This is a genomic window from Kitasatospora sp. NPDC088351 (genome assembly GCF_040685575.1).
Classification (GTDB): domain Bacteria; phylum Actinomycetota; class Actinomycetes; order Streptomycetales; family Streptomycetaceae; genus Kitasatospora.
On sequence record NZ_JBFBIL010000040.1, the window covers coordinates 1 to 55844 of the forward strand.

52 protein-coding genes, 1 tRNA gene, 1 pseudogene and 1 riboswitch (1 of these 55 running past the window's edge) are annotated in these 55844 nt (G+C 73.1%); of the genes and pseudogenes, 25 read left to right on the top strand and 29 right to left on the bottom strand.

Annotated features, from left to right (window positions below; translation table 11 throughout):
- Positions 1-260: 260 nt before the first annotated feature.
- Together AB0P06_RS24990 and AB0P06_RS24995 are read right to left on the bottom strand one after the other, a co-directional pair.
- A pseudogene (locus tag AB0P06_RS24990) lies at positions 261-1538 on the bottom strand (SpoIIE family protein phosphatase); the annotation flags it as partial.
- A gap of 173 nt (positions 1539-1711) precedes the next feature.
- Positions 1712-3175: an FAD-dependent oxidoreductase gene (locus AB0P06_RS24995; protein ID WP_363611061.1), complete on the bottom strand. Its 1464-nt coding sequence runs from the start codon at positions 3173-3175 to the stop codon at positions 1712-1714.
- A 651-nt stretch (positions 3176-3826) separates the two neighbouring features.
- Here AB0P06_RS24995 and AB0P06_RS25000 point away from each other — a divergent pair.
- Both AB0P06_RS25000 and AB0P06_RS25005 read left to right on the top strand, forming a co-directional pair.
- Entirely contained in the window at positions 3827-4636 is an 810-nt protein-coding gene (locus AB0P06_RS25000; RefSeq protein WP_363611063.1) for a helix-turn-helix domain-containing protein, read from the top strand.
- A 338-nt stretch (positions 4637-4974) separates the two neighbouring features.
- On the top strand, positions 4975-7203 hold the full coding sequence (locus tag AB0P06_RS25005; protein ID WP_363610944.1) for a sigma-70 family RNA polymerase sigma factor: 2229 nt from the start codon (positions 4975-4977) through the stop codon (positions 7201-7203).
- A 68-nt stretch (positions 7204-7271) separates the two neighbouring features.
- Here AB0P06_RS25005 and AB0P06_RS25010 read toward each other — a convergent pair whose 3' ends face one another.
- The 3 genes from AB0P06_RS25010 to AB0P06_RS25020 form a co-directional block, all read right to left on the bottom strand.
- Positions 7272-7976: a DsbA family oxidoreductase gene (locus AB0P06_RS25010; protein WP_363610946.1), complete on the bottom strand. Its 705-nt coding sequence runs from the start codon at positions 7974-7976 to the stop codon at positions 7272-7274.
- Positions 7977-8133: 157 nt separating this feature from the next.
- On the bottom strand, positions 8134-8655 hold the full coding sequence (locus tag AB0P06_RS25015) for a universal stress protein (protein ID WP_363610948.1): 522 nt from the start codon (positions 8653-8655) through the stop codon (positions 8134-8136).
- 113 nt (positions 8656-8768) lie between these two features.
- Complete coding sequence (locus AB0P06_RS25020; protein ID WP_363610950.1) at positions 8769-10919, bottom strand: asparagine synthase-related protein; 2151 nt, start codon at positions 10917-10919, stop codon at positions 8769-8771.
- 718 nt (positions 10920-11637) lie between these two features.
- On the opposite strand from AB0P06_RS25020, the gene AB0P06_RS25025 reads away from it, so the two are divergent.
- The 7 genes from AB0P06_RS25025 (at position 11638) to AB0P06_RS25055 (ending at position 20071) form a co-directional block, all read left to right on the top strand.
- Positions 11638-13065: an MFS transporter gene (locus AB0P06_RS25025; protein WP_363610952.1), complete on the top strand. Its 1428-nt coding sequence runs from the start codon at positions 11638-11640 to the stop codon at positions 13063-13065.
- Positions 13066-13661: 596 nt separating this feature from the next.
- On the top strand, positions 13662-15239 hold the full coding sequence (locus AB0P06_RS25030) for a TROVE domain-containing protein (protein WP_363610954.1): 1578 nt from the start codon (positions 13662-13664) through the stop codon (positions 15237-15239).
- Between the two features lie 157 nt (positions 15240-15396).
- On the top strand, positions 15397-16632 hold the full coding sequence (gene lhgO, locus AB0P06_RS25035) for an L-2-hydroxyglutarate oxidase (RefSeq protein ID WP_363610956.1): 1236 nt from the start codon (positions 15397-15399) through the stop codon (positions 16630-16632).
- Positions 16633-16754: 122 nt separating this feature from the next.
- On the top strand, positions 16755-17585 hold the full coding sequence (gene trmB / locus AB0P06_RS25040; RefSeq protein ID WP_363610959.1) for a tRNA (guanosine(46)-N7)-methyltransferase TrmB: 831 nt from the start codon (positions 16755-16757) through the stop codon (positions 17583-17585).
- 106 nt (positions 17586-17691) lie between these two features.
- The gene (locus tag AB0P06_RS25045; protein ID WP_363610961.1) at positions 17692-18978 is read left to right on the top strand and encodes a PrsW family intramembrane metalloprotease; all 1287 of its coding nucleotides are present in this window, start codon (positions 17692-17694) and stop codon (positions 18976-18978) included.
- Between the two features lie 64 nt (positions 18979-19042).
- Positions 19043-19116, top strand: a tRNA-Met gene (locus tag AB0P06_RS25050).
- Between the two features lie 190 nt (positions 19117-19306).
- Positions 19307-20071 carry a hypothetical protein gene (locus AB0P06_RS25055; protein ID WP_363610963.1) on the top strand — a complete coding sequence of 255 codons (765 nt, stop codon included), beginning with the start codon at positions 19307-19309 and terminating at the stop codon, positions 20069-20071.
- A 293-nt stretch (positions 20072-20364) separates the two neighbouring features.
- Here the strand turns inward: AB0P06_RS25055 and AB0P06_RS25060 are convergent, their stop codons facing one another.
- The 11 genes from AB0P06_RS25060 to AB0P06_RS25110 all read right to left on the bottom strand — a co-directional run bounded on the left by AB0P06_RS25060 (position 20365) and on the right by AB0P06_RS25110 (position 29331).
- Positions 20365-21246, bottom strand: coding sequence for a phosphotransferase (locus tag AB0P06_RS25060; protein ID WP_266311848.1), 882 nt, complete (start codon positions 21244-21246; stop codon positions 20365-20367).
- A gap of 68 nt (positions 21247-21314) precedes the next feature.
- Complete coding sequence (locus AB0P06_RS25065) at positions 21315-21800, bottom strand: hypothetical protein (RefSeq protein WP_266311849.1); 486 nt, start codon at positions 21798-21800, stop codon at positions 21315-21317.
- Positions 21801-22034: 234 nt separating this feature from the next.
- Positions 22035-22271: a hypothetical protein gene (locus tag AB0P06_RS25070; RefSeq protein WP_266311850.1), complete on the bottom strand. Its 237-nt coding sequence runs from the start codon at positions 22269-22271 to the stop codon at positions 22035-22037.
- Positions 22272-22472: 201 nt separating this feature from the next.
- Complete coding sequence (locus tag AB0P06_RS25075) at positions 22473-22679, bottom strand: hypothetical protein (protein WP_266311851.1); 207 nt, start codon at positions 22677-22679, stop codon at positions 22473-22475.
- Between the two features lie 94 nt (positions 22680-22773).
- Positions 22774-23622, bottom strand: a complete 849-nt coding sequence (locus AB0P06_RS25080; RefSeq protein WP_363610966.1) for a helix-turn-helix transcriptional regulator — start codon at positions 23620-23622, stop codon at positions 22774-22776.
- 28 nt (positions 23623-23650) lie between these two features.
- Positions 23651-24175 (bottom strand): DUF6879 family protein, encoded by a 525-nt coding sequence (locus AB0P06_RS25085; RefSeq protein ID WP_266311853.1) that lies wholly within the window; start codon positions 24173-24175, stop codon positions 23651-23653.
- Positions 24147-24407, bottom strand: coding sequence for a hypothetical protein (locus AB0P06_RS25090; RefSeq protein WP_266311854.1), 261 nt, complete (start codon positions 24405-24407; stop codon positions 24147-24149). The genes AB0P06_RS25085 and AB0P06_RS25090 overlap by 29 nt, the downstream gene beginning before the upstream one ends.
- Positions 24408-25139: 732 nt before the next feature.
- Positions 25140-25415, bottom strand: a complete 276-nt coding sequence (locus AB0P06_RS25095; protein ID WP_266311855.1) for a hypothetical protein — start codon at positions 25413-25415, stop codon at positions 25140-25142.
- Positions 25412-26065, bottom strand: coding sequence for a hypothetical protein (locus tag AB0P06_RS25100; RefSeq protein WP_266311856.1), 654 nt, complete (start codon positions 26063-26065; stop codon positions 25412-25414). Before AB0P06_RS25100 ends, AB0P06_RS25095 begins: the two co-directional genes overlap by 4 nt.
- A gap of 158 nt (positions 26066-26223) precedes the next feature.
- Positions 26224-26592, bottom strand: a complete 369-nt coding sequence (locus AB0P06_RS25105) for a hypothetical protein (RefSeq protein WP_266311857.1) — start codon at positions 26590-26592, stop codon at positions 26224-26226.
- Positions 26593-27564: 972 nt separating this feature from the next.
- On the bottom strand, positions 27565-29331 hold the full coding sequence (locus AB0P06_RS25110) for a recombinase family protein (RefSeq protein ID WP_266311858.1): 1767 nt from the start codon (positions 29329-29331) through the stop codon (positions 27565-27567).
- A gap of 380 nt (positions 29332-29711) precedes the next feature.
- Between AB0P06_RS25110 and AB0P06_RS25115 the strand changes: the two genes are divergently transcribed.
- A complete protein-coding gene (locus AB0P06_RS25115; RefSeq protein ID WP_363610969.1) occupies positions 29712-30779 on the top strand; it encodes a hypothetical protein in 1068 nt (355 codons plus the stop codon).
- Between the two features lie 20 nt (positions 30780-30799).
- Here AB0P06_RS25115 and AB0P06_RS25120 read toward each other — a convergent pair whose 3' ends face one another.
- The 4 genes from AB0P06_RS25120 to AB0P06_RS25135 form a co-directional block, all read right to left on the bottom strand.
- Entirely contained in the window at positions 30800-31246 is a 447-nt protein-coding gene (locus AB0P06_RS25120; RefSeq protein WP_363610971.1) for a GNAT family N-acetyltransferase, read from the bottom strand.
- A gap of 36 nt (positions 31247-31282) precedes the next feature.
- On the bottom strand, positions 31283-32062 hold the full coding sequence (locus tag AB0P06_RS25125) for a hypothetical protein (RefSeq protein ID WP_363610973.1): 780 nt from the start codon (positions 32060-32062) through the stop codon (positions 31283-31285).
- Between the two features lie 114 nt (positions 32063-32176).
- Positions 32177-32968 carry a sensor domain-containing protein gene (locus tag AB0P06_RS25130; RefSeq protein WP_363610975.1) on the bottom strand — a complete coding sequence of 264 codons (792 nt, stop codon included), beginning with the start codon at positions 32966-32968 and terminating at the stop codon, positions 32177-32179.
- Positions 32969-33080: 112 nt separating this feature from the next.
- The gene (locus AB0P06_RS25135) at positions 33081-33689 is read right to left on the bottom strand and encodes a GNAT family protein (protein ID WP_363610977.1); all 609 of its coding nucleotides are present in this window, start codon (positions 33687-33689) and stop codon (positions 33081-33083) included.
- Between the two features lie 62 nt (positions 33690-33751).
- On the opposite strand from AB0P06_RS25135, the gene AB0P06_RS25140 reads away from it, so the two are divergent.
- Positions 33752-34627, top strand: a complete 876-nt coding sequence (locus AB0P06_RS25140) for a hypothetical protein (RefSeq protein ID WP_363610979.1) — start codon at positions 33752-33754, stop codon at positions 34625-34627.
- Positions 34628-34692: 65 nt separating this feature from the next.
- On the opposite strand, the gene AB0P06_RS25145 is transcribed toward AB0P06_RS25140, so the two are convergent.
- A complete protein-coding gene (locus tag AB0P06_RS25145; RefSeq protein ID WP_363610981.1) occupies positions 34693-35553 on the bottom strand; it encodes a M23 family metallopeptidase in 861 nt (286 codons plus the stop codon).
- A gap of 12 nt (positions 35554-35565) precedes the next feature.
- A riboswitch (cyclic di-AMP (ydaO/yuaA leader) is annotated at positions 35566-35724 on the bottom strand.
- A 245-nt stretch (positions 35725-35969) separates the two neighbouring features.
- On the opposite strand from AB0P06_RS25145, the gene AB0P06_RS25150 reads away from it, so the two are divergent.
- The 10 genes from AB0P06_RS25150 to AB0P06_RS25195 all read left to right on the top strand — a co-directional run bounded on the left by AB0P06_RS25150 (position 35970) and on the right by AB0P06_RS25195 (position 43711).
- The gene (locus AB0P06_RS25150) at positions 35970-36260 is read left to right on the top strand and encodes a YiaA/YiaB family inner membrane protein (protein ID WP_363610983.1); all 291 of its coding nucleotides are present in this window, start codon (positions 35970-35972) and stop codon (positions 36258-36260) included.
- Between the two features lie 133 nt (positions 36261-36393).
- Complete coding sequence (locus AB0P06_RS25155) at positions 36394-37221, top strand: alpha/beta hydrolase (RefSeq protein WP_363610985.1); 828 nt, start codon at positions 36394-36396, stop codon at positions 37219-37221.
- A 59-nt stretch (positions 37222-37280) separates the two neighbouring features.
- Complete coding sequence (locus AB0P06_RS25160) at positions 37281-37850, top strand: TetR-like C-terminal domain-containing protein (RefSeq protein ID WP_363610987.1); 570 nt, start codon at positions 37281-37283, stop codon at positions 37848-37850.
- A gap of 283 nt (positions 37851-38133) precedes the next feature.
- Complete coding sequence (locus AB0P06_RS25165; protein WP_363611065.1) at positions 38134-39453, top strand: sensor histidine kinase; 1320 nt, start codon at positions 38134-38136, stop codon at positions 39451-39453.
- Positions 39437-39850: a roadblock/LC7 domain-containing protein gene (locus tag AB0P06_RS25170; protein WP_363610989.1), complete on the top strand. Its 414-nt coding sequence runs from the start codon at positions 39437-39439 to the stop codon at positions 39848-39850. The genes AB0P06_RS25165 and AB0P06_RS25170 overlap by 17 nt, the downstream gene beginning before the upstream one ends.
- Positions 39847-40194 (top strand): DUF742 domain-containing protein, encoded by a 348-nt coding sequence (locus AB0P06_RS25175; protein ID WP_363610991.1) that lies wholly within the window; start codon positions 39847-39849, stop codon positions 40192-40194. The genes AB0P06_RS25170 and AB0P06_RS25175 overlap by 4 nt, the downstream gene beginning before the upstream one ends.
- Positions 40172-40798, top strand: coding sequence for an ATP/GTP-binding protein (locus tag AB0P06_RS25180; RefSeq protein ID WP_363610993.1), 627 nt, complete (start codon positions 40172-40174; stop codon positions 40796-40798). Before AB0P06_RS25175 ends, AB0P06_RS25180 begins: the two co-directional genes overlap by 23 nt.
- The gene (locus tag AB0P06_RS25185) at positions 40795-42279 is read left to right on the top strand and encodes a cytochrome P450 (protein ID WP_363610995.1); all 1485 of its coding nucleotides are present in this window, start codon (positions 40795-40797) and stop codon (positions 42277-42279) included. Before AB0P06_RS25180 ends, AB0P06_RS25185 begins: the two co-directional genes overlap by 4 nt.
- Positions 42243-43349, top strand: coding sequence for a cytochrome P450 (locus AB0P06_RS25190; RefSeq protein ID WP_363610997.1), 1107 nt, complete (start codon positions 42243-42245; stop codon positions 43347-43349). Before AB0P06_RS25185 ends, AB0P06_RS25190 begins: the two co-directional genes overlap by 37 nt.
- Positions 43350-43459: 110 nt before the next feature.
- Positions 43460-43711: a hypothetical protein gene (locus AB0P06_RS25195; RefSeq protein WP_363610999.1), complete on the top strand. Its 252-nt coding sequence runs from the start codon at positions 43460-43462 to the stop codon at positions 43709-43711.
- A 58-nt stretch (positions 43712-43769) separates the two neighbouring features.
- On the opposite strand, the gene AB0P06_RS25200 is transcribed toward AB0P06_RS25195, so the two are convergent.
- Entirely contained in the window at positions 43770-44582 is an 813-nt protein-coding gene (locus AB0P06_RS25200; RefSeq protein ID WP_363611001.1) for an isocitrate lyase/phosphoenolpyruvate mutase family protein, read from the bottom strand.
- An 18-nt stretch (positions 44583-44600) separates the two neighbouring features.
- On the bottom strand, positions 44601-45074 hold the full coding sequence (locus AB0P06_RS25205; protein WP_363611003.1) for a carboxymuconolactone decarboxylase family protein: 474 nt from the start codon (positions 45072-45074) through the stop codon (positions 44601-44603).
- 248 nt (positions 45075-45322) lie between these two features.
- On the opposite strand from AB0P06_RS25205, the gene AB0P06_RS25210 reads away from it, so the two are divergent.
- The gene (locus AB0P06_RS25210) at positions 45323-46114 is read left to right on the top strand and encodes an NRDE family protein (RefSeq protein ID WP_363611005.1); all 792 of its coding nucleotides are present in this window, start codon (positions 45323-45325) and stop codon (positions 46112-46114) included.
- A 70-nt stretch (positions 46115-46184) separates the two neighbouring features.
- Here AB0P06_RS25210 and AB0P06_RS25215 read toward each other — a convergent pair whose 3' ends face one another.
- Positions 46185-46886, bottom strand: coding sequence for an alpha/beta fold hydrolase (locus tag AB0P06_RS25215; protein WP_363611007.1), 702 nt, complete (start codon positions 46884-46886; stop codon positions 46185-46187).
- Positions 46887-46984: 98 nt separating this feature from the next.
- Between AB0P06_RS25215 and AB0P06_RS25220 the strand changes: the two genes are divergently transcribed.
- The 3 genes from AB0P06_RS25220 (at position 46985) to AB0P06_RS25230 (ending at position 49818) form a co-directional block, all read left to right on the top strand.
- On the top strand, positions 46985-47614 hold the full coding sequence (locus AB0P06_RS25220) for a maleylpyruvate isomerase N-terminal domain-containing protein (protein ID WP_363611009.1): 630 nt from the start codon (positions 46985-46987) through the stop codon (positions 47612-47614).
- A 111-nt stretch (positions 47615-47725) separates the two neighbouring features.
- Positions 47726-49168 (top strand): PLP-dependent aminotransferase family protein, encoded by a 1443-nt coding sequence (locus AB0P06_RS25225; RefSeq protein ID WP_363611011.1) that lies wholly within the window; start codon positions 47726-47728, stop codon positions 49166-49168.
- 62 nt (positions 49169-49230) lie between these two features.
- Entirely contained in the window at positions 49231-49818 is a 588-nt protein-coding gene (locus AB0P06_RS25230; RefSeq protein WP_363611013.1) for an NAD(P)-binding domain-containing protein, read from the top strand.
- A gap of 8 nt (positions 49819-49826) precedes the next feature.
- Here AB0P06_RS25230 and AB0P06_RS25235 read toward each other — a convergent pair whose 3' ends face one another.
- From AB0P06_RS25235 to AB0P06_RS25255, 5 genes are all read right to left on the bottom strand, one after another.
- On the bottom strand, positions 49827-50045 hold the full coding sequence (locus AB0P06_RS25235) for a DUF6126 family protein (protein WP_363611015.1): 219 nt from the start codon (positions 50043-50045) through the stop codon (positions 49827-49829).
- A 32-nt stretch (positions 50046-50077) separates the two neighbouring features.
- Complete coding sequence (locus AB0P06_RS25240; RefSeq protein WP_363611017.1) at positions 50078-50713, bottom strand: XRE family transcriptional regulator; 636 nt, start codon at positions 50711-50713, stop codon at positions 50078-50080.
- Between the two features lie 119 nt (positions 50714-50832).
- The gene (locus AB0P06_RS25245) at positions 50833-52566 is read right to left on the bottom strand and encodes a pyruvate dehydrogenase (protein WP_363611019.1); all 1734 of its coding nucleotides are present in this window, start codon (positions 52564-52566) and stop codon (positions 50833-50835) included.
- A gap of 155 nt (positions 52567-52721) precedes the next feature.
- On the bottom strand, positions 52722-55130 hold the full coding sequence (locus tag AB0P06_RS25250) for a glycosyl hydrolase family 65 protein (protein ID WP_363611021.1): 2409 nt from the start codon (positions 55128-55130) through the stop codon (positions 52722-52724).
- A protein-coding gene (locus tag AB0P06_RS25255; RefSeq protein ID WP_363611023.1) for a beta-phosphoglucomutase family hydrolase crosses the window boundary here: on the bottom strand, positions 55127-55844 show its 3' portion. Its footprint extends 32 nt past the window's final position; only the last 718 of its 750 coding nucleotides appear in the window; its start codon lies beyond the right edge, outside the window; its stop codon occupies positions 55127-55129. The genes AB0P06_RS25250 and AB0P06_RS25255 overlap by 4 nt, the downstream gene beginning before the upstream one ends.

The following is a 55844-nucleotide window of genomic DNA, read 5'->3' on the forward strand; positions in this document are numbered from 1 at the left end:
CCAAACTCTAGCCGATCCCCGCTCCGAAAAGCGAATCCAGCCACAATCCATATAAACGCGCACGCCAAATTCACCCCGAGCCGCGACCCGAAAAGAAGACGCGACCCGGCAGAACCGGGAAGTGGTGTTTCGTGGATTGGCCGCCCCGGGACCGTCCGCGCCGATGCGTGTCCGGTGCTCCCTGTCGGGCAACTCGAAGAACACTAGACCTCTCGGGAGGGCGAGTCAAGAGCGGGTTTCGGCCCGGGGGCGGACTCCCCGGCCGGCAGCTGGAAGGCGAGGACGGCGACGTCGTCGTCGTGCTCGGAGGTGACGCCCATGGCCCGCAGCAGACGGGCGCAGATCACCGCCGGCGCGCCGGCGGCCCCGGCGAGGGTACGGGCCAGCAGGTCCAGGCCCTCGTCGATGTCCTCGTCCCTGCGCTCCACCAGGCCGTCGGTATAGAGGACGCCGGTGGTGCCGGGCAGCAGTCGAAGGGTGTGCGAGACGTGGACACCGTCGCCGGTGCCCAGGGGCGGGCCGTTCTGTTCCTCGCTGCGCAGGACGGTGCCGTCCGGGGAGCGCAGCAGCATGGGGAGGTGTCCGGCGGAGGCATAGGTGAGGGTGCGGGGCCGCGGATCCCAGACGGCGTAGGTGCAGGTGGCGATCTGGTTGGCGTCGATCTCCATGGCGAGGCCGTCGAGCAGGCGCATCACCTCGTGGGGCGGCAGGTCGAGACGGGCGTAGGCGCGCACGGCGGTACGGAGCTGGCCCATGACCGCGGCCGCCCGCAGCCCCCGGCCCATCACGTCGCCGATGACGAGTGCCGTGCGGCCGCCGCCGATGCCGATGACGTCGTACCAGTCCCCGCCGACCGCGGCCTCGGCCCCGCCCGGCTGGTAGGTGGCGGCGACCCGGAGGTCGGCGGGCTGGTCGAGCTTCTGCGGGAGCAGGCTGCGCTGGAGGGTGACGGCGGCCTCGCGCTGGCGGCGTTCGGACTCCCGCAGCCGGGTGGCGGCGAGCACCTGGTCGGTGACCTCGGCGGCGAAGACGAGGACGCCGGCGGGCGGCCCGTCCTGGCCGTCCCCCGGCTCCGCCGCGTCGTGGCCGTTCTCGTCCCGGCCGAGCGGGACGCAGGAGACGTTGTAGTAGCGGTTGCCGGTGAGGCCGAGGATGCAGCGGGCCTTGACGCTGCGCGGCCGGCCGCCGCGGATGACCTGGTCCATCAGCGGCAGGACGCCCATGGCGCCGAGTTCGGGCAGGGCGTCGCAGGCGGGCAGGCCGGTCGGCCGGTCGCCGAAGAGCTCCCGGTAGGCGCGGTTGGCATAGCCGAGCTGGTGCAGCGGGCCGTACGTGACGGCGACCGGCGCGGGGATGTGGTTCAGCACCTCGCGCAGGTCCTGAGGCCGCTGCGGGCAGAGCGGGCTCGTCGGGTCGCGGGGGCTGGGGACCACGACGCCGTCGCCGGACGCCGCGCCCTGGTGGGTGTCGGCCCCGGTCGGCAGGGCGGCACGCCAAGGGACTCCGGTGAGCCGCGCGCTCCAGCGCATGAGGTTCAAACGACGGCCGTTTCCTCGGGTTTCAGGCATATCATCACTTTTTGTGTGCGTAGCAGCACACGGGGTAATGACTCGGTTGGGCAGATCCTGTCAGGCGGAGGCCCGATTCCGGAAGTCACGCGCGCCCGGCACGGCCGTCGGATCGGTCACGGCAGGTTCTCCGGAGCCCCCCTTCAGGCCGGCCGCTCGTCCGCGAGCCCGGGCCCCGGCTCCGGATCCGCTCCGGTGCCGGGACGGGAACCCGGACCGGAACGAGGGCGCGGCCCGGGGCCCGCCCCCGGGCCGAAGCCCGCCTCGAACTCCGACCGCGGATGCTCCAGCGTCCCCAGCGACACCACCTCGCGGGAGAACAGCCCGCCCAGCACCCAGTCCATCAGCACCCGCACCCGCCGGTCGGCGCTCGGCAGCCGGCGCAGGTGCCGCGCCCGGTGCAGCCACCAGGCGCGCCGGCCCGTGAGCCGCCCGCCGCGCCGGCTGTGGGCCACGGCCCGGCCGATGCCGAGCGAGGTCGAACAGGCGGCACGGTCCGGCCGGTACTCGGCGATCCCGGCCGCGCGGGGGCCGCCCTCCAGCGAGACCAGCACATTGGCGGCGAGCTGCTCGGCCTGGGCGAAGGCGTGCTGGGCGTTGGGCGCGCAGGGCGCGCCGTCCCCCCACGGGTCGGGCACGGCGGCACAGTCCCCGGCCGCCCAGACCCCGGGCAGCGCCCGCCCGTCCGGACCGATCGCCTGCAGGGTGGGCAGACAGCGGATCCGGCCGGTGGTGTCCAGCGGCAGGTCGGTGTCGCGCAGCAGCGGGGCCGGGCGCACCCCGGCCGTCCAGACCAGGGTGCGGGCGGCGAAGCGGCTGCCGTCCGAGAGCGCCGTCACCCGGCCCGCGGCGGACTCCAGGGTGGTGCGCAGCCGGACGTCGACGCTGCGCTCGCGCAACTGGGCCAGGGTGTGCGCGGCGAGCTCGGGCGACTCCTCGGCCAGGATCCGGTCGGTGGCCTCGACCAGGACCCAGCGCAGGTCCTCGGGGCTGATGTTGTGGTAGCCGCGGACGGCGTACCGGGCCATGTCCTCCAGTTCGGCGAGCGCGCCGACGCCCGCGTAGCCGCCGCCGACGAAGACGAAGGTGAGCGCGGCCTGGCGCAGGGCCGGGTCCCGGGTGGCGGAGGCGAGGTCGAGCTGTTCCAGGATGTGGTTGCGCAGACCCACCGCCTCCCCGACGGTGGAGAACCCGAGCCCGTACTCGGCCAGGCCGGGGACGGCCGCCGTCCGGGAGACCGAGCCGGGGGCCACCACCAGGATGTCGTAGTCGAGTTCGACCGGCGCGGGCGGTTCGCCGCGGGCGGCGGGGTCGGCCCAGGCCCGGCGGGTGGCGTGCTCGATCCGGGTGATCCGGGCGGTGAGCACCCGGCAGTCGGGCAGGGTCCGGCGGAGCGGGACCACCACGTGCCGGGGGTCGATCGAGCCGGCCGCGACCTCGGCGAGCAGCGGGTGGTAGGTCAGATAGGGCTGCGGTTCGACCACGGTGATCTCCGCCTCGCCCCGGCGGAGCCGCTCACCCAGGCCGCGCTGAAGGTGCAACGCGGCGGACATCCCGGCGCAGCCGCCGCCGACGATCAGAATTCTGATGGTGCGCCCCCTGCCGATGTGGCTCTGCCCGGACTACGCCCTCAATGAAGGACCGCCGGGGGCCCTCTTGTCCACAGTCCGTGCCGGGGCGGATGGGACGGAGAGCGGCTCCTGGGACCGAATGTGCTGTCGGGGTGACTTTCTGACGCACTTTCGGCCGCGAACTGCCGTGAACTATGGTCGGATTGTGTCTCGGGGCGGCCATCGCCATGACAACTGGCGGCGACGCACCGTGGAGCGGCCACTACGGCCAGTTCTAGTGTTGGCGCGAGAACCCGACTGCGGGACAGTCATCCGGGGAAGGGTAGTTCCCGGACGAAGCCCCGCGGAGGTGCCGACGCGCCGAGCCGGACGCGCAACCCGGCCCGGCTGCACCAGCCGTGGTGGAGTCGGCGTCGTCATGCGTGAGTGGTCATGCGTCACCTGGACGGCACGAGCGGCACGAGCGATGGGTCATCGGGTCATTTCTTACAGACGGAGCTGCACCGGGGGGTGCAGGGGCGGGCGCCGACAGGGTCCGGCATCGGACGCCTGCGGGGGAGAGTTGGGATGATGGAGCAGGAGCGACTGTTGGGGCGAGCGGGTGGGTCGCACGCAGGCCAGGGCGTGGTGCCGGAGCAGCGCGGCCCCGCGGATCTGCCGCCGCAGCACGGCATGCCGTACCCCGGCATGCCGTACCGGGCCGAGCCGCCACAGGGCGGCGGGCCGGCGCCGGGGGCCCGGCTGCGGGTGGATGCCCGCCGGAACCTGGAGAGCGTGCTGCGCGCGGCCCGTGAGGTGTTCGGCGAGTTCGGCTACGGCGCGCCGATGGAGGAGGTCGCGCGCCGGGCCGGGGTCGGGGTGGGCACGGTGTACCGGCGCTTCCCGAGCAAGGAGGTGCTGGTCCAGCGGATCGCCGCCGAGGAGGTCGCCTGGCTGACGGCGCAGGCCCGCGAGTCGCTGTACGGCGGCGGCGGGGCCTGGGAGGCGTTGGCCGGCTATCTGGCGCGGGCGGTGAGTACGGGTGCCGGGCGGCTGCTTCCGCCGGAGGCGTTCCGGTACGCGGAGGACCTGGGAAGAGTGCCCGGGCAGCGCGCGGTCGATCCGGCCGTACCGGGCGCCGTTCCCGGCGGCGTCCGGTACGAGTCGCTGGGCGCCGAGCCGCAGCCGGGTGCCGTCGGCGACCCGGCGTCGACGGCCGCCGACGCGGACCCGCGGCTGCTGCTGCAACTCCTCGCCGCCCTGGTGGCGCGGGCGGGCGCGGCCGGTGAGCTGCGGCCGGGAGTGACGGTCGCGGACGTGGTGCTGGTGCTGACCGCCTCGGTGCCGGTGCACGCCGCGCGCACCCCGCCGGCTCCGGCTCCGGCCTCGGCGGTGGCCCCGGTCCCGGCGACCGGCGGGCCGTCGGCGGCGGAAGGCGGGCAGGCGGACGGTCAACCCGCTGACGGGCCCTCCGACCGGCTGCTGCAGATTCTGCTGGACGGCCTGCGGGTGCGCTGAGCGGCGTTCCCGGGTGGCGCTCTCCACCCTTGTCATACCTGGGAGTTGACGGCTTCCCGGCGCGCTCGGAGCGGTCGCGCGCCGGGTACGGCCGACATCGCGGCGGGCGTCTCACCCGGGCCGAACAGATCCGCGACGGCTCCTCGGAAGAGTGGGTCGCGGCCGGTCCGGCTACCGCCCGCCTCTGCGCTATGCCATCCTTTGCCCGTGGTTGGAGCCAATGTCCCGATGCGCGCCGTTCGAGCGCTCTCGGCGCCGTGCAGCGGGGAACCGTGCGCCCACGCACTCCCGCACGCCCTGCCACACTACGGGGGCTGTCGTGGAATCTGGGGTCCGTTGTGAGCGCCGAGGAACAGAACGACTACGGCTACGGCCTCGACTTCGGCCGGGCCGACGCGGGCGGGCCTGAGGGCCGGTCCGGGGGTCCGGCCGCGGGCTCCCCCGCGCCTGGACCGGCTCCGGGCCCGGGGCTGGGGTCCGGGCAGGTGCCGGACCAGGCCGGGATGCCCAGCCGCGAGTCGTTCTCCGCCGCCGCGCTGCCGTCCAACCGGGTGCCGGGCCAGGCCCCGGCCGGCCAGGGCGGCGTCGCCCCGGAGGCCTTCGTCGGCACCGGCCGGCCGGCCCGCCCGACCGTGCCCGCCCCCGCCGACCCGGTGGACGGCGAGCGCCCGCCCTCCGACGCCGAGTTGACCGCCCGGGTGCGGGCCGGCGACGACACCGCGTACGAGGAGATCTACCGCCGGCATGCCGACTCGGTGCGCCGCTACGCGCGGACCTGCTGCCGGGACAGCTTCACCGCCGAGGACCTGGCGGGCGAGGTGTTCGCCCGCACGCTGCAGGCGCTGCGGGCCGGCAAGGGGCCGGAGTTCGCCGTCCGCGCGTATCTGCTGACCGCCGTGCGCAATGTCGCCGCCGCCTGGACCCGCAGCGAGCGGCGCGAGCAACTGGTCGACGACTTCAGTGTGTTCGCGCAGACCTCGGCCGCCACCGTGGACCTCGACCTGGCCGACCCTGGCGCGGACGCCTGGGCGATGGCGCTGGCCGACCAGCGCATGGTGATGCAGGCGTACGCCGAACTGCCCGAGGACGACCGGATGGTGCTCTGGCACACCGAGGTCGAGCGGGAGTCCCCGAAGACCGTCGCGGTGATGCTCGGCAAGACCGCCAACGCCACCGCCGTCCAGGCGCACCGGGCCCGCGACCGGCTGGCCGCCGGTTTCCTGCAGGCGCATGTGTCGGGCAGCCAGGAGCGGGCCTGCGAGGCGTACGCCAACCGGCTCGGCGCGTACGCGCGCGGGTCGCTGCGCAAGCGCGCCTCGGCGGAGGTCGGCCGGCACCTCAGGGAGTGCGACCGCTGCACGGCCGCCTGCCTGGAGCTGTCCGAGATCAACCACGGGCTGCGGGCGCTGCTGCCCGGCGGCGTGCTGGTCTGGGTCGGCGTGGGCGGCTTCAGCGCCGCCGCGGCGGCCGTGGGCGGTGCGGCGGCGGTCGGTGGTGCGGCGGCCGGAACGGCGGCCGTCGCCTCGGGCGGTGCGGCGGCGGTCGGCGCGGGTGCGGCCTCGGGCGGTACCGGTGCCGGGGCCGGCGCGGCCGCGGGCGAGGGCCTGGGCTCGGCGGCCAAGGCCGGCATCGCCGCCGCGGTCGCGGTGGCCGCCGCCGCCGTCGCCGCGTACGCGCTGACCGGCTCCCCGGAGCCGAAGCCCCCGGTGGCCGCTCCCCCGGTCTCCTCCCCGGCCGTGCCCGCGCCGTCCCTGGCACCGGTACCGCCCGCACCGGGCCCGGCTCCGGTCGGCGTCGAACCGACGTCGGCACCGGAGCCGGCCACGAGCCCGGCCGCCACGCCACCGTCCCCGGCCGGGTCGCCGTCCCCTCAGCCGCAGGGCGCGCCCGTGCCCGCGGCCGGCCAACCGGCCACGTCGAAGCCGCCGGCGTCCCCGGTCACGACCGCGCCGAAGCCTTCGGTGCCCAGGCCACCGGTGCCGGTCGTGCCGACCCCGGTCGTACCGTCGATCCCCACCCCCGAGGTGCCGGTCGTACCGATGCCCACCGTCCCGCCACTACCGACCGTCCCGACGGTGCCGACCCCGACGGTCAGCCCGACCGTGCCGCCGAAGCCCTCCGATTTCTGGGCCGACTCCCTGCCGGTTCTGAAGCCCGGCAACAACCGGGTGCCGCCGCCGGTCCCGAGCATCCGGCAGAAGGGCAGCGACTGGTTCTGGCAGCGGGCCGGGGTCTCGATCGGCGGGGAGCACCACGCGCACGGCATCACCGTGCACGCGCCCGCCACCACGCTGATCGACCTCAACCGCGGTTGCACGTCCTTCGACGCGGTGGCCGGGGTGGACGATCTGACGGTCTCACCCGGCGGCGTGGTCTTCTCCGTGCAGGGCGGCGACGGCCGCACGCTGTGGACGTCGCCCGTGATGGGCACGGGCGACGCGGCGGTGCCCGTGCACGTGCCGCTGACCGGGCAGACGTCGGTCAGGCTGGTGGTCACCCCGGTGCACGGGGTCTGGTCGACGCTGAACGTGGCCGACTGGGCCGAGGCCCGCTTCAGGTGCGACTGAAGCGGGCCTCGGGGGGCTGGCCGGAGCGGCCGGGCCCGGCTGCCGGCCCGAACGGACGGGCGGACCGGTCAGATCGCGCAGGAGCCGTCCGCGCAGGCCTCGCCGGCCGGGGCGACCTGCACCGGTGCGGGTCGGCGCTCGCCGATCTCGGTGGCGACCTCCTCCAGCACCTTGCGGAAGGTCTCGGCCTCCTGGCCGCCCTGGACGGCCCACTTGCCCTCGAAGACGAAGGTCGGCACGGCGTTGATGCCCAGCTCGCGGGCCTCGGCCAGCTGCGCGCGGACCTCGGCGGTGCCCTCGTCGCCCGCCAGGTACGCCGCCACCCGCTCGCGGTCCAGGCCGACGGCCGCGGCCACCTCGGTGAGCGCCTCGCGGTCGCCGACGTCCACGCCGTCGGTGAAGTGCGCCTTGAGCAGCGCCTCCTTCAGCCGCCCCTGGACCGCCGCGCCGTACTCGGTCTCGGCCAGGTGCAGCAGCCGGTGGCCGAGGAAGGTGTTGGCGTGCAGCGCGGCGTCGAAGTCGTACGTGATGCCCTCGGCGCGGCCGAGCTCGGCCACCCGGGCGTCCATCGCGACCGACTGCGGCCCGTAGCGCTCGGCCAGCCACGCGCGGTGCGGGCTCGCCGTCGCCGGCGCGTCCGGCACCAGCTGGTACGGCCGGTAGACCACCTCGACGTTCTCCTTGCCCGCGAAGCCCTCCAGAGCCTCCTCGAAGCGGCGCTTGCCGATGTAGCACCAGGGGCAGGCGATGTCGGAGTAGATCTCGACCTTCATGACGGGGGTTCTCCAGGGGGTGGGGAGGATGCGTGTCGAGATAGGTGAACGATGAACCATCTCGGTACATTCCCGGCACCCGCCCGGCGCACCGCCCCGCCGTCCGGAAGCTCGGCGGCCGGGGCCCTGCGGCCCGGGGGCTCAGTGGTCCGGCGGCTCAGTGGTCCGGGGGCGCGGGGACGACCAGGACCGGGCAGGCCGAGTGGTGGACGGCCGCCGAGCTCACCGAGCCCAGCAGCAGCCGGGTGAAGCCGCCGTTGCCCCGGGTGCCGACCACCAGCGTGTGCTGCCGGGCCGAGGCGGCCAGCAGCACCTCGATCACGTTGCCGAGCACCACGTGCAGCGACAGCTCCCCCGCGTACGGGCGGCGGCGGGCCCGCTGAACGGCGGCCACCGAGCGCCGCAGGCCGTCCGCCATGCTCTCGACCAGCGTCTCGACGCTCTCCTGCACCAGTTCGGCCATGCCGGGCGGATAGCCGGCCGGGGCCGGGTTGACCACGGCGAGCACGTACAGCGGCAGACCGAACAGTTCGGCCTCGGTCATCGCCCGGTCCAGCGCCCAGAGCGAACCGTCCGAGCCGTCGCAGGCGGCCAGCACCCCGGGTGGACGGCCGGACGGCGGGCGTCCGAGCACCGACAGCACAACGGGGACGGACGGATCCGGGCTGGCGCTGGTCACCACGGCCTCCTCGGGGCGGGGGTACGGGACGGGACGCTCGCCATGATCGCCCGCCGGCCCACCCGCACCGGCGAGCCGCGCCGGACACTCCAACGGCCTCGGGCCCCGCGGGCTCAGGCGAAGCGCGCCGCCGTCAGGGCCGTGCGTTCGGCGAGCGGCAGGCCGGTCCAGCAGGCGCCGTGGCGGCGGGCGCGGACGCGGCGCAGCCACAGCTCGGTGGAGACCAGGTCGGCGAGGCCCTCCAGGGTGCCGGGCGGCAGGACGGCGGACGGGTCGGCGGAGCCGGCCAGGCCGGCCCGGACGGCGGGGAGGTCGATCAGGCCGGCCTCCGCGAGCAGCGGGGCGTCGAAGAGTTCGGCGAGCCCGTCGGCGGCGAGCCGCAGTCCGGCCCGGGCGGGGGCGGCGCGGTCGGGGCGGGGGCCGCGGCCCCAGTCCGGCGGGAGGTCGGTGCGGCCGGCGCCGGTGAGGACGGCGTGCAGCAGGGCGTGCCGGGCGCCGGGCTGGAGCCGGACGTCGTCGGGCAGCAGCCGGGCCGCGCGGACCACCTGGTTGTCCAGGAACGGCGCGTGCAGCCGCTGGCCGGGCTGCTCGGCGGCGTGGACCAGCGTGCGGAAGGAGCGCGCATGCCGGTGGAGCGCGTGCCTGGCCCGACGCGCGCCCGGGTTCTCGGCGGGCGCCGGTTCGCGCGCCGCCAGGCGCAGCCGCAGGGCGACGGCGGAGAGCGCCTCGTCCGAGAGCCAGCGGGCCGCCGGGCCGGGGACGCACCAGGCCAGGTCGCCGGCGGAGCGGGCGCCCGCCGTGCCGCGCTCGTCCTCGATGTGCCGGACCGTCAGCCTGACCGCCGCGTCGTCGAGCGCGTCGGCGTAGCGGATCCGGGAGAGCCGGTGGGCGGCGCGGACCACGGTGAGCGGGGTGCGCAGCGCGCCCGCCAGCACGCCCACCGCCGCCCGGTCGGCACCGGCCAGCGCGGCGACCGGGGGCAGCAGTTCGCGCGGGCGGCCGGCCCGGATCAGGTCGGCGAGCCGGGCGGGGTGCCCGTCCAGGACCTGGCGGGCGCCGTAGCCGGTGAGGTGGTCGGTGCCGCCGGCGTCGAAGCGGGCCTCGGCGCGGGCGGCGGCGACCAGTTCGGGGCCGGGCTCGTCGGTGAGCCGGCCGGCCCGCGGGTCGGCGCCCGGGCCGGCGTACGGAAGGGTGCCGGGGCCGGGGGCGAGCACGGTGTGCCGCAGCCGGGGGGTGTCGGGGGCGAGTGCGAGGGTGACCGGGCCGTCGGTCTCGTCGAGGGTGACGGCGGCCAACCGCTCCGGCCCCGGCTGTTCCCGGACCGCCGGGCGGGCCCAGGAGCCCTTCACGGCGCCGGTCCTGGCGCCCCCGCGCACGGCCGGCAGGCGTTCACCGCCACCCGGGGCGGCGGGGGCGAGCGGGACGGCGGCGGCGAGCAGGGCCACGGTCGCGGAGGCCGTCCCGTACGAGAGGTCGACGCCCAGCCGGGCCCGTCCGGCGTCGTCGGGGCCGGGCCCGGTGGTACGGACCCGGGAGCGGACGGATTCCAGCAGGGCCCTGGTGAGTTCGCGGACGGCCGGCGCCTCGCCGCGCGGCGGCGGGCCGCCCCCGGGCTCGTCGTAGGCGGCGAGGTAGGGACGGCCGCCGCGGACCGCCAGCGCGTGGCCGGGCGGGACGCGCTGCACCCCGAGGTAGGGCGTCCCGGTGCCGAGCGCCTCCGGCGACTCGGGGCAGGCGAGCCGGGCGGCGAGGTGGCCGGTGTCGAGGGGTGCGCCGATCAGGTCGGCGAGCGGGAGGGCGGCGGTGGCGTACGCGGTGCCGCCGCACCAGGGGGTGTGGAAGACGGGCCGGGCCCCGGCCAGGTCGGTGAGCAGCACGGTGGAGCGGGTGCCGCTGCGCAGCACGACGGTGTGGCTGCCGGGCCAGGCGGTGAGGTGGCGGACGGCGCCGCCGCGGGCGGCGGCGAGGCCGGCGGCGAGTTCGGCGTCGGAGGCGCCGCAGTGGCCGAGGACGGCGAGCCGGATGGTGGCGGGGGTGTCGTCGGCCGGATCGGGGCCGCCGGAGCCGGTGGTGACGATCGCCGGGGCACCGGGGCGGAGCGTGACCAGGCGGATCTCCTCGGGCCGCCAGTCACCGACCGCCCAGAGCGGGTTGGGGCCGGTCCAGAGGGGGCGCGCGGCGATCGGTGTCACCAGGGCGAGTGCTTCGTGCGCCGGTGTGCCCGCCCGGGGCACGCCCGTGCTCCAGCCCGTCAGCCACCGCATCGCGCCTCCACCGGACGAGGACCTGCACCGCGCGGCGCACCCGCCACCGGGCCGCCTCCCGCCGGCCCGTGGCACGCTGCGGCGGCTGCCCACCGCGATCCGGCGCACCGTCAGGAGACATGGTGCCACCGGTCGGACGCCCGGCGACCGGAGTTCTGGTTTCCGGTCCGCCGCGCCCGGCCCGGCCCACCGGCCCGGGGAGCGTCCTCGGCGGGCACCCGGAGGGCGGGCCGGGCCTCCCCCTCCTCGGCCCGGACCGCCCGGGCGACACTTTTGTCATGCCCATCGCGAAATGGCTGAAAGGCATCGCCCGGTCCGGGAGGGCATCCGCATGCCCTCCCGGACTTCGCCACCACCCGCGGGGATTGAGGCGGCGGCATCCCCCGGCCCGCCGGGTCCTCGACGACGGGCCGACCCACGACCACCAGCGAATCGCCGACCAGCCGGTCGGGCCAGGGGGCACGGCCGGGCGCACATGGACACGGGACCGGAGCACAACGCTCCGGCGCGCGGCCGACCCGCACCGGTCCGGCCACCGGCGGGCGGTCCGGACCAACTCCGCCGCGGCGCGCGCCGACCACCGGCGGGTGCGCGATCCCGCCATCCGGAATGCGGCCTCTTAACCGTCGGAACGCGTCCGACTACTCTAGGTACAGCAGCTACGGCCCGGTGCCGCCCGGGCCCCGCGCACAAGGCCGCAGGAGGTGCCGCCGCCACCATGACCGTCAGCCCACGAGGACCGAACGAACGGCTCGGCACGCTCCTGACCCTCGCCCAGATCAGCAACGCCGGGCTGGCCCGAAGGGTCAACGACCTCGGCGCACAGCGCGGGTTGACGCTCCGCTACGACAAGACCTCGGTGGCCCGCTGGGTCAGCAAGGGCATGGTCCCGCAGGGCCCGGTCCCGCATCTGATCGCCACCGCGATCGGCGGCAAGCTCGGCCGGCCGGTGCCGCTGGAGGAGATCGGCCTCGGTGACACCGACCCGGCGCCCGAACTCGGCCTGGCCTTTCCGCGCGAGGTCTCCGAGGCCGTCCGCTCCGCCACCGACCTCTGGCGGGTCGACCTCGACCTGCGGCGCGGCCCGGGCGGCGGCCGCTGGAGCGACAGCCTGGCCGGCACCTTCTCGGTGGCGGCCTACGCGACGCCCGTCTCACGCTGGCTGATCACCCCGGCGGACGGCTCGGTGGCCCGTGAGGCGCCGCGCGCGCCCGCCGAGCCGGGCTCGTACCGGGTCGGCCACTCGGACGCCGCCAAGCTCCGCGAGGCCGCCCAGGAGGCCCGCCGCTGGGACTCCAAGTACGGTGGCGGGGACTGGCGTTCCTCGATGGTGCCGGAGTGCCTGCGGGTGGAGGCGGCGCCGCTGCTGCTGGCCTCCTACAGCGACACGGTCGGCCGGGCACTGTTCGGCGCGACGGCCGAACTGACCAGGCTGGCCGGGTGGATGGCGTTCGACACCGGCCAGCACGAGGCGGCCCAGCGCTACTACATCCAGGCGCTGCGGCTCGCCCGCGCCGCCGCCGACGTCCCGCTCGGCGGCTATGTGCTGGCCTCGATGAGCCTGCAGGCCGGCTACCGCGGCTTCGCCGAGGAGGCGGTGGACCTCGCACAGGCCGCCCTGGAGCGGAACCGGGGGCTGGCCACCACCCGCACCATGAGCTTCTTCCACCTGGTGGAGGCGCGGGCCCAGGCCAAGGCCCGCAACGCGGCGGCGTGTGCGACGGCGCTCGGCGCGGCGGAGAGCGCACTCGAACGGGCTCGCGCCGGGGATCCCGATCCGGCGTGGATCGACTTCTACGCCTACGACCGGCTCGCCGCCGACGCCGCCGAGTGCTTCCGCGACCTCGGAGTGCCTTCCAAGGTCCGCCAGTTCACCCGGGAGGCGCTGGCCAGGCCCACCGAGGGCTTCGTCCGATCACACGGCCTGCGGCTGGTGGTCTCCGCCATGGCGGAGGCCGAGGCCGGCAACCTGGACGCCGCGGTCGCCGCCGGCGAGCGCGCCGTCGAGGTGGCCGGCCGGATCTCCTCCCAGCGCAGCCGCGAGTACGTGGTCGAGATGCTCCGCCGCCTCGAACCCTTCCAGGGTGAACGCCGGGTACGGGAGTTGACCGAACGGGCCCGCTCGATCCTGGTCGCCCCGGCGTGACGCCCGGCCGGCCGGGCTGTGAAGCCCGAACGCGGGGCCGGGACGCGGGCGCCTGACGGTAATTCGGATGCGCCGACGGGAGAGGCCTGGCTATGGTCTCTCTCGTCCAGGTGCGCAGGCAGAGGTTACTTCCACTGTCAATGGGCGGGTCGCGGGTTCGAGTCCCGTCACCGGCTCCGGGCCGGTGTAGCTCAGTCGGTAGAGCGGCTGTGTACCTCAGCCGCCTTCGATCTCTGGACACCCATACGTGAACACCCATATCTGAACAGATTTCCGCACCTCCCGGTGCGTCGGCAGCGGTTACTCCGTGGAGTGCCCCCAGTGGGGCACGTCGAAGCGACCAACAACACCGCCGCCATCCTGATCTCGGGAGGCACGGCGCCGGGGTGCCCGGTGCGCAGGCGGGGGTTACTTCCGGATCTTGCGGTTCCGGGTTCGAGTCCCGGGCGGGCCGTGCGCGAGCACGACCGCTAGCTCAATCGGACAGAGCACAAGGCATACACCCCCACCGACGTCGGCCGTCCGGCCGGCACGATCTCGGGCACCCCTTCTTCGCCCTGCCTCCCGCGCGTTCCACCAGCCACCAGGGGGCCACCATGTCGCGTTTCAACGTCCGCACGACCAGGCCGGGTCCGAGTTCGCCCGTGACCACCACCGGCCGGCGCACGGCCAACCACAACGGCGGCACCGGCCACGTCCGGGACCGGAAGTCCGAGCTCTTCCTGCTGGCCGTCGCCAACCTGGTGGGGCAGGACACCTTCTACGAGCGCGGTGGCACCCGCGACGACCGCTACACCGCGCTGGTACGCGAGCTTGCCGTGAGCGACCCGGAGTGGACCCTCGGCCTGCTGCGCTGGCTGCGCCACGAGGCGCGGCTGCGGACGGCCGCGCTGGTCGGCGCCGCCGAGTTCACCCGGGCCCGGCTGGACGCCGGGGCGCACGGCTTCTCCCGGCAGGCCGTCGACGCGGTGCTCCAGCGCGCGGACGAGCCCGGCGAGCTGCTCGCCTACTGGACCTCCCGCTACGGCCGCGCGCTGCCCAAGCCGCTCAAGCGCGGTGTCGCGGACGCCGTGCGCCGGCTCTACGACGGCCGGGCGCTGCTCAAGTACGACACCGCGACCAAGGGTTACCGCTTCGGCGACGTACTGGAACTGACCCACCCCGTGCCCGACCCGGCCAAGCCGTGGCAGGGCGGGCTGTTCGCCTACGCCCTGGACCGCCGGCACCGGCCGGACGAGGCCGTTCCGCCCTCCTCCGACCGGCTGCTGACGGCCAACCGCGAGCTGCTCGCGCTGCCCGTCGCCGAGCGGCGGGCGGCGGTGACGGCCGAGGGCGGCGCCGAGCGGCTGGCCGCGGCCGGGCTGACCTGGGAGGCGCTGGCCGGGTGGCTGCAGGGCCCGATGGACGCGGCCGTCTGGGAGGCGGTCATCCCCTCGATGGGTTCGATGGCGCTGGTCCGCAACCTGCGCAACTTCGACCGGGCCGGGGTCTCGGACGAGGCCGCCGAGCAGGTCGCGCGGCGGATCGGCGACCAGGGCGAGGTGCACCGCTCCCGGCAGTTCCCGTTCCGCTATCTCGCCGCGTACCGGCACGCGCCGTCGCTGCGGTGGGGCCACGCGCTGGAGACGGCGCTCTCCCACTCGCTCGCCAACGTGCCCGCGCTGGCCGGCCGGACGCTGATCCTGGTGGACCGTTCGGGCTCGATGTTCGACCGGCCCAGCCAGCAGACCCTGCTCAACCGGGCCGACTCGGCGGCGATCTTCGGCACCGCGCTGAAGGTCCGGGCCGCCGCGGCCGACCTGGTCGAGTTCGGCACCACCAGCCGGGTCGTCGAGGTGCGGCCCGGCGAGGCCGTGCTGCGGGTGCTGGAGCGCTTCGGCGACCTCGGCGGCACCGCCACCGCCGAAGCCGTCCGCGCCCACTACCGGGGCCACGACCGGGTCGTGGTCATCACCGACGAGCAGACCGACCCGGGCCACCGGGACGGCGACCCGCTGACCGCCGTCCCGGCCCACGTGCCCGTCTACACCTGGAACCTGGCCGGCTACGCCCCCGGCCACGGCCCGAGCGGCTCGGCGAACCGGCACACCTTCGGCGGGCTCGGCGACGCCGCGTTCCGGCTCATCCCGCTGCTGGAGGCCGGGGAGTCCGCCGGCTGGCCCTGGGAGCGGTAGGGCCCGGTCCCGTGGGTCCCGCCGGACCGGAGCCCGGTCCCGGCGAAGCTCCGCAGGACCGGCCACCAGGCCCCCTCGACCGGCACCGCCCGCCGTGGCAGCATCGGCGGCGCCGGCCCCAAGGAGGGCCGGTGCCGGGCGAATCGAGGAGCGAACGGTGGCGTACGACTTCGACGTGCTGGTGGTGGGCGGCGGGATCGTCGGGCTCTCCACGGCGTACGCGCTGACCCGGGCCAGGCCCGGGCTGCGGCTGGCGGTGCTGGAGAAGGAGGCCGGCTTCGCCGCGCACCAGACCGGCCGCAACAGCGGGGTCATCCACAGCGGCGTCTACTACCGGCCGGGCTCGCTCAAGGCCCGGTACGCCGTCGCGGGCGCCGCCGAGATGGTGGAGTTCTGCCGCGACCACGGCATCCCGCACGAGGTGACCGGCAAGCTGATCGTGGCCACCGACCGGGCCGAGCTGCCCCGGCTGCGGGCACTGGCCGAGCGCGGACGGGAGAACGGCATCCCGGTCACCGAGCTGGACGGCGGCGGCATCGCGGCGTACGAGCCGCAGGTCACCGGCCTCGCCGGGCTGCACATCGGCACCACCGGCATCTGCGACTACCCGGCGGTCGCCGGCACCTACGCCCGGCTGGCCCGCGAGGCGGGCGCGGTGCTCAGGCCCGGTACCGAGCTGCGGGCGGTCGCCCGGCGGGCGGACGGGGTGACCGTGCAGACGTCCGCCGGAGAGCTGCGCTGCCAGGTGCTGGTCAACTGCGCGGGCCTGCACAGCGACCGGATCGCCCGGCTCGCGGGCGACGACCCCGGGGTGCGGATCGTGCCGTTCCGCGGCGAGTACTACGAACTCACCAAGGAGCGCCGGGAGCTGGTGCGCGGCCTGGTCTACCCGGTACCGGACCCGGCCTTCCCCTTCCTCGGGGTGCACCTGACCCGGGGCATCCACGGCGACGTGCACGTCGGCCCCAACGCCGTCCCCGCGCTGGCCCGCGAAGGGTACGACTGGCGTACGGTGCGCCCGCGTGACCTGGCCGGAACGATCGCCTTCCCCGGCACCTGGCAGATCGCCCGCCGGCACTGGCGGTACGAGGTCGGCGAACTGCGCCGCTCGCTGTCCAAGCGGGCGTTCACCGCCGCCGTGCGGCGGCTGCTGCCCGCCGTCACCGCCGAGGACCTCGTCCCGGCCGCGGCCGGGGTCCGGGCCCAGGCGGTGGCCCGGGACGGCTCGCTGCTGGACGACTTCGCCTTCGCCGGCTTCGATCCCGAGGATCCGCGCTCCGCCCGCCGGCTGGTGCACGTGCTGAACGCACCCTCCCCCGCCGCCACCGCCTCGCTGCCGATCGGCCGCGAGGTGGCCCGCCGGGCGCTCGCCGCGCTGGAGGCCGGCGGCTGACCGACCGGCGCGGGGAAGGACGGCGCAGGGGACCGGTGCGGGAAAGCGGCCCCCGGAGGCGGTGCGGGGTGCGTCACAGGCTCTGCGGACCGCCCCCGGCGGCCCCGTAGACTCGGGGAATTGTGACTGCCACCGCCCCGATCCCCCAGCAATCGCCCTCCGCCCGGCTCTCCGCCGCGCCCGCCGGCTACCCCGCGCCGATGTACCCGCACCGGGCCACCGAGGCCCAGCACAGCGAGCGGCGCATCCGCAGCTTCCAGCCGCGCCGGGGCCGGATGACCAACGCCCAGGCGGGCGCGCTGGACCGGGGCTGGGAGCGGCACGGCATCGCGATCGACGGCAGCCCGCTCGACCTGCGCGAACTCTTCGGCGGCCGGCCGGTCACCCTGGAGATCGGCTTCGGCATGGGCGAGACCACCGCCGCGATGGCCGCCGCCGACCCGGGCATGGGCATCCTCGCCGCCGACGTCCACACCCCGGGCCACGGCAACCTGCTCGGCATGCTGGAGCGCGACGGCTCGGAGAACGTCCGGGCGGCCGCCGGCGACGCCGTCATACTCCTGCGCGACATGCTCCCCGACGCCTCGCTGGCCGGGCTGCGCGTCTACTTCGCCGACCCGTGGCCCAAGCCCAAGCACCACAAGCGCCGGCTGGTCCAGCCGTCCTTCCTGGATCTGGTGCTGCCCCGGCTGGCACCCGGCGCGCTGGTGCACTGCGCCACCGACTGGGAGCCGTACGCCGAGCAGATGCTCGCCGTGCTCTCCGCCTCGCCCGAGCTGGAGAACCTGCACCCCGAGGGCGACGGCACCGGCTGGCTGGAGCCCGCCGACCACCCGGACGGCAGCGTCCCCGGCTATGCGCCCCGGCCCGACTGGCGGCCGGTCACCAAATTCGAGCGGGCCGGCCTCGCCAAGGGCCACGTGGTGCACGACCTGCTGTTCCGCCGCCGCTGAACCACGGGCGGCGTTCGACCGGCGGCCCCCGCGGGGGCCGGGTCCGGCGGGATACGTCGTTCCGGATCCTCCCTGCGGACCCGTACCGTGGCCTACCCTGTGCCGGGTGAGCAGCCCGTCCGGCGGCGGGTACCGGACCTCGGTCCAGGCCTCCGCCGACGACCGAGAGATGCCCACGCGTACCGTCGGCACCCGCGCCATCCCGGGGCCCCGGAGGCGCCGGGCCCGCTTGCTGGTGCCCTGGCCGGCCTTCCCCGCTCCGCCGGCCGCCGCCCCGGCCGGCCCGTCCCCGGACCTCGCCGGCCCGGCACGTCCGGTGCGCTCGGTCGCGCTCTCCTCGGTCACCGCCACCACCGTCCTGACCCTGATCGGCTGCGGTGTGCTGATCCTGCACCTGGTACGCCGCCAGACCGGCACCACCGGGCTGCTGGTCGGCCTGGGCCTGGCGACCGTCCCGCTCCCCTTCGTGCTCGGCGGCCTCGCCTGGCTCAACCAGACCGCCCGGGTGGCGCTGCGGCACACCGTGTTCTGCCTCGGCTGGGGCGCGTTCGCGGCGACCACCGTGGCGATCCTCGCCAACGGCTGGACCAGCAGCTATCTGACCGCCCACCAGGGCAGCCTGGGCGAGGTGCTGGGCGCCGACATCGTCACCCCGGTGATCGAGGAGAGCGCCAAGGGCGCCGCCCTGCTCGTCCTGCTGCTGCCACTCGCGCCGCGGCTCCGGTGTCGCGGCGACCGTACCGGGCGCCCGGGCGCGACCGTCCTGCGGGCGCTGCCCGGCGGCCGGCACCCCCGGGCGTCCGCCGGCCGCCCGCACGGCCGGTACCGGCCACGGCTGCGCCCCTGTCCGCGCCCGCTGCCGTATCCGCACCCCGGCCCGCCGGGCCGGGACCGCCTCCGGGCCCGGTCCCGGCCGCGCACGCTGGCCGCCGGGGTCGTCCTCGGCGGGACCACCGCCTGCGGCTTCGCCTTCACCGAGAACGTGCTCTACCTGGGCCGGGCCTTCACCAGCGACCAGCAGCAGCGGCTGGACAGCATCGGCCTCGGCGAGACGCCCAGCCTGCGGGACTTCGACAGCACCGTGCAGACCTTCGTCCTGCGCGGCCTGCTCTCCCCCTTCGCCCACCCGCTGTTCACCGCGCTGACCGGGCTGGGGCTGGCCGTCACCCTCACCACCGCCCGCCACTGGCTGGCCCGGCTGGCCGCGCCGACCGGGCTGCTGCTGGCGATGACCCTGCACGGTGTCTGGAACGCCGCCGCCGACCTCGGCACCCACGGCTTCCTGCTGGTGTACGGGGTGCTGATGGTGCCCTGCTTCGCCGCGCTGGTCTGCTTCGCCGCCTGGGCCAGGGCCCGGACGGCCCGGCACGCCGTCCGCCGCGCGAAGCGCTGATCCGGGGCCGGGGAAGAAGCGATTTCCCATCCAGGCGACTTCCCCGTATTGTTGTGTTTACCGACGCGGGGTGGAGCAGCTCGGTAGCTCGCTGGGCTCATAACCCAGAGGTCGCAGGTTCAAATCCTGTCCCCGCTACTCAGTAGCCGAAAGGCCCGGAGGATCAGTCCTCCGGGCCTTTCGCGTTCCCGGCCTCATGGAGGCCACGGTCAGGGCACGAAGCGGTAACGCCAAGAGATTCCAAGATCCGGCAAATGGCGGCTCAAGCATACTGAGGAGAACTTCACCCGTTCGGCTGCGCTCCGTCGCGCCGGGTTAGGAAACTCCCATGCTGTCGAAGCGCCTTGCCAGCACTGCCGCGATCTGTCTGCTCCTCGCAGCAGGCACGGCCGCCTGTGGCGACAACAAGGACAAGGCCTCCGCCACCCCCAAGCTCGACACCGAGAAGCTGAGCGCCCAGGAGATCGAGAAGCAGGCCAAGGACGCGCTGGCCGGCGCCTCCTCCGTCAAGATCGTCGGCAATGTGGTCGACGGCGACGGGAAGATGGAGATCAGCCTGGCCCTCGACACCAAGGGCCAGTGCACCGGCTCGCTGAGCATGCCGGGCACCGGCAAGTTCGAGATCATCAGCGACGGCAAGGAGACCTACCTGAAGCCCGACAAGGACTTCTGGACGGCCGTCGCCGGCCCGGCCGGCGAAAAGGCCGCCGAGCTGTTCAAGGGCCGCTACCTGTCGGGCTTCCAGGGCGACCCGGACATGAAGGAGCTGACCACGGTCTGCAACCTCAAGGAGCTGAGCAAGAAGATCGTCGAGGACGACAGCAAGAAGAGCACGGTCGCCAAGGGCTCGGCCGGCACCGTGAACGGCGTCAAGACCTTCAGCCTCAAGTCGACCGGTCCGGACGGCCAGCAGGCGACCATCCACGTCGCCACCGAGGGCAAGTTCTACCCGGTGCGGGTCGAGCAGAACAAGGGCACGGAGACCGGTCAGACGGACTTCACCGACTTCGACAAGCCGCTCATCGTCCAGGCCCCGCCGGCCGACAACGTGATCGACTTCTCCAAGTTCAAGGACGAGCTCAAGAGCGCCTGAGCGGCGGCCGCGAATAATCCGTTGCCCTCCTTCCGGTGAGCTGCCTAAGGTGGTCGCACACTGAAAGGAGGTGATCTTGAGTTGAGTAACTACGCAACTGCGCACGTGAGCGCGTTCGACTCGCTCGGGCGCGCCTCCGCTGAGGTTACGGCCTAGTCGTAGCCCAGCGGACGGGAACGCGCAGAAGTTGTCGGCCCCCGGGACCCCCTCAAGTCGAGGCCCCGGGGGTTCGGCATGTCTGGGCCCCGCCGCTCCATGGGAACGTGATGACGGCCGGGCCGGTCTGAGGTGGACTACCGCAGTCGGTGGCGCAGCCAGGTCAGCCCGTTGGCGCTGAGCCGGTCCCACGGCGCGCCCGGGGTTTCGACGGCGCGGCTGGTCCACAGGCCGGTGAGGATCGCTCCGAAGGCCGTTCCGGACCACGGGGAGGCTTCGCGCCACATGGACACGCTGTCGGCCCACTGTTCGGCCATTTCGGGCGTGTGTCCTGCCTCGATCAGTCGGATGACCATGTATGCCGTGTCGGCCCATGCTGCGCCGGGGGCGGGGAATGCCCAGTCGATGACCCGCACCGTGTGGCCGTCCACGAGCATGTTGGGGCCGGTCAGATCGGTGTGCACCAGGGTCTTGCCGTCGATCAGGTCGGGCGCTTCGCGTTCGGCCAGGATCAGTGTGTCCAGCCGTTCCATCGTCCACGGGTCGAGCCGGTCACGGTGTTGGTCGCCCAGCTTGTGCCAGAAGTCCTGACCGGACCACCGGTCGGCGAGGCTGAATGCCCGCAGGGGCGGGGCCGGGGTCAGCGTCTCGGCGAGCGTTTCCAGCGTCCGCGCGATCAGCGGCAGATCGGCCGAACCCGGAGACAGGTCGGCGTGCCTGCCCGGAGCGCGCTCGAAGCCGAGGGCCAGCCATCCGGCGGCCTCGACCTTCCACAGCATGCGGGGGGCGATGCTCGGCGGGAGCACGGTGTTCACGACCGACTCAAGGCGGTGCATCCATGCCTTGGCGTTGTCCTCGCGGACAGCCTTGCAGAACACCTGCCCGCCGGTCGTTTCCAAGGTAGCGGCGAAGTCCGAGACAGTCCCCGCCGTCGGCGGTTCAGCGCCGGTCACCGCACCGGACTGCCTTTCAATGCCTGTCCGCAGCTCGAACGGCAGATCGTTCCAGGCGTAGCCCATCGTGCGGTCCTTCGGGTTGGGGCCCGCCCCGCTCCGCAGGGCAGAGGGGGCGGGCCGGAGATCAGTTCCTAGCTGCTGTGGCAACCACGGTGGCACTGCGCACAGTTACCGCTTCCGCTGGTGTCGCTACCGTCGCCCCCGCTGCCCTCGGAGCAGTCGGCGGACATGCTCCACAGTTCGGAGTCCACGGCGTACCCGCTGGCCTCGATGACGGCCACCGTGGCAGCGATGCTCACACCCTTGGTGGACTCGTCCGGGCCGTCGGTCGGGACGTGGTGCAGGAACCGCCCGGCCGCCGAGCGGCAGAACTCGGCGTAGTCCACGGTGTGCAGGATGAACGTGTGCCACCCGATGTCCACCAGGCCCGACGGGGACAGCCCGGCGTCCGGGTTGGCGGCGCACGCGCCGAGGAAGGCGAGGGCCTGGTCCATGACGCGCTCGGCGAGGGCCTGGTCCATGTCCTCATCCTTGACGATCCGGGCGACCAAGCGCCCGAACAGCGCCGGGTCCACCAGGGACCGGCCGGTGATCCGTTCCGTGCTGATCGAAGTCACTGCGGACTCTCCTAGCTCTGGTTCGGCCCCAACCCGCCTATGCAGGAAGGGATTTCACTACCCGCTCCCCGCAGCCGGCGGCCCCGTACGGGTCGCTCGCTGCGGACGGGAGTCTGTGGGGCCCAAGAGGGCCGGTGCTGCGCTCAAAGGGACCAGCGGTGGTAGGCCATCCCGCGCACGGCGCTGGCCTTCCCGGAGAGCCGAGTCCGAACACTGGAGCGACCAGGGAGTCCATCAGCGCCACGGGTGGTTGGCTTCGCGAAGCCTGGCGAGCAGATCAGCCCTCCGGTCACGATCCTCAGGCGTCAACGGGGTCTCGCTGAACTCCTCCGGGGTGAGGACCGGCGGGGGATCAGCGGAGCGCTCAGGGGGCCACGGGTGGGCGTGCAGCCACTCGAACGGGTCCACCCGACCCAGGTCCTCGACGGGCCCGCCCGAGGTCGCCTGCTGACCGTCCTGACGGTCAGCCACGGAGACCCCCAGAGGTCAGGCACTCCCCAGACTCTGCATGCCGACTCCGGAGGATCTTCACGTCCGTACGGAGTGAGTAGTTCAGCCCCTCCGGGTCCGTGATGGCCTGCTGCGCCATGGAGTCGTACCAAAGGCAGGTGGGGCATTCGCTGGCGTCCTTCGGGCGCTCCTTGGGCACACGGCGCGCGATCTCGTGAAGCATCACGCGGCCCCCGCGTCCGGACAGATGTCCGCACCGCAGGTGCAGGGGGGCCACTCCCGCAGGATGCCGATGCGCGCCACCCGGGCAGATGCCTCGGGGTCGTAGTCGGCCAGCGCCTCCACGACAGGAGCCCGCTTCCACTGCTCCGCCCGGCACTCCTTGCGGGTCTTGGTCTTGCGGGTGCTGGTGCTGGTGCTCACCGCCATGCGGGCCACTCCCTCGGAGTCGCTGGAACCGATGGCAACACGCTAGGGAGCTAGGAGAGTTGGGCTCTACGAAGTTGCATGAGATTGCATAGATTCACTCAAGTGAGTCGATCGCCGATGTGATCAGCGCTCTCGCCTGAGCCCCGTGAACTGCCATCTCGGCCAGCCCCTGGAACGCTCGCCCGTACTCAGTGATCTCGCTGGGGGTCTTGACGTTGACCCCGGCGGTGAGCAGTTCCACGGCCACTTGCTGGTCATCAAACATATAGAACGCTTCCAGCGGCCAGATTCGACGCTGGGCGGCAAATGGGATAATCGAGAGACTGATCCGGGGAAGCGCCATCACGGCCAGAAGATATCCAAGCTGGCCCGCCATGACTTCCGAATCACCAATTCGATAACGAAGAACGGTTTCTTCTATCAGGAGCGCGAATCGATGATTTCCCTCATGGATCACATGAGACCGAGCCATTCGAGCCTCTACGGCTTCAGCCACATCATCCGGAGTTCCCTGGAATTCAGTGATTGAGGCCATGAGGGCAGCGGCATACCCGGGTGTTTGCACCATGCCCGGAACAACATTCGAGGCGTAAACGCGAAATTTCCGCGTTCGCTCCCACAACGGCACTACTTCTTCCTGCGACCGACGCATTCCATTGCGCTGCAGCTTTTTCCACTGAACATACATAGAATCTGCGGCTCGATTTGCCGCAATGATGTCTTCCGCTTGCTCGCTGGCTCCACAAGCCTCGCACCAAGCGCGTATATCGGCGTCCGCAGGAGGCGTCTTCCCATTCATGATCCGAGAAGATTTCGAGGGATGCCACCCACAGCGGACAGCTAGCTCACGCCCTGTCAGCCCTGCATCCAGAAGCAAGTCTCGTAGCCTGGCGGCCACAGCCTCGCGGGCATCTTGAGCACTAGATGAGGGAGACGAAGACATGAGCTAGCTATCCGATATGTTCGATGGGTCAGACGTGGTACGCGTCGTGCGGGATGCCGGAATCCCATACCGCCGCGAAGGCTGAAGCACACAACCGGGCGACGCCCGGGTCAGTCGTAAGCTCCTGTCCGGCCCAATCCCCGCTCCCGGTGAAGTGATTGAACAGAACAGTTTCTGAATCGAAAATCCAGAAGTCGTTTCCCGGCAGCGCGATGCCGGATGCCAAACGGCGGGGGAGCCATCGGACTTCCTCACCCGCTGTGATATTCACAGCCGTGCCGGCATGCTCCCAGCGAATATAATCGGTGACAGGCTCCGAAACAATGCGTGCGCGGCGAACAGTGACACCTCGGGCCACCGTCTCGGAAATAACAGAAACCCAGGGAGCCCAGTACGGCGAGCCGGGATCAGAATCGCGCTTGCCTGATTCCTTCCAGCGATCAAAGTCCTCGGACTCGTCGCCCACACCATAGGCATCCCGCATCTCCAAGTGCACTGCGGATTCCCTGGCATCTTTCAGGAGCTCAAAGAAGTCCGGCTCGCTCTGCGGCATCGCACGCCTCCCTCAGAATGGGCACCATTCGAGTTGGGAACCTGACCACGTCCTCATTTTCAGGGATCTCGGTAGCGTGCCCCGGGGCGGTGTTGTGTGCACACTCCTCTTTCAAGGCCGAAGAGGACTTCCAGCCTTGGAATACAAGCTCTTTCTTCTCCGCGTCAATCCACACCGTCGGCGATCCCTGCTGCTGCGTCTCGGGGTCGATCCCGATGAACTCTAGTGCCATCGTGCCCTCCGTACCTTGCCGGTTGCATGGGTGTGCACGACCATCACTCAAAGCGGCGATGTCGTCAAGGCGCCATGCAAGTTGATCATGCGTCAGCCAGGAGCATGTATGTCCGGAACGGAGAAAACCCCCGCCCGACCCCGAAGGGCCAGGCGGGGGCCTGGGAGGCGTCAGCGGACCCGGTAGGGCGCCCTGTGCCAGATGCCACGGGCACCCAGCCAGAGTCCGACTGTGGCCGGGGGCAGGCAACTGCGAGCACCATGCGGGCCGGTCCGGTGGGCGTCACCCGCGCGGGTGCTGGCAAAGGTTTCGTGACAGGCCGGGCAGTGCTCGGCGCGCTGGCCGGTCCACTCCCGGCCGCATGGCAGGTGGACGATCCTCAAAGGCGGCCTCTCAGCGGTTTCGTAACTGGAATCTGAGGGCTTCAAGTGGTCCGGCTGGCCCATCTCCCCGGCCCTTGCCTGAAAAGCCGTCCACGGTCCGCTGTGGCGGCGATTTAAGGGTGTTCTGGTGGTCGGCCTCCTTCGCGTGCGCGCGCCCACGTGCACGCATATGTGCACCCACGCGTGAGCCTGCCGATTCCGGAGAGCAAAACTCCTTATCGCCCAGCGAGCGCGAGGGATAGGGCAGCTCACTCGAAAGTCCCAGACCCGTAGCCAGGCCGGAAGCTGCTAAGACACTGCGGGGAAGGGACCCTGGGGAGGGGGTCATACCCCAGGGGGTGCACCCCTGCTAACGGCGCACCAATTCAAAATGCGTCGGCTCCAGACAGCGTGAGTCCCGACAAGTTCGACGCAGCTCTTCATTGGCCGCAATCTGCCGATTAAGAGCCCGATATATCACACGATGGGCAAGTTCCTTCTTTGTATGGCCGCGCACGCCGTATCGCACCACTGCCCGACCGCTCCGGTCCAGCATTTCCGAAATGAGGCATCCGGTTTCGGCGCTGCGGATCACGCGACTCAGCGCCTTGAATGCAATATCGCGATTGGTCAGAACGTAGCTCATCGATTCCACGGTTCCATATCGTTAACAGGAGAGGACGGGCCGGCCGCCGGGTCCCATGCCGATTCGGGGTCGGCATTCGAGTCCAGTCGGCCGGGAAGTCCACCGAAATAGCTGCCGCTGTATTCCAGCCGGTCAGTCACAATTCGGTCCAGGGCAATACGGTCCGCACGCCAATTGATACCCCCGCGCGGCGCCATGTGCTGCCACTGGTGCTCGTTCGCGTTCCACGGATTGCCCAGGTCCCCGTCAAGGTCCTCCACGGTGTCCGCAAGAGTCGTCAACTCATCCATGAGACAAGCCAGTTGAGTTGCTACGACTACGGCGGCAGCGCGCTTCTCCTCGGCCAGGCCGGTCACGTCAGAGCGCCACTCAGCACGCACGGAGACGGCTGCAGCACGAATCTCCGAAGCAGCCTCGGCTGCAAGCTCATAGGCGGCTATTTGGACGCGCTGAGCCTCCGCAAGGCGAGCCTCCAACGGGCCCCGGTTGGTCGGCTTGGGAAGCGGCTTTCCCTGCGCAAGGGCCACCTTGACGGCGAGCTGATCCCTGCCCTCCACGTTGGCAAGGTCAGCCTCAGCGAAGGACACCGCGTCGTCAGATTCCGCACGCTTGCGCAGCATTTCGTCAAAGTGAGCAAGAGCGTGCTCCACGCTCTCTGGCGTGCACGTGTAGGTGTAACGCGGGACATCCCGAGACGCCTGGTCGTACAGCGAATTAAGGCGAGCAGATCGGGCATCGGGGGCAACGTAAGACATTGATCACATTCCTGGTCGGCGAGAATTTGGCATGATTGGATTTGGCGTCAGGCCTAGCTAGCCATTCGGCGCTGAAGGATTCGGGCGGCAAGCTTCACCGGGTCGATTTCTCCGCTATCAGGATTGGGCTCGGAAGCGCCTCCGCCCTTTACCAGCGAGCTAGGCTGAGTTCGGAGACTGGAGCGAAAGTGTGCCGCGAGATTCTGAGCGTCAGCCGTGATTTCCTCAGCAGTTGATCCGCTGAGTCGGTCGCGCAGGGGCTCGGGAATGGAGAACTTGGCACCGATCTGCTGCCGCAGTACGGACAGATCAGTGGCCGACTGCGGGCGCTCACTTCCTTGCTTGGCGCTGGCGGCGCCCTCCGTCTCGATCTCAGCACGGGCGCTGTTGATGTGCTTGACGATTTCGGACCGTCGGTCCATTGGTCAGCTCCTAGGTCGGATGTAGAAACAAAAATGGCCCCGCATCACGGGCGCTGCACATCCATCGGCCTCCGACATGACCGTTGGGTAAGCAGCACCCGCAACACGGGGCCTACCGACAGGAGACGAATCCCTATCGGCGAAGGTCCGACGGGACGACAGCGGGGCCGCCTCGCCGGGGCTCAGTATTCAGTTGATCAATTGTTGGGGCGTGTCGGCACGCTCCCGGGCCGTCGGTTCGCTGGGCTGACGTCAGCGCCTATCCGGCCTAGTGGTTCGGGAGGAGAACTCCCACACGGGGATCTACGGCGGCCCGTTAATGGGATATACGCGGAGCAGCTAACACGGCTGTCCATGGCCTGCCGGCGTGCACGGGACCTATGAGGGGACGGGAGCGGCGCCGTCGCCCCTGTGAGCCCGAGGGGCGCCCGTACCGGCCAGGGGGTCGGGCAGCGGGCGGCCATGGTCGGCACCATGTAGTTCCGTGCAGCCAGCGCAGAGCGGAACCCGTTCTGCGCTGCACGAATGTAGAAATGTAGGAATGTCGAGCTTCCCGGTTTCCCCCGTAAGAAGGATCTGAATGCTCTTAGGGTGGATGTGGAGACCCCTACATTCCTACATTTCTACATTCGTGCAGGTCAGAAGACCGATAAGTGATCTTGAGGGAGCGCAATCTACATGCGGGCCGCATGGTCGGGCGCTGGCGCTAACAGGCAGCACCTTCGGGCTGCTGTGGGAAGCCCACAACGTCACGGCATGGACACTCAAGCGCACCAAGGGCCGTACCAGTTCGCCGGCTCGGAGGGACTGCACAAACGGTCGGCGCGGGCCTTCCGGCGGGCCAGGGTGGGGTGAACGGTGTCGAGTGGCTCCGGATCGCTGGAGGGCTGCCAGCGGCCCTGTGTGACCGCCTGCAAGCACAGAGAAGCCCCGCCCAATCCACGGGGGTCAGGCGGGGCTCTCGGGGATCGACTACGTGAGCTGAAGTTCTTCCGGCGCGTCCTCGGTCTCGGGTGCTGCTTCCTCGGGTTCCGGAGTCGGCAGCTTGGCCCACTCTGCGGTCACCCGCTCCGCCGAATTCGCGCCACGCCCTCGCTTCTCCGACTTGGCGACCTTGAAGGAGGTGACGAAGAAGCTCAGGAACTCGCGCTTCTCCACCACTCCCCACTTGGCCCAGAGGCTCTTTTCACCGATCGGGTCGGCGTCACCGTCCAGACCGGTCCAGGACGACGGGATGGTGATTGCCTTGGTGGTCTCGGCGTCGATTTCAGCCAGCCTCTTCTTACAACCTGCCTCATGTGCCTGGTACTTGGTGAGGGTGTCCTTGAACGCCTGCCGACCGATAGCCCCGTTGTACAAGCCCTCGGAGCGGTCGGTGTAGAGCTGAGTCATGGACTCCTGAACGTGTTCGAGCTGTGCGGCAGTCTCTGCGCGTTCCTCTTCGAGGCCGGTCACGTCCCGCTGGCGTGCGAAACGGATCGCAGCGGCGGTAAGCCACTCCCGGTCCTCCTCATCCTCAAGGTTCGCGTTCTGGAGTCGGGCCCAGACCGAGCGGGCCACGGCGTCGTCAGCCGCCTCTGCCCGGATGGTGAGTCCGTGGGAGTTCAGACGGTTCGTCGGCCGGGGGCATGTGTATCGCGCCTGGCCATCTTCGTAGATCATGTTCGCGTTGCAGATTCCGCACCGAAGAACACCCCAGCCGCCCAACAGCGTCCGGTCGTTCTCCGGGTTGCGGGGCCGGATGCTCGCTCGGGAACGGCCCTTGAGAACGTCCTGAAGCTGGTACCACCTGATCGGCTCCATGAGCCCCTTGTGGGCTGCCATCGGAGCCCCGGTCTTGTCCCGCATGATCTCCCTGCGGCGACGCTTTCCATCGGGGTCCGTGACCCACTCGGCAGCGAAGCCACCAAGGGCGGGGTGGCGCAGCAAGGTGTTCAAGGTGCCCACATCCCAGAGCGGCGGGCAGTCAGGGTCGGCCGGTGTGATGTTGCTGCGTGACCGGCCCGACCGCTTCCGCCCGGCGGCCAGCGCCAGCGCTCCGGGGGACGGCTCCCCCTTCTCATTGAGGCTCTGCACGATGCCTGACACCGTCTCGCCGTCCATGACCCGATCAACGATCTTGAGAACGGTCGGGGCCGTCTCGGGGTCCGGAACGAGCTGGGAGCGGACCAGCTTCCCTTCCTTGACCCGCTCAGTCTTCATGCCGAACGGCGGGCGTCCGGACACGTGGCCACCGATGGCCTTCAGCTCAGCCTTGGCCTCGGATATGTGCGCAGACTTCAACTCCGACTCCTGCTGAGCCAGCGCAGCGATGAGGGCGAACACCGCCACCCCGATGGGGTGCGTGGTGTCAAGGAACGGCTCCTCAACAGAGACCAGACGAACGCCGTGCTGCATGAACACGTCGTTGATCCGCATCGCCTCCATGGCGCCCTGGCGGGTCAGCCGGGCCAGAGAGAAGACGACCACCACGTCTACTTCACCCGCGCGCACCGCCGCCATCATGGCGTCGAACCCGGCCCGTTCGGTGTCGGGGTCCCATCCGGACTTACCGATGTCCTGGAAGACGCGACCGGTCTTCCAGCCCTTGCCGTCGGCCAGGGCCGTGCCTCGGGCGACCTGGGATTCGGTGGAGGTCTCCGACTCGTCAACGCGCCGCTTCGACTGGCGGGCGTAGATCACTGCGCGAACGGACTCAAGCTCTGCTGGCCGGACGTTCCGGCTTACGTACGGTGTCATAGTGCGCAGCATCCTATGAACATGAGTACCGTCAGGATGTGTGAGGTGGCTGCTCGCTAGAGCCGCCCCTGCCTGCGCAGGGTGGGGCCCCAGGCCTCCGGCAGGCGAAATCCCAAGCAGTCACCCGGCCCGTGGGCTCACCGGAACATCCCCGGTGCCTCGGCGCCCGGCCCGTCACACGGCCCGGCGCGGAGGAGCAGCCCACGGGCCGTCCGCGTTCCCGGAGCGTCTCCCGAGGCGTTTCCGGCCGTGCGCCCGTCGCACCGTCCGCGTTCCCGTCCCCCCGCCACGGCGCTAGAGTCGGCCCGGATTCCGGGGCGGGTCGGTACGCACACAGGGGGTAGGCGATGGCGCGGACGCGACGGGGCGGAAGTGCGGCGATGCTGCGCACGGCACAGCGGACCGCGGCCGGAACGCTGCTCGGGGTGGGGGTGCTCGGGCTGCTGCTGTTCTCGCTCGGCCGGGAGCAGGCCTGGCAGGCGCTCGGCGGCGGACTGGTGATCTCCGGCGCCTCGGCGGTGCTCGGCGGCGCGCTGGGCTTCCTGTTCGGGGTACCCCGGGTGCGGGGCGGGACCGGAGCGGGCGAGCCGCAGGGCTCCTACGCGCCGAACACCAATCTGGAGCAGGTCTCGGACTGGCTGACCAAGGTGCTGCTCGGCGTCGGGCTGACCCAGCTGGGCTCGCTCGGCGAGCGGCTGCACCAGGTCGGTACGGCGCTGGCGCCCGCGCTGGGCGGCGAGCAGGGCGCGGTGCCGTTCGCGGCGGCGCTGGTCCTGTACTTCCTGGTGCTCGGCTTCCTGGCCGGCTGGCTGGTGACGCGGTTGACGCTGCCGCAGGTGCTCTCCGACGCCGATCAGGCGCTGGACCTCTTCCTGGCCGGCCAGGACCGGGACCGCCGGGGCGACAAGGTCGGCGCGGACGATCTGCGGGTACGGGCGATGCAGCACCTGGGGCTGCTGGGCGGCAGCGCGGACCAGGGCGACCGGCTGAACCGGCAGCTGCCGGCCGGCGCGGCGGCCGGGCCGGAGAACGTGGTGGCCGAGGTCCGCTCGACGGCGCGGCGCTCGGCGCTGACGGCGGACCAGGTGCGGGAGCTGTTCGCGGACGGCTCCGAGGCCCAGCGGCTGCAGGCCCTGGCGCTGATGCAGGGCGACCCCGCGCTGGCCGACCTGCCGAGCGTGCTGGACGCGATCGAGCGGCCGCGCTCCGGTTTCGAGCAGTACCACGCGCTGCTGGCGGCCCGCGGCCTGCTCTCCCGGCTGCCCGCCGCCGGGGCACAGCGGCTGCGCGACGCGGTGGCCGGGCGGCTGGTGGCACCGGACGGCATCCCGTACGGGTCGGACCGCAGCTGGCTGGCGGAGAAGATACTGTCCCGCCTGGAGTCCGCGGTGTTCCTCCCCCAGCAGGCCGGCCCGGCGGAGCGGTCGCGGGCCCGGCAGGATCCGTAGCGGACGCCGCCGGACGGTGATCAGACGGTGAAGCGCAGTTCGGGGCGGTCCCAGCCGATCGGGGGGCGGGCGGGGAAGGTGCCGACGCGTTCGGCGCCCATCCTTCGGTAGAACTGCTCGGCGGGCGGGTGGGAGACCACGCGGACGCCGGTCACGCCCGCCTCCCGGGCGCGGCCGAGCATGTGCCCGATGAGCGCCCGCCCGATGCCGAGGCCCTGCGCCTCGTCGGCGACGAACATCAGGTCCAGCTCCGGCGGGTCGAGGATCAGTGCGTAGAAGCCGAGCAGCCGGTCGCCCTGGGCGCCCGCGGCGAGGAAGACCTCGTGCTGGGCGAGGTACTCGGGCGTCACCCGGTAGCCGGCGATCATCGCGGCGTACTCGCCGTGATAGGTGCTGGAGGCCTGGATCAGCCCGGTGAGCCGCTCGGCGTCCGCCGCCCCGGCCCGCTTGATCATCGTCTCGGTCATGGCGATGAGTATAGGACCGAAGGCCACTACTGACCATTACCTTCCCTGGTCACGGCGCCTGCGGTGATCTGCCGCCCGCAGGACGAGGACACGCCGGGTGAGGCCGTCCCCGGGGCGCGGGAAGCGGTCGATCTCACTGCTGATCCGGCGCTCGCCGAGGGCGTGGCGCAGGGCGTCGAGGTGGGGGCAGCGGCGGCCGCGGCCGTCGTGCAGGGGGTGGACCCGGACTTCGCCGTCGGGCGCGGTCACCCGGACCAGTTCGGTCAGCGCGGCCACCTGCCGAGCGGGGCCGAAGCGTTCGGGGTAGGCGAAGAGCAGGTACCCGCTGAGGGTGAGGGCGAAGGTGCCGTCCGTGAAGGGCAGCCGGGGCAGTTCGGCGGCCACGTACTGCTGCGGGTGGGCGGCGGCGTCGGCGGTGAACAGCCGGCAGGCCCGGTCCCAGCTGCGCAGATAGCGGTCGTACGGGCGGTGGAGCGGCCTCGGGTACAGCTCGGGGCGGGCGGCCATCGCGGCGGCCATCGACGCCCGGGCGGCCCGGGCGGCCGCCGCGACCTCGGGGCCGGGCCGGGCGTACGCCGGGTCGGCGGCGATCACCCGGCAGCCCAGCCCGCGAGCCTCGGCGGCCAGACCGGAGGCGCCACCGGGGCAGTCGAGCAGCGGCCCGGGGAGGGCGGCGAGCCGGGCTCGGGTGAGGCCGAAGAGCCCGCAGTACTCGTCCAGCGGGCGGGAGGTGATCAGGATTCCGGCGGCGGCGGGGTCGGTGGACCTCCGCGGGTCGGCGAGGTCGGCCGGGTCGGGGAGCTCGGCGGCGGCCACCCGGCCATCCGAACACGGCCCGGCCCCGTCCGCATCCGGGGGACCGGGCACGAACGGGGCCGGGCGGCTCCGGGGTGGCGGCAGCGGGCCGGGCGGCCTGCCGGCGAGGCGGGCTCAGCGGCCGAGCAGGCCCCGGACGGCGAGCCGGTTGACGTTGGTCAGGCCGCGCACCAGCTGCGGGGTGAGGAAGACGAACAGCAGCCCGAGCAGCGAGACCCCGGCGATCTGCAGCGGCGACTGGACGTAGTAGACGTGCTCGACGCCGTGGCTGTCGTAGAAGTTGAAAAGCCGGTAGCCGGGCCAGTCGGTGTAGGTCGGGAAGACCCAGTGGTAGAGCGGGTAGAGCGTCAGGGACCAGCCGACCAGCAGGAACACCAGCGACATCGTGAAGCTGAAGACCGCCCACGGCAGCATCACCACCTGGTACAGCACGGCCTTCCACCCGGCCGCGTCCGCCAGCCGCGCGGTGACGGCGCCCCAGCTGCCCGGCCGGGCACGCCGCACCGGCGCCGGGCCCGGCACGTCCAGGGCCAGCATGCTGAGCGTCCGGGCCCGCTCCAGCCGGCCGAAGCCGCGGGCGCCGCTGGTCAGCGCGGCCAGCACCGGCAGGCCGAGGACGGTGACGAAGGTTCCCAGGCCCAGGGCGAAGAGCGTGACGGCGAAGGCGAAGCCCACGATGGCGACCGGCAGTCCGCTGAGCGTGAAGCCGATCTCCTTGTAGGTGTAGGAGGAGAACGGCGCCCGCCAGACGTACGGCGGCTCCTCGGTCCGGCGGGCCCGGGCGGGCCGGTGCTTCGGGTCGGCCTCGTCGGTGCCGTAGGTCCCGTAGGCGTCGCCGGAACCGTGGGAGTCGCGGCTGTCCTCGCGGTCGTACGCACCGCGCTGCATGCTGTGGCTGCTGCTCATGGCCGGGCCTCGGTCCTCGGTTCTGTGGTGGGGGCGTGTCCTGCTGACTCCTCAACCCTGTCAAAGCGCGGGCCCGGTGGACATCCGGCCCCCCGCCGAACAAGGGGTGGGGTTAACCCCCCGCCCGCTGCCCCGCCCCGGTCCCGGCCCCCGCCCACTCGTCCGCCAGCAGGGAGTACTGGAAGGAGTCGTACCAGGTGTCCCGCAGGTGGAGGTCGTGCCGGATCCGGCCCTCCAGCTGGAACCCGGCCCGGGTGAGCACCCGGCTGGAGGCGGTGTTGTCGACGTCGACCCGGGCGGCCAGCCGGTGCACGCCGAGCGTCCCGAACGCGAGGTCGCAGAGCAGCCCGGTGATCTCGCCCGCGTAGCCGTGGCCCCAGGTGTCGGGGCGCAGCGCGTAGCCGAGGACGGCGGAGCGGTGCTCCCCGAGGGTGAGGGCGGCGCTGCCGATCGGGGCGCCCTCGTCGGCGGGGTCGGCGGAGTCGGTGCCGTCCGCGCGCAGGGTGACGGCGAGCCGGTAGACCGTGCGTTCGTCCCGCAGGGCCTCCTCCAGGTACTGCGCCACCTGATCGGCACAGCTCTCCCGGTCGTACGGTCCGAAGGGGAGGTGGCGGGTGGCGACCGGGTCGCCGAAGACGGCGTACAGCGCGTCGATGTCGCCCGGGGTGTGGTGGAACTCGCGAATGGCCAGCCGGGGGCCGGTGAGTCGTACGGGGACCATGTCCGTCGACCCTACTCCGGCCCGGTCCGTCCGGTGGGCGGCCAGCGGCTACCGTCGAGGCTATGGAAGACGAAGACCTGCGGCTCGCCCCGCGCACCAAGGCCGCCGAACTGCTCGCCTGGGCGGAGGCGGAGGGCCGCGCGCCGGTGGCCGAGGAGCCGCTGCGGACGGTGCTGGCGCTGCTGGAGCTGGGCGAGGGCAGGATGCACGACGGCTGGCCGGAGCTGACCTCGAACGCCGTGGAGCAGTTGCTCGTCGAGCGGCTCTACCTGTACGTCCAGCCCGCGCCGGAGGAGGATCCGCTGGCGTACGGCGAGGCGGTGCGGCTGCTGATCGACCGCCAGCGGGCGGCGAAGCGGCTGAACGCCAAGCGGCAGGAGCGGCTGCACGCGGAGGCCGAGTGGCAGGGCGAGGTGGCGGCCGGCCTGCTGCGGCGGGCGGACCTGGTGACCTGGCCCCGGCTGTACACGCTGCTGCTGCACGCCTACGGGGTGGACGTCGCGGACGAGGCGGCGGTGCGGGCCTGGCTGGAGGGGTTCCGGGAGCTGGCGGAGGAGGACCGGCTGGCCGCGTTCGCGGCGCTGGAGCCGGCCGGCTGGGTGGACGAGACGGCCGGTGAGGGCTGGGGCCCGGCCCGGGTGCTCACGGTCGGGATGGCCACCGACGGCGCCCGGCGGCTGCTGGAGCAGGGCCTGATGCGGCGCAGCTACCGCAACCTGGCGGAGCTGACCGCGCTCGGCCGGCCGATGCCGGACGAGCTGACCGGGGACTTCGGGGCGTTCGAGGAGGCGGCCGCCGAGGCGGCGCTGGAGCTGGCCGGCCGGTGGACGGTGCCGGGGCTGCCGCGGCTGCTGGTGGCGGAGTTCCCGGACCTGGCGCCGGAGCCGGGGCAGGAGGAGATCGACGCGTACCTGGCCGGGCTGCCCGACGGGGCCTGAGCCCTCCGGGTCCTGGAACGCGGAGGTGCCCCGGCCGCTGCTCGGACCGGGGCACCTCCGGGGCGTCAGGGGGTGATGCCGCGCTGCTCGAACCAGGTCTCCGGGTCGACCGGGGCACCGCCGCCGGGGCGGACCTCCAGGTGCAGGTGCGGGCCGGTGACGTTGCCGGTGGCGCCGACCTTGCCGATCTGCTGGCCGGGGACGACCTTGCCGGTGCCCTTGATGATCGAGGAGAGGTGGCAGTACCAGATCTCGGTGCCGTCGGGCAGCGTCTCGACGATCCGGTAGCCGTACGAGCCGGACCAGCCGGCCGAGGTGATGGTGCCCTGGCCGACGGCGTAGACCGGGGTACCGGTGGAGGCCGCGAAGTCCAGGCCGGTGTGCAGGTGGGCCCAGTAGGAGGCGCTCTGGCCGTAGTGGGCGGAGAGGTTGTAGTCGCGCACCGGCAGGTTGATGGCGGCGAGCTTGGCCCTCTCGGCCTCCTCGGCGGCCCGCTTGGCCTCCGCCTGCTGGGCGGCGCGCTTGGCCTCGGCCTCCTGGGCGGCCTGGACGCGGGCGTTCTCCTCGGCGGCGGTGCGCTGGCTGTCGGCCTGCTGCTGGATGCGGGCGGCGAGCGCGAGGCCGGGGTCGGCGGAGAGGGCGACCGGGGTCTCGTCCGGGGCCTCGATGGCCGGCGCGGCGGCCGGGGTGGCGGAGGCGAAGCCGGTGGCGCCGAGGGTGGCGGCCACGGCGGTGACGCCGAGCAGTGGAGCGGTGCCGCGGGCCTGGCGCGGCATCCGGTGCCGGTTGGCGTCGGCGGGCTGCGGGCCGGTCTCGTCCGCGGGGCCGCCGTAGCCGCCCTCGTGGGCGGCGGGCCGCGGGTGGTCGAGCAGCTGGGTGCCGGCGGCGGAGCCGGGCAGGTGTGCCGGAGAGTACGTCGACGCCACGGAGGCGCGCTCCTTTCCTTCCTTCGCGCCTACCGGGTTAGCTGACGGGTTCGGAGCAGGAAGGTCTCCTACGGCTGGGCCTGGGCCCGGCCGATTCACCCCAAGGAACGTGGTTCCCCGGCTCCCTGACCTGCCCGGGGGCGGGTCGTCGGGATTAGGCGACGGCGCACGGTGCCGTCTGGGTACGGCGTTGACAACCGCGCTGCGTTATCAAACGTTAATCCTAGGCGCCCCTGATTCCAAGCCATCCGTTCGGGACAACCGGATACAGCACGGGCACCACGCGACCCGATGGGCGTTTTGGGACGATTGACGACAACTGACACTACCGAACGTGATTGGACGTCAACGAACGACCCCCCATTTGAGTAGTTCTACTCATGTGCGTCCGCTCGGGGCGCCGCCATCCTGACGCCATGAACGCACCGATGCAGTCCCGCACCACGGCCGCGTACCACGTCCAGGCCGTGCTCTCCTTCGCCCTGTCCGCCGCCGCCCTCGCGATCGGGATCGCCTACCTCCCGGTCGGGGGGTGGACCAGGGCCTTCCTCGGACTCGGCCTGCTCTACACCGTCACCTCCTCGTTCACCCTGGCCAAGGTGGTCCGGGACAAGCAGGAGACCAGCGAGATCGTCACCCGGGTGGACCAGGCCCGGCTGGAGAAGCTGCTCAGCGAGCACGACCCGTTCAAGGTGGAAGGGATCTGAGCGGGCACCACGGAACGGGCACCTCCGAAGCCGTCGCACATCGATAGCTTGACGGCTAAGGCTATTAGCCTTAGCTTTATGGCTATCGGCAGCACCGCCGATGACACGCCCCGGCGGCCCGAGGAGACCCACGATGTCCGGCATCACCACCCCCACCACCCAGTACCTCGACGTCCCCGGCGGCCGGCTGGCCTTCGACGACACCGGGCGGGGCGACGGCACCCCGGTCGTCCTGCTCCCCGGGATGCTCGACAGCCGGGCCGCGTACCGGCACCTGCGACCGCTGCTGGTGGCCGCCGGCCGCCGGGTGATCACCATGGACCTGCGCGGCTTCGGCGAGTCCTCGATCGCCTGGGACGACTACTCGCCCGCCGCGGTCGCCACCGACGTCATCGCCCTGCTCGACCACCTCGGCATCCGGAGCGCCGTGCTGGCCGGCAACTCGTACACCGGCGCCACCGTGGTCAAGGCCGCCGGGGACGCACCCGAGCGGGTCGCCGGGATCGTCCTGCTGAACGCCTTCGTCGAGAACCCGCCGCCGAACCTGATGCAGCGCGCCGTGTTCGGCCTGATGGGCCCGCTGCTGACCTACGTCCCCGCCTCCTGGGGCCTCTACCACCGCAAGATGGCGTTCCCGACCGCCAAGCCGGCCGACTTCGACGCCTACGTGGACGGCCTGGTCGCCGCGCTGCGCACGCCCGGCCGCCGGACCGCCGTCCGGGGCCAGCTCCGCGGGGACTCGTCGCCGGTCGGCTGGACCGCCGCGGTGCGGTGCCCGGCGCTGGTCGTGATGGGCGCCAAGGACCCCGACTTCCCGAACCCGGAGCTGGTCGCCGACCGGCAGACGGCCGCGCTCGGGGCCCGCAAGGTGATGATCGAGGGCGCCGGGCACTACCCGATGGCCGACCACCCGCAGGCCACCGCCGACGCGCTGCTGCCCTTCCTCGCCGAACTCTCCTGAGCCCCGGCCCCCGCACCACACGCCCCCTGCCCCGCCCCACGAACCCCCGGAGACCGCGCATGCCCCGAGTAGGACTGACCCCCGACCAGGTCGTCGGCCACGCCCTCGCCCTCATCGACGAGCAGGGCCCCGAGGCCCTCACCCTGGCCGCCGTCGCCGGCCGGGCCGGCGTGGCCACCCCCTCGCTGTACAAGCACGTCAGCGGCGGCCTCGCCGAGCTGCGCCGGCTGGTCGCCGTCCGGGTCACCGAGGAACTGGCCGACCGCCTCGCCGAGGCCGCCCTCGGCCGCGGCGGCGGCGACGCGGTGGCCGCCGTCCTGCGGGCCTACCACGCCTACGCCACCGAGCACCCGCACCGCTACAACGCGCTGCCGCAGGCCCCCCGGCCGGACGACGACCTGACCCGGGCGGCCGGCCGGCTGGTCGGGGTGATCGTCGCGGTGCTCCGCGAGTACGGGCTGGACGGCCCCGAGGCGATCCACGCCGCCCGCACCGTCCGCTCGGTGGCCCATGGCTTCGCCTCGCTCTCCATCGGCGGTGGCTTCCAGCTCGCGGAGGACCTCTCGGTCACCCAGGACCGTCTGATCGCGGTCCTCACCAGCGGCCTCCGCGACTGGCCGAAGGCCTGACGGGGCCGTCCGCGGGGGCGGACGGCCCCGCTCCGCACCACCCCCGACCCGCCCGTTCGCACCCGCACGATGCCCCGGCCCGCGCCCAGCCCGTACCCGGCCCGCTCCCAGCCGGTCCCGTCCGACCGCCCCGCACCGCCCCGCACCGCCCGCCACCTGGCCGATCGGGCCCGAAGGACGTCTGATTGACGCCGTATTGACGGGATATTGACGAGATCCAGTCACTTGGCGAGATCCGTTCACACCTTCGTAGGATCATCACCCTAGAATTCGCGGCGTGACGATGACTCAGTGGTGTGCAACGGCAACCGGCGTAATCGCCGCCCTCGCCCTCGTGGCCGCCGCCCGCTACCGCGCGGTCTCCGCCACCCAGCGCCGCCGCGCCGACCAGCAGCGGCGCGACATCGCCCGGCTGACGGAGCGGCTCGACGCCGAACTGTCCCGGCGCGGCTCCGAACTGGCCGCCGTCCAGCAGGAGCAGGAGCTCAACGCCTCCACCCAGCGGGCCTTCCTCAGCGTGGCCCGCCGGATCCTCGTCATGGCCCACGACCAGCAGGCCCTGCTGGACGAGATGGAGCGCACCCACGACGACCCGGCGCTGCTGGAAGGCCTGCTCAAGGCGGACCACGCCGCCGCCCAACAGGCCCGGCTCGCCCAGACGCTGGCCGTCCTCTGCGGCGCCAGGGCCGGACGGCACTGGCCCGAGCCCGTCTCCCTGGAGGACGTGGTGCGCGGCGCCCAGTCGCGCATCCTGCCCTTCCAGCGGGTGGTGGTCCGCAGCCGGATCGAGACCGCCGTGGTCGGCGCCGCCGCCGAGGCGCTGATCCACGCCGTGGCCGAGCTGCTGGACAACGCCACCCGCTACTCCCCGCCCAGCACCCAGGTGTTCGTCACCCTGATGCCGGTGCACAACGGCGCCGTCGTCGAGATCGACGACGGCGGCGTCGGCATGCCCGAGCAGGCCGTCGCCAAGGCGGCCTCCGCCCTGGCCGGCGGCACCTCGCTGGAGGTCTCCCGCCTCGGCGAGGTACCGCAGTTGGGTCTCGCGGCGGTCGGCCGGCTCGCCGAGCAGTACGGCTTCCGGGTCACCCTCAGCTCGGCGCCGTCACCGTACGGCGGGGTGCGGGTGGTGGTGCTGCTGCCGAACGCGCTGCTCACCGAACCGCTGCCGCCGACCGTCCCGGGCCTGGGCCCGGACGACCGGGCGTTCACGGCCGGCCCCCGCCAGGCCGTGCCTCCCCCGTACCCGTACCCGTCCGTGCACGGCTCCGGGCACGGCTCCGTGCACCCGCTGCTGGAGACCCCGCCGGCCGGTCCGCTCCCCGAGGCCGGTCCCACCCCGCCGCCCCTGCCCCGCCGGAGCCACCGGCGCGACCGCGGCAACCGCACCGCCCAGGGCACCGCCCCCACGCCCCCGCCCACGCCTCCGTACCGCTCGGCCCGGGAGGCGCAGGCGTTCATGGCGATGTTCCAGGCCGGCACCGCCAGCGGCCGCTCGGCGGTCCGGGCCCGGGTCCAGGCCCAGGCACAGCCCGACCCTTCCCTTCCCGTTTCCCCCCGACTTCCCCAGCGCTCCGGAGAGTTCCATGACCACCACCCCTGATCTCGGCTGGCTGCTCGCCGACATCATCTCCGTCCCCGAGGTCCAGCACGCCGTCGTGGTGTCCAACGACGGCCTGGAGATCGGCCGCAGCGCGGGCATCGTGCGTGAGGACGCCGAGCGGCTCGCCGCCGCCTGCTCGGGCCTGCAGTCCCTGGCCCGCGGGGTCGCCCAGGGCTTCGGCGGCCAGGGCAGCGCCACCCGCCAGATCATCATCGAGTACGGCGGCGGGTACCTCTTCATCGTCGCCGCCGGAGCCGGCGCCCATCTGGCCGTGGTGACCGGCGAGGCCGTGGACGCCGGTCTGGTCGCCTACCAGATGCAGGTCCTGGTCGAACGGATCGGCAGCCACCTCACCAGCCCGCCGCGCGTCGACCACGCGGCGGGGGGACAGCGGTGAGCGGGCCGGTCCGGCCCTATGTGATCACCGGTGGCCGCAGCCGGCCCACCCGGGCCGCACTCGCCATCGAGAGCCTGGTCAGCGCGTTACCCGACCGACCCGAACTCCCCGAGGACGCGCTGCTCAACCGCGAGCACCAGCGCATCCTGGACCTCTGCCGCAGACTGCTCTCGGTCGCCGAGGTCGCCGCCCACCTCGCCCTGCCGCTCGGCGTCGTCAAGGTGCTGGTCGGCGACCTCTGGGACCTCGGCGCCGTCCAGGTGCTCCCACCCGTACCGCAGGCCGAACGCCTGCCCACAACCCTTCTGGAAGAGGTGCTCGTTGGCCTCCGCCAACTCCGCTGAAGCCCCGGCCGACCTGCCCGCCGAGCCGCAGTACCTGCCGTCCTCGGTCCAGGGCGCGGTGAAGATCCTGGTCACCGGCCCGTTCGGGGTGGGCAAGACCACCCTGGTCGGCTCGCTCAGTGAGATCACCCCGCTGCGCACCGAGGAGACCATGACGGCCGCCAGCAGCGGCATCGACGACCTCACCGGGCGCGGCGACAAGACCACCACCACCGTCGCCCTGGACTTCGGCCGGATCACGCTCAACGCCCGGCTCGCCCTGTACCTCTTCGGCACCCCCGGGCAGCAGCGGTTCTGGCCGCTCTGGGACGACCTGTCGCGCGGCGCGCTCGGCGCCATCGCCATGGTCGACCTGCGCCGCCCGGACGAGAGCTTCGACGTGCTCGGCCGGCTGGAGGAGCAGCGCATCCCGTTCGCGGTGGCGGTCAACACCTTCCCTGGCACGCCGAGTTACCCCGAGGACGAGCTGCGCTCCGCCCTCGACCTGCTGCCCGAGGTGCCGATCCTGTACTGCGACGCACGCGACCGGCGGGCCGCCTACGACCTGCTGATCGACTTCGTCGACCATCTGCACTCCACCGCCGTACTGGAGCTCCAGCGATGACGACTCCCGATCCCGGCAGGGCCGTTCCGGCCTCCCCCGGGCCTTCGCAGGCCGGGCCCCCGCCGGGCTGCCCGATGCACGTCGCGGGGGGCGGCGGCATCCCCGCGGGAGTCCCGCCCACCCCGTTGTACGGCGCCGCCGTCGCCGACGACCCGCACGGCCACTACTCCCGGATGCGCGCCCGGTACGGCCCGGTCGCGCCGATCGAGCTGGAGCCCGGGGTCGAGGCCTGGCTGGTGATCGGCTACGCCGAGCTGCTCGAACTCACCCGCAACGAAGCGCTGTTCTCCAAGGACTCGCGCCGCTGGAAGGTCCCCGCCGAGGGCCGGCTCGCCCCCGACTCACGGCTGCTGCCGATGACCTCGTGGCGGCCCACCCTGCTCAACCTGGACGGCGCCGAGCACCAGCGGCTGCGGGCCGCCGTCGCCGACACCCTCGCCCAGATCGACCACCGCCAGCTGCGCGAGACCACCGAGGCCGCCGCCAACGCCCTGATCGACAGCTGGGGACCGGACGGCACCGCCGACCTGATCGCCCAGTACGCCCGCCGGCTGCCGCTGCTGGTCTTCACCCAGCTGCTCGGCCTGCCCGCCGAGGCCGGCCCCCATCTCATCGAGCTGATCAGCCACTTCGTGGACAGCAGCAGGGACTCGGTGCGGGCCAACGCGGAGTTCCAGGCGCTCCTGGTCGACCTGGTCCGGCGCCGCCGCGCCACACCCGGCGCCGACCTCACCTCCTGGCTGCTGGCCCACCCGGCCGCGCTGACCGACGAGGAGGCCGTGCACCACCTGGTGGTGATCCTGGTCGCGGGCAACGAGACCGCCATCAACTGGACCGGCAACACGCTGCGGCTGCTGCTCACCGACCGCCGCTTCCGGGCCACCCTCACCGGCGGCCGGCTCACCGTCGCCGACGCGCTGGAGGAGGTGCTGTGGCGCGACCCGCCGACGCAGAACTTCCCCGGCCGGTGGGCGACCGGCGACACCGTCCTCGGCGGCCAGTACATCAGCGAGGGCGACATGCTCGTCCTCGGCCTGGCCGCGGCCAACGCCGATCCGGCCGCCCAGGGCAACGCGTCCAGCGTGCACGGCGCCCTCGGCGGCAACCGGGCCCATCTGGCGTGGGGCGCCGGCAAGCACGTCTGCCCCGCCCAGCAGCCGGCCCGGATCATCGTCGAGACCGCCGTCGAGACCCTGCTGCACCGCCTGCCGGATCTCCAGCTCGCCGTCCCCGCAGGAGAACTGTCCTGGCGGCCGTCCCCCTGGTCGCGCGCCCTGGTCAGCCTGCCGGTGCTCTACAGCGCCTTCACCCCGCCCCGCCCGCCAGCCCCCGAGAGGCCCGCATGGACACCGCCGACGACCGCCAGCCCGTCAGACTCGACCCCTTCGGACGCGACCAGCACGGCGAGAACGCCCGACTCCGGGAAGCCGGCCCGGCGGTCCTGGTGGAACTCCCTGGCGGGGTGGTGGTCTGGGCGATAACCCACCACGACACCCTCCAGGAACTGCTCGCCGACCCGCGCGTCGGCAAGAACCCGCAGCTCTGGAGCACCTTCACCGAGAACCGCCTGCCCCAGGGCTGGCCACTGCTGAACTTCGTCACCGTGCCGGGCATGGTCACCGCCGACGGCGAGGACCACCGGCGGCTGCGCGGCCTGGTCAGCCAGGCGTTCACCCCGCGCCGGATCGCCGAGCTCCAGCCCGCCGTCGAGGCCAGGACCACCGCGCTGCTCGACCAGGTCGCCCTTCTGGAAGGCGACTTCGACCTGCGCGAGCACTTCGCCTACCCGCTGCCGATGCAGGTCATCGGCGAGCTGCTGGGCCTGCCGCCGAAGCAGCAGGACGAGCTGCACGAGCTGTCCGACACCATGGTCTCCAGCTCGGCGACCCCCGCCGCCGCCGTCGCCGCCCAGCAGGGCCTCCAGGCGCTGCTCGCCGGGCTGGTCGAGGCCAAGCGCGCCCGGCCCGGCGACGACCTCACCACCGACCTGATCGCCGCCCGGGAGTCCGACGACCGGCTCAGCGAGCGCGAGCTGGTGGGCACCCTGCTGCTGATGCTGGTGGCCGGGCACGAGACCACGCTCAACCTGATCACCAACGCCGTCCGCGCCCTGCTCGCCAACCCCGAGCAGCTGCGGCTGGTGCTGGACGGCGAGCAGCCCTGGTCCGCGGTGGTCGAGGAGACGCTGCGGTACGACTCGCCGGTCGGGCAGTTCCCGCTGCGCTACGCGATCGAGGACATCGTCGTCGGCGACGTGGTGATCCGGCGCGGCGAGGCGCTGCTCGCCTCGTACGCGGCCGCCGGCCGGGACGCCGGGCACTACGAGGACGCCGACCGCTTCGACATCACCCGGCAGCCGAACCGGCACCTCTCGCTCGGCCACGGTCCGCACTTCTGCCTCGGTTCGGGCCTCGCCCGGCTGGAGGCGGAGACCGCGCTGCGGTCGCTGTTCGGCCGTTTCCCCGGGCTGGCCCTGGTGGAGGGGACGGCGCCGGAGCCCATCGGCTCGTTCGTCAGCAACAGTGTGCGGACGCTGCGCGTCACGGTCTGAGCCGTCGGAGCCGGCCGAGCCGCCCGCACCGGGCGACCGGCGTGCGCCCGGGTGCCCACGCGGTGGGGTGAACCGGGTGACCTGAGGGCGGCCGGGGTCGTTGGCGTTTCATGAAGAAACTCGCGACCCTGGCCGCCCTCACCATGGCGGGCCTCGCCCTGGCCACCCCGGCCGCGTCCGCGGCCTCCGCGACGTCCGCGGACGCCCTCGACGGCCTGTCCAGCGGCCTCGACCTCTCCCCCGGCGACCTCGTCCTCCGCGAGGCGGGCAAGCTCCCGCTGGTCGGCCACGCGGCGCAGGAGGTGGAGGCCATCGGCACCAACCAGATGTCCCACCCCGGCCTCAGCGGGCAGATCGGCTGAGGCCGGCGCCCCCTCCCCCGCGCGGCGCCCTCGCCGCCGCCCTCGCCCGCGGTGCCGCTCAGCCCTCGGCGAGGGCGTTCAGCTCCTGGTAGGTGAGCCCGCCGTCGAGGGCGCCGTACGTGCCGCTCGCGTACACCTCCTCGGCGGCGCGGCGCACCGCCGCGTACGCCACCCTGGCCAGGCCCGGCCCGAGGCTGACCCGGGCCACGCCGAGCTTCGCCAGCTCCGGCACGGACGGCGAGCCCGGTCCCGCGACGACGTTCAGCGGTGCGGGGACGGCCGCGACCAGGGCGGCGATCGTCTCCGGGTCGGCGACACCGGGCACGAACACCCCGTCCGCCCCCGCCTCGACGTAGGCGCGCAGGCGGCGGACCGCCTCGTCCAGCCGGCCGGCCGGGTCGCCGATCCCGTGCAGGAACACATCGGTGCGGCCGTTGACGAACAGGTGCACACCGGCCGCGTCGGCCGCCGCCCGGGCCGCCGCGATCCGCTCGGCCGCCTCGGCGGCGGTCCGGTCCCCGTCCTCCAGGTTGACGCCGACCGCGCCGGTGGCGAGCAGCGCGGTGATCGTCTCGCCGACCCCGGCCGCCGTCGCCGCGAAACCGCTCTCCAGGTCAGCCGTGACCGGCAGCTCCACCGAGCGGACGATCAGCGCGGTCTGGGCGAGCACCTCGTCCCGGTCCGCCGCCTCGCCGTCCGCGTAGCCGAGCGCCCAGGAGACGCTCGCGCTGGCCGTCGCGACGGCCGTCGCCCCGGCGGCGGCGACCAGCCTGGCGCCGGCCGCGTCCCACACATTGGCGAGCACCAGGGGCTCGCCGGGGCGGTGCAGGGTGTGGAGGAGCCGGGCCTTCTCCTGCTGGTTCGTCGTCATGTCCGCTGCTCCCCCGGCCTACTTGGCGGCCGGGCTGAGGCGGGAGGTGACGCCGATCCGGTTCCAGGCGTTGATGGTGACGATCAGCGCGATCAGCTGGGCCAGCTCGGCCTGCTCGAACTGCGCGGCGGCCTCCTGGTAGACGGCGTCCGGCACATGACCCTGGGTCAGCAGCGTGACCGACTCGGTGAGCGCCAGCGCGGCCCGCTCCCTGGCGGTGAACCAGGGGGTCTCCCGCCAGGCCGGGAGGGAGAGCAGCCGGTGGTCCTGCTCACCGTTCTTCACCGCGTCGGTGGAGTGCATGTCGATGCAGAAGGCGCAGCCGTTGATCATCGAGGCGTGCACCTTGACCAGCTCGGCCAGCTTCGGGTCGACGCCCTGCCGGGAGGCGCGCTCCAGACCGGCCATCGCCCGGTAGAAGTCCGGGGCGAGGTCGGGCAGGGAGAGCCGCTGCTCGGGGGCGGGGACGGTGGCGTTCTCGTTCGTCGTCATGGCCACCAGCCTAGGGGCGGAGTGGACCACATCCCTGGTTCATTTGAACCACGAAACCTCGGGCCACTTGGGGTCGGCCCCGGGCCGCCCGACCGGATCCGGCCGACGCTTCCCGGTCCGGCCGAGTGTGGCACGGCGGCCCCGGAAAAGGGAGGGTACAGACCGGTCCGAACGACGAACGGGCGTGCGAGGATCGCAGGCAGGGCGGCACCGCCGACCGCCCGGAGTCCAGGGCAGGGGGCCGGTCCATGTGTACGGCGTTCGTCAGCATCGAGCCGTCGTCGGCCGTGCCGGTCCTGCTGCTCTCCGTACGGGACGAGTACGCCGGCCGGCGGTGGCTGCCGCCGGACCGCCACTGGCCCGCGCGGCCGTCGCTGGTCGGCGGCCTGGACCTCGCGGCGGGCGGCACCTGGCTCGCGGTCGACCCGGGCGCCCCGGACCGGCCGGCGGCCGCGGCCTGCCTGCTGAACGGCTTCGGCGCGCCGGCCCCGGCGCGGGCCCGCCTGTCGCGCGGGAAGCTGCCCCTGATCGCCGTCCGGGAGGACGGCCTCGACCGGCTCGACCTGGCCCGGTACGACCCGTTCCACCTGGTCCTCGTCCGGTCGGCCGGCGCCCGTGTGCTCAGCTGGGGCGGCACCGGGCTGGAGGACCGCGAACTGCCGGCCGGCCTGAACGTGGTGCTCAACGACGGGCTGGAGGGGGAGGCGGAGAGCCGCACCACCTCGGAGCTGATCCGCACCCTGATGGCCGCCCGGGCCGCCCGCTTCCGGGCCCGGTTCGAGGCCGCGGTGCGGCCCGAACCGGGCGAAGGGTCCACCGGGGCGGCATGGGGTGCGTGGCTGCCGGTCGTCTCCGGCGACGGCCTGCCGCTGGACGATCCGGCCGCCCTCGTCCAGCGCCGCGAGTTCGGCGACGGGCGGATCTGGGGCTCGTCCTCGATCTCCCTGCTCGCCTTCGGACCGGGCGGCGTGCGGTACGACTTCGGCCCGGCCCCGGTACCGGACGGCGGCGCCTGGCGCCGGATCCCCCTGGACGGGTGACCCACCGGGCGGCGCGTCCGGCGGTGACACGTCCGGCGGCGGCAGCGCGGTGCGCCTGCCGGTCCGACCACTACTCCTCCGCCGCCAACCCACCCAGGAGACGGGCCAGTTCACGCGGCCCGGAGAACATCGGCCAGTGACCGGTGTCCAGCTCGACCAGCCGCCAGTGCGCGCTCTTCAGCAGCTCGGCCACGTCGGGGTTCGGCTCGGCGCCGTCGAGCAGGCACTTGACGTACGTCGCCGGCAGCGCGGTGAGCGGGCCCGCCAGGACGGCCGGCTCGGTGAGCGTGGCGCCCGGATGCGGGGTCGAACCGGCCACGATCCGCTCGATCTGCTCGGCGGTGAGGCCCTGGCCCGCGTAGTCGGGCGCGGTCAGGGGCGCCCAGAAGCCGCCGTTCGCGGCGATCGACGCCTCCACCTCGGCCCGGCCGTCCGGCCAGCCCGAGACGAACGACTCGCCGTCCGCGGGCACGTTGGCGTCGACGAACACCACCTGCGCCAGCCGGTCGCCGATCCGCTCGGCGGCCTGCCCGACCGGGATGCCCGAGTAGCTGTGCCCGACCAGGACGACGCCCCGTAGGTCGAGCCGCTCGACCTCGTCGACGATGTCCCGCACATGGGCCTGCTGCCCGGCCGCCCCACCGCGCCTCTCCGCGAGGCCGGACAGCGTCAGCGAATGGACGGTGTGCCCGGCCGCGCGCAGGTCGGCCGCCACCTCGTCCCACGCCCACGCTCCGAGCCACGCGCCTGCCACGAGTACATAGTTCGCCATGGCCGCACCCTGGCGGCGGGGTCCGACGATCCCCGCGCCCAGGCCCCGGCCCGTTACGGTGGGCCGAGATCAGTGACACCGGCCCGAAGGAGTACCGGATGCCCCATCACATCGACCACGACCTGGCACTGCTGACCGGGTTGTGGGAATCCTGGGCCGAGCGCGGCGCGGCACTGGACCCCCAGGGGTGGGGCCGGCCGACCCGTCTGCCCGGGTGGTCGGTGCAGGACCTGTACGCCCATGTGGCGCCCGACCCGGCGCAGTTCGCGCAGCTGCGGGGGGCCGTGGTGGACGCCCCGGCGGCGGTGGACAGCGGCGCGGGCATCCTGCGCGCCTACAACCGGCCCGGCGGGCTGGCGCACACCGCGGCGGAACGGATCGCCGAGAGCGCCCGGCAGACGGCCGGGGCGACCGAACCCGCCGCGCTGGTGGCCCGGTTCGCCACCGAGGGCCCGGCCGCACTCGCCGCGATCGCCGACCTGCCACCCGCCACCGTGATCGCCCACCCGATGCTCGGCGCGGTGACGATCGGCGCGCTCCGCGAGGTGGCGGTGATGGAGGCGACCGTCCACCTGCTCGACCTGATCGCCGCGATCGGCGGCCCGCCCCCGGCCACCGCCGCCCTGCACGCCACCCGTACCCTGCTCGCCGAAGTGGCCGACCCGGTCGCCTTCATCGAGGCCGCCACCGGCCGCACGGACACCCCGGTCCTCCCGGTCGTCCGCTGAGATCCGCCGAAATCCGCTGAGGCCCGCGCCGGACCGGCTGCCCGGCGGCCGGCGGCCGCGGGAGGAACGATAATTCCCGTACGGACAGCACGCCCGCACGGAACGGCCCCCATGACCACCTCCTGGACCGCCTTCGGCGGCGATCTGCACCTCGACCTCACCGAGCGGCGGGCCGCCGGAGCCGGCCTGCGGGCGGCGCTGGAGGAGGCGCTGCGGGAGGCCGTGCAGGACGGACGGCTGGCGCCCGGGACGCGGCTGCCGTCCTCGCGGGCGCTCGGCGAGGACCTGGGGATCGCCCGGAACACCGTGGTCGAGGCGTACGGGCAGCTCAGCGCCGAGGGGTGGCTCACCTCGCGGCAGGGCTCGGGCACCACGGTGGCCGAGCGGGCCGCCCCGCGCCCCGGCCACCGGACGGCGGGCGCCCGGCAGGACCGCCGCCCCGCCCGGCACGACCTGCTGCCCGGGCGGCCGGACGTCTCGCTCTTCCCGCGCGGCGCCTGGCTGACGGCCACCCGGCGGGCGCTCGCCACCGCACCGCACGAGGCGTTCGGATACGGCAGCCCGCTCGGCCGGATCGAGCTGCGGGAGGCGCTGGCCGACTACCTCGCCCGGGTCCGTGGGGTCCGCACCGACCCCGACCACCTGTTGATCTGCGCCGGCTTCACCCAGGGCCTCGGCCTGCTCTGCGCCGCCCTGCGCGAGCGCGGCGCCCGCACGATGGGTGTCGAGGCGTACGGGCTGCCGCCGCAGCTCGCCGTCCTGCGGGCCGCCGGGCTGGCCGCGGCGCCGCTGCCGCTGGACGAGTCGGGCGCCAGGACCGACCTGCTGGGCCCCCGGTGGAGCGCCGTCCTGCTCACCCCGGCCCACCAGTTCCCGACCGGCGTACCGCTGGCCCCCGAGCGCCGGGCGGCGGCCGTCGCCTGGGCCCGCGAGCACGACGGGTACGTGATCGAGGACGACTACGACGGCGAGTTCCGCTTCGACCGGCAGCCGCTCGGCGCGATGCAGGCGCTCGACCCCGAGCGGGTGGTGTACGCGGGCACCGCGGCCAAGAGCCTCGCCCCCGGCCTGCGACTGGCCTGGCTGGCACTGCCGGACGCGCTGGTCGAGCCGGTGGCCCGGCAGAAGCGGCTGGCGGACGGCATGTCCCCGGTGCTGGACCAGCTCACCCTCGCCGAGCTGATCACCTCCGGGACGTACGACCGCCACATCCGCCGCTGCCGGCTGCACTACCGGCGCCGCCGGGACCGGCTGGTCGCGGTGCTCGCCGAACGCGCCCCGCACGTCCGGGTGACCGGCATCGCCGCCGGGCTGCACGCCGTCCTGCGGCTGCCGCCCGGGTCCGTCCCGGAGACGGAGCTGCTGGCCCGCGCCGAGGCCGCCGGGCTGGCCCTCACCGGCCTCGCCTGGTGCCTGGCCGACCCGGCGGCGGCCCCGGACGCCCCGCCCGCCCTGGTGGTCGGGTACGCGACCCCGCCCGAGCACGCGTTCCCGGCGGCCCTGGACGCACTCTGCGAGCTGGTGCGGACCTCCGCCCCCGGCGGGCGGGCCTGAGGAATTCCACGGCGGGCATCGGGGTTTCCGAACGTCAGGAGTCTTCAGTGGAGGGGGCCTTCATGACCGGTGTCGCCGTCATCGGCGCGGGCAGCGTCGGCAGCAGCCTCGCCCGGGCGTTCCACGCCGCCGGGCTGGGCGTCGTCCTCGGCGCGCGCGACCCGGCCGCCGTACCCGACGGGCCGGTGCGGGCGGTCGGTATCGCCGAGGCGCTCGCGGGCGCCGGCACCGTGGTGCTGGCCGTGATGGGCACGGCCGTCGAGGAGCTGCTCACCGAGCACGGCGGCGCGCTCGCGGGGGCCCTGGTCGTCGACGCCACCAACCGGATCGGCGAGGGCGGCGTGCTGCACAGCGCGGACACCGTGGCCCGGCTGGCCCCCGGCGCCCGCTACGCGCGGGCGTTCAGCAATGTCGGGGTGGAGCTGTTCGACCGCCCGCTGTTCGACGGCGTGCCCGCCGACCTGCTGTTCTCCTCGTCCGAGGCCGACCGCTCGGCCGTCGAGCGGCTGATCACGGCGGTCGGCCTGCGCCCGGCGTACGTCGGGCCGGACCAGTACGACGACCTCGATGCCTCGCTGCGCCTCTGCTACCGGCTGACGCAGGTCCGGGGCGGCGGACGCCATCTGGGGTGGCGCATCGTCTCCGGTTGAGGGCGCGGCTACTTGTTCCGGTTGCCCAGCTCGAACAGCAGCATGATGAAGCCCGCGAAGGCGTGGGTGGCGACCATGTAGATCAGCACCCGGATGCCGACGCGGCGGTTGGCCCACTTGCCGGCGTCGACGGTCTTCGGCGCGACGGCCGGGACGACCGGCGCGGCGGGGTCGGCGACGGCCGCGGTGGCCGCTGCGGTGGCTGCGGTGGTGGTGGGATCAGCCATGGGAGATCTCCTCCAAGATTTCTGACGGTGGGTCAGTGCGGTGCTACAGGGCCGCCGCCGAGGCAGAGTTCGCCGCCGGGGCTCTGCAGCAGGGTGTGCACGAAAAGCAGCTCCACCCCGTCCGCCGAGTCGGCGGCGATGCAGTGCGGGGTGAGCGAGTCGAAGTGCGCGGAGTCGCCCTCCGCGAGCAGGTGGACGCGGTCGCCGAGGGTCAGCTTCAGCCGGCCCTGAAGGACGTACAGCCACTCCTCGCCGGGGTGCACCCGGACGACGGTGTCCTGGACGCCCGGGGGGACATGGACCCGCAGCGCCTGCATCGCCCGGCCGGGCGCGCCGGCCCGGCGGTAGCCCCAGCCGCCCGCGCGGCCGGGTTCGATCACGCCGCCGCGCACCACCGGGTCCGGCTCGACCATGGCCTCGCCGAGAAGTCCGGAGACGGAGGTTCCGTAGGCCCGGGCGAGACCGAGCAGGACGGGCAGCGAGGGCTGCCGCCTGCCGGTCTCCAGTCGGGACAGATAGGCTGGTGAGAGACCGATCCGGCCGGCGGCGACCTCCAGCGTGAGGCGGCTGCTGAGCCGGTGCTCCCGCAGCCTGGCGGCAAGGCCGGCCACCTCCTGGTCGTCGAGCTGCTCGCCAGGGGTGGAGTGGCCGGTCGGGCTGGTGGTCATGTGACCAGTGGACACCCGCCGTGCCGCAGGGGCAAGAAACTTGCCTCAGAGGCAAACCTCCCCGAGAGCCGCCCCGGTGGCCCGGGTACCCCGGGACGGCCGGGAAAGATCCTCGGGCGCTACGGCCGCGGAATGTTGCGCAGGTTGCTGCGGGCCAGATCGATCATGCGCCCGACCCCGCCGGAGAGCACCGTCCGACCGGCCGCCAGCGCGAACCCCTTCAGCTGGGCGGCGGTGATCGCCGGCGGGATGGACAGCGCGTTCGGGTCGGTGACCACGTCCACCAGGGCCGGCCCCGGGCGCTCCAGCGCCTCCGTCAGCACCTCCCGGACCCGCGCCGGGTCGGTGACCCGCTTCGCCGGGATGCCGATCGCCCGGGCGATCCCGGCGTAGTCCACATCGCCGTTGTCGATCTCCGACTCTGGGTAGCCGGAGACCAGCATCTCCAGCTTGATCATGCCGAGTGCGCCGTTGTTGAAGACCACGGTCTTCACCGGCAGCCGGTGCTTGACCACCGTGAGCAGCTCGCCGAGCAGCATGGAGAGGCCGCCGTCGCCGGACATCGAGACCACCTGCCGCCCCGGGCAGGCGAGCTGGGCGCCGATCGCGTGCGGCAGCGCGTTGGCCATCGAACCGTGCAGGAACGAGCCGATCACCCGGCGGCGCCCGTTGGGCTGGAGGTAGCGGGCGGCCCAGACGTTGTTCATCCCGGTGTCCACGGTGAACACCGCGTCGTCGGCGGCCACCTCGTCCAGCACCGAGGCCACGTACTCGGGGTGGATGGGCAGGTGCTTCTCGATGTCCCGGGTGTAGGCACCGACCACGTCCTCCAGGGCGCGGCAGTGCTTGCGCAGCAGCTCGTCCAGGAAGCTCCGGTCGTCCTTGGGCTCCAGCAGCGGCAGGACGGCCCGCAGGGTGGCCGAGACGTCCCCGTGGACGGCGAGTTCGAGCGGGGTGCGGCGGCCCAGCCGGGTGGCATCGTGGTCCACCTGGACGGTGCGGGCCTGCGGGAGGAAGGAGTCGTACGGGAAGTCGGTGCCGAGCAGCAGCACCAGGTCGGCGGAGTGCAGCGCGTCGTGGCAGGAGCCGTAGCCGAGCAGGCCGCTCATGCCGACGTCGTACGGGTTGTCGAACTGGATCCACTCCTTGCCGCGCAGGGAGTGCCCGACCGGTGCGTGCAGCGCGGCCGCGAGCTCCATCACCTCGCTGTGCGCCCCGCGCACGCCCGCGCCGCAGAACAGGGCGACCTTGCGGGCCGAGTTGAGCGCGCGGGCGAGGGCCTGCACCTGGGACCAGGGCGGCGCGGCGACCGCCTGCTCGGTGAGGAAGTGGCTGGTGCCGGTCGGTCCGGCGGCGGGCAGCGCCGCGACGTCCCCGGGAAAGACCAGCACCGAGACGCCGTGGGCGCCCAGCGCGTGCTGGATCGCCACCCGCAGCAGCCGGGGCAGCTGGGCGGGCGTGGAGACCATCTCGCACCAGCTGCTGCAGTCGGTGAACACCCGCTCGGGGTGGGTCTCCTGGAAGAACCCGGTGCCGATCTGGCCGGACGGGATGTGCGAGGCGAGCGCCAGGACCGGCAGACCGCTGCGCTGGGCGTCGTAGAGGCCCTGGATCAGGTGGGTGTTCCCGGGACCGCAGGAGCCGGCGCAGACCGCGAGCCGGCCGCTGAGCTCGGCCTCGGCGGCCGCCGCGAAGGCGCCGGCCTCCTCGTTGCGTACGTGGGTCCAGCTGATGCCCTCGGCCCGGCGGATGGCGTCCACCACCGGGTTGAGGCTGTCGCCGACCACCCCGTAGACCCGCTCCACCCCGGCCTGCCGGAGCACCTCCACCATCTGCTCGGCCACACTCACCACGGGGGTTCTCCTTCACCGGCCACCGGTTGCCACGGGACACCAGCACCCTCGGCGGTCCGGGCCCGCCCCGCACCCGGGGCGGGCCCGAACGGGTGAGCACGAGCCGCCGCTCCTCCCCGCCTCCCCACCGCTCGGCGGCCGTTACCGCTCCGCCGCTACTCCGCCGCGAGGTGGTCCGGTCCCGGGCCGAGCTTGCCCGCCGCCACGCCGGCCTGCGGCTGCCGCCGGGCGGGTTCGCGGCCCGGCGGCTGGACGCAGCGCTCCTGCCCCGGCGGCACGGTGATCGGGACGGTGACCGGCGTACCCGCCTTGACCTGCACCGCCTCACCGTCGTGCCGCAGGTGGATCAGCTCGCCCCGGCGCAGCGTGTACGTCGTCCCCTCGTGGGTGATCCGCACCCCGAGCAACTGGCCGCGGACCATCAGCGAGAAGCTGAGCCGCATCAGACCGGCCGGCAGCCGGGGCCGGAAGGAGAGCGCCTCGCTGTGGTCCCGCAGCCCGCCGAACCCGGCGACCAGCGCGATGCAGGCCCCGGCGAGCGAGGCCATGTGCAGGCCGTCGCGGGTGTTGCCGCCGAGGTCGTGGAGGTCCATCAGGGCGGCCTCGGCGGTGTAGTCGTACGCGAGGTCGATTTGCCCGACCTCGGCGGCGATCACCGCCTGGGTGCCGGCGGAGAGCGAGGAGTCGCGGACGGTCAGCCGCTCGTAGTAGGCGAAGTTGCGGGCCTTCTGCTCGTCGGTGAAGGCGTCGCCGCGGACCTGCATGGCGAGCACCAGGTCGGCCTGCTTCACCACCTGTTTCCGGTACAGGTCGAAGTACGGATAGTGCAGCAGCAGCGGGTAGTTCTCCGGTGGGGTGCCGTCGAAGTCCCAGAGCTGGTGGTCGGTGAAGCCGTCGGCCTGCGGGTGGACGCCGAGGTTGGTGTCGTACGGGATGTACATCGCGGCGGCGGCGTCCCGCCAGGCGGCGGTCTCCTCGGTGTCCACGCCGAGCGCGGCGGCCTCGCGCGGGTGCCGGCCGGCGGCCTCGGCCGCGACCCGCAGGTTGGTCTGCGCCATCAGGTTGGTGAAGATGTTGTTGTCGGCGACGGCGCTGTACTCGTCCGGGCCGGTGACGCCCTCGATGCGGAACTTGCCGGCGGCGTCGTGGTGGCCGAGCGAGCGCCACATCCGGGCCGTCTCGACCAGCAGTTCGAGCCCGTACTCGCGCTCGAACTCGACGTCCCCGGTGGCCCGTACGTACCGGGCGACGGCGACCGCGATGTCCGCGCCGATGTGGAACGCCGCCGTGCCGGCCGGCCAGTAGCCGGAGCACTCCTCGCCGCGGATCGTCCGCCACGGGAACACCGCGCCGGAGAGGCCGAGTTGGGCCGCGCGCTCACGGGCCATCGGGAGCGTGCTGTGCCGCCAGCGCAACGCCTGGTTGACGGCGCTCGGCAGGCTGTAGGTGAGCACCGGAAGGACGAAGGTCTCGGTGTCCCAGAAGCTGTGCCCGTCGTAGCCGGGACCGGTCAACCCCTTGGCGGGGATGGCCCGTTCCTCGCTGCGCGCGCCCGCCTGGAGCACATGGAAAACGGCGAACCGGACGGCCTGCTGGAGTTCGACGTCACCCTCGATCTCGATGTCGCTGGTGTCCCAGAACTCCCGCAGGAACTCGGCCTGTTCGTCCACCAGACCCTCCCAGCCGGTGTACCGGGCGGCGGTCAGCGCGGCCTCGACCTGGTCCCGCACGGCGGGCAGCGAGCGGGTCGCCGACCAGCCGTACGCCATGAACTTCACCAGCCGCAGCCGCTGGCCCGGTTCGAGCACGGTGGTGACGCTGATCCGGCCGTGGTCCGCCTCGCTCTCGGCGACGGTGTTCATCCGCTCCGGGCCTTCGATGATGTGGTCCATGCCGGCCGCGACCCGGATGCCGCTGTAGCGGGTGCGGTGCACCAGGACGGCCTTGGTGCCGCTCGCATGGTGCACCTCGGCCAGCAGCGGAGCCTCCAGCACGGCGGCCGCCCGGGGGTCGCCGTCGACGCCGCCGGGCAGCTGCTCGTTGGCGACCAGCTCCGACTGCAGGACGATCCGCACCGGCCCGTCCACCGCCTCGACGGTGTACTCCACGGCGGCGACGGCCCGCTGGGTGAGCGAGACCAGCCGGGTCGAGTGCACCCTGATGGTCCGCCCGGCCGGGGAGGTCCACTCCGCCTCGCGCCGCAGCAGGCCCTCGCGGAAGTTCAACCACCGCCGGTGACTGAGCAGTTCGCCGTAGCGGAGGTCGAAGGGCTCGTCGTCCACCAGCAGTCGGATGATCTTGCCGTTGGTCACGTTGATGACGCTCTGGCTGGACTCCGGGTAGCCGTAGCCGCCCTCGCCGTACGGCAGCGGGCGCAGCTCGAAGACGCCGTTCAGATAGGTACCGGGCAGACCGTGCGGCTCGCCCTCGTCCAGGTTGGCACGCAGGCCGATATGGCCGTTGGAGAGCGCGAAGACGGACTCGGCGCGGGCCATCGAGGCCAGGTCCAGGCCGTGCTCGGCGATCTGCCAGGGGTCGACGGCGAAGATGTCCTGACCGTTCATGCCGTCTCCTCCGGGATCAGCTCGGCGAGGTCGGTGACGACCACGGTGGCGCCGTTGCGGCGCAGTTCGGCGGCCTGGCCGGTGCGGTCCACACCGACCACCGCGCCGAAGCCGCCGGCCCGGCCCGAGGCGACCCCGGCGAGGGCGTCCTCGAAGACGGCGGCGTGCGCCGGCGCGACGCCCAGCGACCTCGCCGCGGCCAGGTAGGTGTCGGGCGCGGGCTTGCCGGGCAGGCCCTCGCGGCGGGCGACGATGCCGTCCACGATCACGTCGAACAGCTCCTCGATCCCGGCGGCCCGCAGCACGTCCCGGCAGTTGGCGCTGGACGAGACCACGGCACTGGGCAGCCCGAGCGCGCGCAGCCGGCGCACGTACGCGACCGAGCCGTCGTACGGCTGGACGCCCTGCTCGCGGATCATGCGCAGCACGGTGTCGTTCTTGGCGGCGCTGATCCCGTGCACGGTGCGGGCGCCGGGCGGATCGGCGTCGGTGCCCTCGGGCAGGTCGATGCCCCGGCTGTGCAGGAACGCCCTGGTGCCGTCCAGGCGTGGACGGCCGTCCACGTGGGTGTCGTAGTCGGTGACGGCGTCGAAGGGAACGAACTGCCCACCGGTGCGGGCCGCTTCGGCGCGCAGGAAGGCGTCGAAGGTGTCCTTCCAGGCCGCGGCGTGCACCTTGGCGGTCTGGGTGAGCACCCCGTCGAGGTCGAAGAGG

Excerpts from the sequence above, each read along its gene's own strand:
- AB0P06_RS25250 (WP_363611021.1), bottom strand. The coding sequence starts at position 55,130 with ATGAACGGTCAGGACATCTTCGCCGTCGACCCCTGGCAGATCGCCGAG.
- AB0P06_RS25115 (WP_363610969.1), top strand. The coding sequence starts at position 29,712 with ATGCTGCGCACGGCACAGCGGACCGCGGCCGGAACGCTGCTCGGGGTG.
- AB0P06_RS25085 (WP_266311853.1), bottom strand. The coding sequence starts at position 24,175 with ATGCCGCAGAGCGAGCCGGACTTCTTTGAGCTCCTGAAAGATGCCAGG.
- AB0P06_RS25225 (WP_363611011.1), top strand. The coding sequence starts at position 47,726 with ATGACCACCTCCTGGACCGCCTTCGGCGGCGATCTGCACCTCGACCTC.
- AB0P06_RS25140 (WP_363610979.1), top strand. The coding sequence starts at position 33,752 with ATGGAAGACGAAGACCTGCGGCTCGCCCCGCGCACCAAGGCCGCCGAA.
- AB0P06_RS25055 (WP_363610963.1), top strand. The coding sequence starts at position 19,307 with ATGCTGTCGAAGCGCCTTGCCAGCACTGCCGCGATCTGTCTGCTCCTC.
- AB0P06_RS25240 (WP_363611017.1), bottom strand. The coding sequence starts at position 50,713 with ATGACCACCAGCCCGACCGGCCACTCCACCCCTGGCGAGCAGCTCGAC.
- AB0P06_RS25130 (WP_363610975.1), bottom strand. The coding sequence starts at position 32,968 with ATGAGCAGCAGCCACAGCATGCAGCGCGGTGCGTACGACCGCGAGGAC.
- AB0P06_RS25205 (WP_363611003.1), bottom strand. The coding sequence starts at position 45,074 with ATGACGACGAACGAGAACGCCACCGTCCCCGCCCCCGAGCAGCGGCTC.
- AB0P06_RS25235 (WP_363611015.1), bottom strand. The coding sequence starts at position 50,045 with ATGGCTGATCCCACCACCACCGCAGCCACCGCAGCGGCCACCGCGGCC.
- AB0P06_RS25105 (WP_266311857.1), bottom strand. The coding sequence starts at position 26,592 with ATGGACCGACGGTCCGAAATCGTCAAGCACATCAACAGCGCCCGTGCT.
- AB0P06_RS25095 (WP_266311855.1), bottom strand. The coding sequence starts at position 25,415 with ATGAGCTACGTTCTGACCAATCGCGATATTGCATTCAAGGCGCTGAGT.
- AB0P06_RS25230 (WP_363611013.1), top strand. The coding sequence starts at position 49,231 with ATGACCGGTGTCGCCGTCATCGGCGCGGGCAGCGTCGGCAGCAGCCTC.
- AB0P06_RS25075 (WP_266311851.1), bottom strand. The coding sequence starts at position 22,679 with ATGGCGGTGAGCACCAGCACCAGCACCCGCAAGACCAAGACCCGCAAG.
- AB0P06_RS25135 (WP_363610977.1), bottom strand. The coding sequence starts at position 33,689 with ATGGTCCCCGTACGACTCACCGGCCCCCGGCTGGCCATTCGCGAGTTC.
- AB0P06_RS25160 (WP_363610987.1), top strand. The coding sequence starts at position 37,281 with ATGCCCCGAGTAGGACTGACCCCCGACCAGGTCGTCGGCCACGCCCTC.
- AB0P06_RS25000 (WP_363611063.1), top strand. The coding sequence starts at position 3,827 with ATGCCGTACCGGGCCGAGCCGCCACAGGGCGGCGGGCCGGCGCCGGGG.
- AB0P06_RS25185 (WP_363610995.1), top strand. The coding sequence starts at position 40,795 with ATGACGACTCCCGATCCCGGCAGGGCCGTTCCGGCCTCCCCCGGGCCT.
- AB0P06_RS25080 (WP_363610966.1), bottom strand. The coding sequence starts at position 23,622 with ATGTCTTCGTCTCCCTCATCTAGTGCTCAAGATGCCCGCGAGGCTGTG.
- AB0P06_RS25220 (WP_363611009.1), top strand. The coding sequence starts at position 46,985 with ATGCCCCATCACATCGACCACGACCTGGCACTGCTGACCGGGTTGTGG.
- AB0P06_RS25010 (WP_363610946.1), bottom strand. The coding sequence starts at position 7,976 with ATGAAGGTCGAGATCTACTCCGACATCGCCTGCCCCTGGTGCTACATC.
- AB0P06_RS25200 (WP_363611001.1), bottom strand. The coding sequence starts at position 44,582 with ATGACGACGAACCAGCAGGAGAAGGCCCGGCTCCTCCACACCCTGCAC.
- AB0P06_RS25195 (WP_363610999.1), top strand. The coding sequence starts at position 43,460 with ATGAAGAAACTCGCGACCCTGGCCGCCCTCACCATGGCGGGCCTCGCC.
- AB0P06_RS25060 (WP_266311848.1), bottom strand. The coding sequence starts at position 21,246 with ATGGGCTACGCCTGGAACGATCTGCCGTTCGAGCTGCGGACAGGCATT.
- AB0P06_RS25210 (WP_363611005.1), top strand. The coding sequence starts at position 45,323 with ATGTGTACGGCGTTCGTCAGCATCGAGCCGTCGTCGGCCGTGCCGGTC.
- AB0P06_RS25155 (WP_363610985.1), top strand. The coding sequence starts at position 36,394 with ATGTCCGGCATCACCACCCCCACCACCCAGTACCTCGACGTCCCCGGC.
- AB0P06_RS25165 (WP_363611065.1), top strand. The coding sequence starts at position 38,134 with ATGACTCAGTGGTGTGCAACGGCAACCGGCGTAATCGCCGCCCTCGCC.
- AB0P06_RS25120 (WP_363610971.1), bottom strand. The coding sequence starts at position 31,246 with ATGACCGAGACGATGATCAAGCGGGCCGGGGCGGCGGACGCCGAGCGG.
- AB0P06_RS25170 (WP_363610989.1), top strand. The coding sequence starts at position 39,437 with ATGACCACCACCCCTGATCTCGGCTGGCTGCTCGCCGACATCATCTCC.
- AB0P06_RS25090 (WP_266311854.1), bottom strand. The coding sequence starts at position 24,407 with ATGGCACTAGAGTTCATCGGGATCGACCCCGAGACGCAGCAGCAGGGA.
- AB0P06_RS25025 (WP_363610952.1), top strand. The coding sequence starts at position 11,638 with ATGACCGTCAGCCCACGAGGACCGAACGAACGGCTCGGCACGCTCCTG.
- AB0P06_RS25150 (WP_363610983.1), top strand. The coding sequence starts at position 35,970 with ATGAACGCACCGATGCAGTCCCGCACCACGGCCGCGTACCACGTCCAG.
- AB0P06_RS25215 (WP_363611007.1), bottom strand. The coding sequence starts at position 46,886 with ATGGCGAACTATGTACTCGTGGCAGGCGCGTGGCTCGGAGCGTGGGCG.
- AB0P06_RS25110 (WP_266311858.1), bottom strand. The coding sequence starts at position 29,331 with ATGACACCGTACGTAAGCCGGAACGTCCGGCCAGCAGAGCTTGAGTCC.
- AB0P06_RS25030 (WP_363610954.1), top strand. The coding sequence starts at position 13,662 with ATGTCGCGTTTCAACGTCCGCACGACCAGGCCGGGTCCGAGTTCGCCC.
- AB0P06_RS25020 (WP_363610950.1), bottom strand. The coding sequence starts at position 10,919 with ATGCGGTGGCTGACGGGCTGGAGCACGGGCGTGCCCCGGGCGGGCACA.